This is a genomic window from Bacillus sp. 2D03 (assembly GCF_003946765.1).
In the GTDB taxonomy this organism is placed as follows: domain Bacteria; phylum Bacillota; class Bacilli; order Bacillales; family Bacillaceae_G; genus Bacillus_A; species Bacillus_A cereus.
Genome location: NZ_RPSJ01000003.1, coordinates 1 through 57,120 on the forward strand (window position 1 = coordinate 1; position 57,120 = coordinate 57,120).

The window sequence follows — 57,120 nt, forward strand, 5'->3', positions numbered from 1 at the left end:
TTTTTCCGCCTTCCGTACCTTCTAGATATCGTTTTACTGCTTTTATTTTATCTTTTGAAGAAAATTTAGCCATAAAAAATGCACCTCCAATTGTTAGTTATGTGTCTAACAATTGGGGTGCACTTCAAATGATAGAGGACTTTTTCCAAGTATATTCTATTTTAAAGTTCTTACTTACCTTTTACTTTAAAAGATATTGCTGTAACTTCTTTATTAACAGTTCCATCCCGTTTGGACTTACAATAATCTTCCCATTCGCTAACGAAATATTGCTGTCTGAAATATCTCCTGTAAGTGCACAAGCTCTTGGAGATTGATATTTTCGTAAAATAATCTGATCCTCTTCTATAAACATTTCAAGAGAATCTTTTTCTACAATTCCTAAACTCCGTCTTATTTCCATTGGAATAACAATACGCCCCATACTATCTGCTTTACGAGTAATTCCTCTTGATTTCATAAAATGCCACCCTTTATATTTATCTAATATTACGGTATTCATTTTAGCAATAAACAACAATTAGGAATAGTTCGTATTACAGTACTTTTTTTAGAAATAAATAACAATTAGGAATAGTTTATGTTAAAATTCTTTCTTGTTTATTCTTGATTTTTAATATATTTTTCCTTGATCATTTTTATATATTGTTTTCTTTCAGTTAGTTCAAATATAAATAATGCTTTTTTTATGTCTGTTAAACCAACTTCATTAGAGTGCTGAACTTTCAATAAAATTGCACCTTTTTCAAAAAACAATTCACCTAATAAGTATAAAATATTCATATTTATGGCTAATTTTATGCCTATTTCACTATACTTTATTGCTTCTTCATATTGATTTGCAAGGTGTAAACATTTTGTTAACGTATGAATGAGTCTTAATTTGATTTCTTTTTCTCTAGGAAATTCTATCTTATTAAAATTAATTAAACTTTGTTTTAATATATTTATACTTTTCTCATACTCTTCATTTTCTGCATGTATTATAGCAATTGAATTCATTATGCTTATTTCTTTTTCTGATAAAAAGTTAGTACTACTTAAGGTTTGTTTTAGTGCTCTATTTAAAATGTCAAAAGCATTACTTGTTGCTCCATTTACATAATATATAGCAATCGCTTCATGCCATAATAGAAATTGTTTATCTTCTTTTGATTGGAAATTATCATCATTTTTCTCTTTTTTTACTATTTCGTAAAGCTCATTATATTGTTTTTGTTTTACACAATCTCTCATTACACATTTTACATTTTCAATATATTTTATTTTTTTATTTTTGGTTAGTGCGAATATATAATTTGGATCAATACCAAGTCTTTCAGATAATTGATACAACAATATGCTAGATGGATAAATAATACCTTTTTCTATCTTACTAATTTGACTTTGTGAACATATTCCATGACATAATTCAGATTGTGACATGTTTTTTTTCTTTCTAAGTTCTTTAATAATAATACCAAGATTGTAGAATTCCATCTTTCCTCCCTCAAATGTAACACTTTATGAGTATAAGAATATTTTCCAACTTTTAATGTAATGTAAAATTGATATAGTTACAATTACTAATTATATGGATTTATAGTTTCTTTTACAAACTTGTACCACAATACGAGAAATTATTAAAATATGGTTCACTAATAATCAATGTGCGTTTTATTCACCCCCACTGATTATTAGTCCATCCCAGGCAGGCGTTTACAGGGAGTCCGACTTCTTTGCCACATCTAGATTTTGAGGTGGGAGTCTTACTACCCGCAAATAGCCGGATTAAAATAAATATGATTTTTCACCTTTATTTCTTTTAATAGTTTCTTTTGATATTTATATAAATAATTTCGAAGGAGCGTATTTTATGAAAAGAATGTTGACCGAAAGAGAGTTAGAAGTGGCTATTTATGTAGCAAAAGGATATACGGATGCAGAAATTTCCAAAAAAATATATGTTACCCCTCGAAGAATTTCAACGATAATTAATCATATTAAAGAAAAATGGCATATTAATTCTAGAGTGGAATTAGGTATTTTAGTTTATCATTATGGTTTTATAGATGCACCCTTATTTTCAAATAAAAAAATTCAGCTATGTAAAAAGGTTGTACAATAGATAGCGGAATATAACGAGTTTAAATTGCAAATAAAAATAGAAGAGCAAACAAACTTTTATTATTTGGTTTACTCCATCACTTTTTAAATTTCAGACATTAATATAAAAAGGTTAGAGAATTAACTTCTCTAACCTTTTTATATACACTATTAGGTTTCAAACAGTAAAGATGCCCTAATGCTACCATTGATCCTGTTCCCTATTCAACCTTGTATAAACAAAAAAAAATCAGACATTACCACTATTCAAAACCAGTTACAATTCTCTCTTTCATTTTCTGTATTACTTCACTGCTCAATACTTTTTGACCAGCAGGAAGTTTTAATATGGCAGCGGCACCTTTACTAAGGTATATTTCTTGATCATTATTTTGATTTACTACCAATATTCCTTGCCCTTCAAATTCGAAATAACTAATATCTTTTGTTTCATTTGTATTATTTTTTATTGCTTTATATAATCCATATAAATCTTTACTTCTATTTTCTCCGCCCGTTCGAATCGGTTCAGTATCATTCGCAACAATTAGTCCTTCTGGCTGCTCACCCTTCATAATAAACCACAGCTTTTCATTTGTTGGTAATAGTAAATTCTTAAATTCAGAGCTATTTAAAATTTGCTGTGCTGGAATTGTTTCATAGATTGGTAACGAAAATGGGGATGTTGTTATTTTTTCAAAACTTAAATTTTCAGAAGAACTTCCCTTACTATATTGATAATCTTTTAATGCGATCGATTGTACTGATTCACTTTTATTTTTTGATGCATAACTAATTTTACTAGCGAAAATAATAACGGTCATTAAGCACATGCACAGTATCACAAGCTTAAGTAGTTTTCCCATTTATGAACCCCCGCTTTTAATATTATTAGTTTGCATGGATATTATAAACAGTTTCACTCCACCAAAAATTATTATTGTTATGGAACGTACTGAAATTATGATTATAATGATCACCATACCAAGGGTCCATGTATGTTATATAATCTGTTCCATTTGTCCCTTTATAAAATCCATCAAGTACTAAAAAGTGTCCGATGTTAGCTCCATTTTGCCACATAATGAGTGCAATCATCGGCTGATTACTATTAATTTGACTTTTGAACCAATCATACGATTTTGCTCCAGAACTTATAGCTGAGCTAACCCCATATCCGGATAATCCATATTGTATTTCACGTGAAGTTGCAGGATTATTATATGATCCACCCTTAACATACCTAACGTACTGATCTTGTGAAGGAGTTTTTCCAAAATAATTTAAAACTGAAACCGAAGTGCCTGCCCAACACCAATTTGACCTTTCTTGTAATATGTTAGGTACAGATAATTTACGATCTATTGATGTATTTGGAGGATTTCCATTAATATACGCTGACGTTACATATACTTTTTTTCCATCTTTTAAATAATAAAACCAACGATTATCTAAATTTCCTGTCCAGTAATCTTTAACCGCTTCACCATACTCCCATCCTTTAAAAGATACTGTTGTATTTCCGGGAATCACATCTACAATATTTGCATTTAAACTTTTTGCCTCTCTAACATTTACATTCAATGGAGCTGTTGTCCCTGAAAATTCAACTTCTTCTGCTATTATTTTCTGAACACCAATAAAACTAAATGTGAAAAACAATAAAAACATACAAACAATAAAATGCTTTCTTTCCTTCATTTCTCCACCCCTTCATCAGTACTAAAAAAACATCAACAATTCATCCTTATTAATTGTTCAAGCTTAATATTACATACTAACGAAAAATGACTTCTCATAAAGTGAATCTTTAATCAGTAGTGGTTTTATTCATCCCCCACTGATTATTAGTTAAACCAATCGGGCTGCCCGGCAAATAGCGGGATAAATTCCAATACAAAAAAGGAGCCTATAAATTTTTATAGACTCCTTTTTATTTCGTCGTTATTACTTAGCTAATTCTTTCGTACCCTTCATTACATCAATGAAGAATCCCCAGTTATTCACTACAGAAGAAATACTGATATGTTCATCTGGAGTGTGGACGTTGAAAATGTCTGGTCCGAATGAAATTGCATCTAATTCAGGCATCTTTTGAACGAATGCGCTACACTCAATCCCCGCATGTACAGCGAAGATTTCAATTTCTTTATTGTATTTTTCTTGATGTACTTTTTCAAATAAATTACGAATTTGTGAGTTTGGATTGTATGGCCATTCTGGATACTCTGACTCTATTTCAAATGTAGCACCAACTAATTCAGCAATATATTTGATTTCTTCTGCAACATGTTGTTTTAAACTACTTACAGAACTTCGCACTTCGTTACGTAATTTAATTTCATCTTGCAACGTTTCAATAACGCCTAAATTTGTTGAGCTTTCTACAAGACCTTTAATATCCATGCTCATACTTTGAATGCCATTCGGAATTAAGAATAATGATGAAATAAGCTGCTTTTGTGTCTCTTTAGCAAATACTTTTTCAACTTTTTCATCCAATTTTGTCAGTGTAACATGAACATCTGGATCAACAGCACGCATTTCTTCTTGTAATACACGTGTCCATGATTCTAGTTTTTCTTCTACTTGTCCTACATCTTCTGTACGAATTAAAATTGTAGCTACACTTTCACGCGGAATTGCATTCGTTTTTAATCCGCCGTGAACTTCACTTATGTAAAACTCCGTATGTACTGATAAATCACGTAATACTCGTCCTAATACTTTGTTCGCATTACCGCGTTGCTTATCAATTTCCATACCAGAATGGCCGCCTTTTAGACCACCAACATATAGACGGTATGCATCCATATTCGCTGGCGTTTCATCCCAAATTACGGGAATTGTTTCAACAGCTTTCGCACCACCTGCACTACTTACAAGTAATTTATGATCTTCTTCAGAATCAATATTTATAAATATCTTTCCTTCAAAATGATTTGGATCAATAGCAAAAGCCCCGCCCATTGTCGTTTCTTCTTCAGTAGTGATAACGACTTCAAGTGCTGGATGCGGAATTTCTTTTGAATCTAATAAAGCTAATGCATACGCAACTGCAATACCATTATCAGCACCTAGAGTTGTTTGATTTGCATATAACATGTCCCCAATGATTCGTAATTCAATTGGATCTTTTTCAAAATCATGTACTGTTGCTTGATTTTTTTCGCAAACCATATCCATATGACCTTGAATAATAATAGCTGGTACATTTTCATAACCAGCTGTTGCTTCTTTTTTAATAATAACATTTAATGCTTCATCTTGAATGACTTCCAAGTTACGCTCTTTTGCAAAGCCCACTAAATAATCACTAATTTCCTTTTCATTACCTGATCCTCTAGGAATCTTTGAAATTTCTGCAAAATGATAAAATACAGGGTGCTTTGTTAATTGTTCTAAAGTAGAATACATTTTTCAAGCTCCTCTCAAAATGAAAAAATAGTATGTAAGTCTTTTATCATTATACCATGATTCATTATTTTACCTTTCTTTTAACTTTTATTGTTCATTTTATGTACAACACTCTTACAATATTGTAAGGGCGTTGTAAGCTATATCGATTTTTCTCATTTAATAATAGTCGTATACTTTTTAAAGAAACACATTAAAGGAGATAAAGAAAATGAAAAAGTTTTTAGCAATTATTACACTATGTTTATTATTTTTTAGTTTTACTATTGGCTGTGAGAGAGCGTCACTAAATAGAATTGGTAAGGATGTATATTACATGCAGATAAAAGGCGAAGGAACTATCGAAAAAGTAGATGGTAGAAACTTACGAAACTATACGCTGCCCGCATATGATGAAGATGGTGTCAAAAAACAAATTACATTTAGAAGTACAAAAAAAGAAAACAACCATAAATTAAATGAAGACGCGTTTTTACGCCTTTATGTAGATCAAGATGATAATAGCAAAAATGAAATATCATCAATTGAAGTAAAGTCCTATGAAGAGATTCAGAAAGCAGATTTACCTGAAAAAGTAAAAGATAAGTTTACTATTAAATAAAAAAACAAAAGAAAATGCTCTATGCATTTTCTTTTGTTTTTTTCACCTGTATATATTTTGAACTACTATTATTCATCAGTTTCTCTAACCGATTTATATTCTCCGTTAATGCACCTTTCACAAGAGAGAAATCTGTATTGGATTCTTCTTTTTTTTCTTTAAAAAACGAAGACTTTTGTACATTGACTTCAGCCATCTCTTCTCCCCCTTTTCAAAAAGATACAACCTTTTATTTATATTATATAGCAAATGTAGAAAGAGTGTACACTTATGATTTTCTTTTTAATTCTTCTTCTAATTCTTCTACTTGCTGCAACGTATCCCCTTTTATTAAAGAGAAATCTGTTGTATCTTCGTTATCTTCTTTAAAAAAATCATTGTCATAATCTTTTACCACTACAATCACCTCTACATGCTAGTGTAGGAATGATTGTCCAATTTTATTCAACTTTGTCGGATTTTGTTTTTAATTTATGTATAGAAGAAAAGGACAGAAAAAGATTCTGTCCTTATTTACTAAAATAACTATGATGTATTGTTAAATTATATACATTTTCAAAATCCCGATCTTGCAGGTTATTTTTCTTTCCATCAATAACAATGAAAACGTCACTTACTATTTTTGCTGGTATAATCCCGACATTTTCTACTTGCACCGCTTTCTGCTCATTCAATTGCTCGATATGTTCTAACGGGACGATAATACTAAATTGTGAGCGAATACCACGAAAGTTTGTATTTAATTCCTTCGCAGCTTCAAAAACAACAATTTTCGCGCCAATCTTTTCCCCATATGAATCTAAAAATGCATTTAAGCTCTTTGTATATTCCTCTTCCGTATGCCATTCCATCGTACCGAATACTGCTGGATTAACATTTTGAATAATTGTCGTGTATATTTCTCCTCTTGCTTTAGATGCAATTAATGATCGTTTTATGGATTGAACTGTCTTGCCAATATCGCTAAATTTTGCACCCCATATTTCTGAAATATTAGGCGTTAAAATGAACGCAATATCAACAAAAATAACCATTGCAGTAAACATTAAAAGATTTTTCCAGAGGGTTAAATCGATTCCTTTTATCATGAAATACACGGTGACAGATATGATAAACAAACCATACCAAGTCTTTCTAATACGTTGCTTCTTCTCCTCGTACAACTCTTCATTTTTCCAATAAAAGAAAACAAGGACTACAAAGACAATCGCTAAAACAAATAAGCCAATTCGAATGTTAGAGATCATTAATCACATCACCCTCCATTCAAAAACTACTCACGATATCATTACATGCGCAAGCTGCTCTCTTTATGACAAAAGACGTGGACAAGCTTCTAAAATTAGCTACATCGCATATATATTAGAAGGTACCACGTCTTTTATCCTGCTATTTGTGAGCAGTAAGACCCCACTGATTAAAATTTCACTTTACCATGAGTCTATATTGTATATGTAGACAAGCATTCATTTCAAATTTTCGTATTAAAAAGAAATATGTTTCGGAATTTCCCCTTCAGGTACTTCTCCATCCATACTTAAATAATAATGACGAATCGGACGTAAGTTTTCGTCTAATTCATAAACAAGCGGAATGCTAGTTGGAATATTTAATGAAACTACACCATCACTTGAAAGGTTGTCTAAATATTTTACTAGCGAGCGAATTGTGTTACCGTGTGATGAAATAATTACTTTATTACCACTTTTTAATGTCGGCGCAATTTCTGAATGCCAATAAGCAAGTACTCTCTTCTCCGTATCCTCTAAACATTCAGTTAATGGAAATTCACCTTTTTTGAGTGTTTTATATCTTGGAACGGTCGCTTCATATCGAGGATCGTCTTCAGTAAGAGCCGGTGGTCTTACATCAACACTTCTTCTCCAAATATGAACTTGCTCCTCACCATATTTTTGAGCAGTTTCATCTTTATTCAACCCTTGCAATGCACCATAATGTCTTTCATTTAGCTTCCAAGATTTATGCATTGGGACCCAAGTAAGATCCATCTCATGAAGTACAATCCATAACGTCCGAATTGCGCGTTTTAATACAGATGTATAAGCCACATCAAAAGTATATCCGTTTTTCTTTAATATTGCTCCTGCTTCTCTCGCTTCACTTAATCCATTCTCTGATAGATCAACATCTGTCCATCCAGTAAAGCGATTTTCAAGATTCCATAAACTTTGTCCGTGACGAATAAGTACAAGTTTTATCATTATAATTCCCCTTTCGGAAATGTGAATTTTATTGTTCCATTACGTACACGTATAAAGTATCTAGTAATGTATCTTTTTATCCATTCACTCTATGACCAATCGATAGTTGCCAAATGTATGGATAAAATTTGTTCTTTTTCAAACGATAAAAACAGAAGCTTTTTCATTATTTTTGATCGACTGGTATTTCCCGTTTCGATATCCAAGCATCAAAACCTGATCGGCTATTTGCCATTTCATTCATAACTTGGTGCCAATTGTCCTCACATGATTCACCAAATTTTGAAAAAATAGCACCCATTTGTTGTCTTTGTACATCACTCAGTTTTTTCTCTAAATCTGTACCTTTTTCTGTTAAAGACAACTGTTTCACACGTCGATCATGCATAGCTTCATTACTCTCAATTAAGCCCTTTTCCACAAGTTGACGTAGCGGCCCGTGGAGAGCTTGTTTACTTATTTCTAATAGTGATAATAACTCATTTACACTTATCCCTGGAAAACGTGCGATAAAAAATAAAATTCGATGATGTACTCGTTGAATGCCATATTCTTTTATAATTTCATCTGGCTTTTCAGTAAATGTTTTATATGCAAAATAAAATAATGCTAATGCCTCATTCATCTGTTCTTCTTTATGTTGTGTCATCTACTTTCCCCCTGTATGTAAATTATACCACAATCTAGTAATGAATATTTTAATCAACGCATTAGAACTTCTTTAGTCTATTGAAACATTCATTGCATAATTAGGAGATGATTCATTTGAAAAAACAATATACTGTAAGTACATATTTATTGGATAGACTACACGAATTAGGAATTGAACATATATTTGGGGTTCCTGGTGATTATAATCTTGCCTTTTTAGATGATGTGATAGCACATAAAAGTTTAAAATGGATTGGCAATTGTAATGAATTAAATGCTGCATATGCAGCAGATGGGTACGCTCGCATAAAAGGAATCGCTGCTCTTATTACTACTTTCGGTGTCGGAGAATTAAGCGCCATTAACGGCATTGCTGGCTCATATGCAGAAAACGTACCAGTTATAAAAATCACGGGTACGCCACCAACAAAAGTAATGGAAAATGGAGCAATCGTTCATCATACGTTAGGCGATGGAAAGTTCGACCACTTTTCCAATATGTATCGAGAAATCACTGTGGCACAAACAAATGTAACACCTGAGCATGCTGTTGAGGAAATTGACCGTGTTTTACGTGCATGTTGGAATGAAAAACGCCCTGTTCATATTAATTTGCCGATTGATGTGTATAATAAACCAATTAATAAACCTACAGAACCAATTTTATATAAACCGATTTTAAGTAATAAAGAAGCGTTGGATAAAATGCTTCTACATGCCACTTCAAAAATAAAAAACGCCAAAAAACCTGTTATTTTAGCTGATTTTGAAGTAGATCGATTTCACGCTAAAGAAAATTTACATCAATTCGTAGAAAAAACTGGGTTTCCCATCGCGACGTTAAGTATGGGAAAAGGAATATTCCCAGAAAAACACCCTCAATTTATAGGTGTTTATACTGGTGATGTAAGTTCTCCGTACTTGCGAAAAAGAATTGATGAGTCTGATTGTATTATTAGTATTGGTGTGAAGTTAACTGATACTATTACAGGCGGCTTCACACAAGGTTTTACAAAAGAACAAGTGATAGAAATCCATCCCTACACTGTGAAAATTATAGATAAAAAATACGGTCCAGTTGTAATGCAGGATGTTTTACAACATTTAAGTGATTTAATTGAGCATCGTAATAAAAATACCCTTGACATTAAGCCATTTATTTTAGAATCATCACCTTTTACTGAAGAGTTCAATCCAAAAGCACAAATGATCACACAAAAACGTTTTTGGCAGCATATATACCATTTCTTACAAGAAAACGACGTCTTAATTGTAGAGCAAGGAACACCTTTCTTTGGTAGCGCTGCTATCCCTCTACCTAATAACACTGCATATGTAGGACAACCGTTATGGGGATCTATCGGATATACACTGCCCGCTCTACTTGGTACACAGCTCGCCAATTTATCACGGCGCAACATTTTAATTATTGGTGATGGTTCTTTCCAAGTAACTGCCCAAGAGTTATCAACTATACTACGTCAAAATTTAAAACCGATTATATTTTTAATCAATAACAACGGATACACTGTTGAACGTGCCATTCACGGCCAAAACCAACCTTATAATGACATACAGATGTGGGATTACAATAAACTATCAATGATATTTGGATCAGAAGAAAAAAGTCTAACATTTAAAGTAGAAAATGAAGCAGAATTAGCAGAAACCTTAGCAAATATAATTTTTAATAAGAATCAACTTATCTTTATTGAAGTTATAATGAGCCAAAGCGATCAACCTGAATTGTTAGCTAAACTCGGGAAAAGATTCGGTCAGCAAAATTCTTAATATAAAAGCATAACCTAATTATACAACTAGTAGTGTAAAGCTTGTTTTGAGAATAGTTTCGACACTCAAAATACATAAGGAAAAGGATGGAAAGCACCATCCTTTTCTATTTTAAGAGCCTTCTTCGACTAACGCCCCGTGTGACAAGCAAAAATTCTTAATCCATCTTTAACTTTATAGCTTTTGTCGCAATAAATGTTTTAATATGCTTATCTAATATCCTTGTTCCACCAAAATCATCCTCATAAAAACCTGTTATAGCAAAACCAGCTTCAATTTGACCTTGGATTTGGTCTTCTAAAGTATGCGCATATTCTATTGTTTGATTTGAATCGATGTAATCTTGAACTTCATCCTCTGGTAAATAATCCAATGTTGATGAAGGAATTGAATGTTTAACATCCAGAATACCTTTTTGCTCTTGGTTATCATCAAAAATCCATAGTAACGGATTTGTAAATCCAGCAATAAGAACACCTTTATTCTTTAAAACCCTAGAAACTTCATTCCATACAAGATGAACATCTTTTACAAACAAATAAGCTACGCTTTTTCTTTTTTTATTCAGCAAGAGTTAACTGCCAAGATACACCATACTTATCATTTAACCAGCCAAACTTTTTACTAAACGGATAAGAACCTAAAGGCATAAGAATCGCTCCATCCTGCGCTAATTTATGAAAGACCATTTCAATTTCTTCTTCTGTCTCACAAGTTACATAAAGAGACATAGCTGGAGTGAATGTGAAATTATGATTTACATAACTATCAATACACATAAACTCTTGGCCATTTAGCGTAAAAGTTGCATGAATTACAGTTCCCTCTTTACCAGGTCCATTTTCATCGTAGCGAGAAATACTTACAATTTCTGATTGATCAAATAGCGACGTATAAAAATTCATCGCTTCCTCAGCTTTGCCCTCAAACATTAAAAACGTAGTAATTTTTTGATTTGCGTTACTCATATGGAGACAGCCCCTTGCTATGTATTTATGTAAAACATACGCCACCAAAAAACAAACGTATGTTCCTTTTAATATATTGTCTATAAAAACGATGAGTTTGTCAATTATCTACTTTATTATTTCTTCTTAAATAATGCTGTCCAAAGAAATGATTCTCCAAACATTTCTTTCGGTTGTTTCATTTGTTTCATCCTTCTAATCTCAATTACCTCAAATTCTTTAAATATCTCTCTTAACTTTTCTTCCGAGTATGCAAGACCACCTTGTAGACTCCACCCTCTATATACGTCCCAATCTGTTATTTCCGATCCATTTCGCTCATCTAAATCGCCTGCCGCAAAACATGTTAATCCGAAATAACCACCCGATTTTAATGAATTTTTAATTAAATCCACATAATTTATTCTTCTATGCGGTGGAATGTGATGCAAACAGCCCGAATCATATACAAAATCAAATTCGTTTTGAACCTCTAAATTAAAAATTGAATCACAAATAAAATGAATTTCTACCTCTTTTGCCAATGCCCTTTCTTTAGCCCAATTAATGCCTTCTACAGATAAATCCACTGCTGTTACATCAAATCCTTGAGTCGCTAAATAAATGGCATTTCTACCTGGACCACATCCAAGTTCTAATACCTTCCCTTTTGAAACTCTCTCTTTTTGTATATACGAAACTAGATTCTCATCTGGAACATTTTCAAAAAACGGAACATCCTTTTCTCTATTCTCATAAAACTCATTCCAAAATGGTTCTGCAGGTCTTAATAATGAATCAAGCATTTTTAAAATGTCTTCTTGTGTGTGTAACATTTCATTTTTCATTAACACCCCTCCACGAATTAATAGTTAGAAAATTATTATATATCTTTTTGAACTTTCAAACAAAGAAAAAACTCCTATATTCAATAGGAGTTTTTGTCTTTAAAATCCGAGTACAGCTAACCATTTTAACAACTTCTCTTCTCGCGCTTTTAAATCATCATTCCTAAACTTGCCTAGTTGTATTTCACTAACAACTTCTCCGTCCGCCATAAAAAGAACTCTTTCTGTTTTCGCTGCTACCTTTACAATATGAGTCACTTAAGAAGGTTACTTTGCTGAAAAATAAAGCTGATTTCGTTAATGGATATTTTTGCTAACGCCTCTTCTTTCATGCATGATATTTCATATAATCATACTTTTCTAATAAAATAACGCTTTTGTTCACTTTTTTGATACATTTACGAAACATTCATGTGTTATCTTCATTAAGTTCTTTTCTTTTTATAATGTCGTGTGAGATATACCAACAGAGGAAGCCCTAGATCCCCTAATCCTAGGGCTTTTTTATAAGAATTTTATACATTTTTTTATTTCCACTAACTCTTTAAATTGTATATACATAATATAAAATTTTCATGTTGTTATATTTTTTGATGGCCTCTTATCTTTCCTTAAAAGGCTTTTTTTCAAATAACGCTTTTGTTTAATTTATATTTAAAAAGTTCCTTTTCATAAAGACTTCCCTTATATGCTATACTCATTCTTAAATAATTGTATAAGGAATGTTAAAAATGGATGATAGATCGTCAAGACAATGGAAATTGCGACAAAAGTTAAGAGCACTGAAAACCAAAAACAACAATGACACAAACCCTTTGTTTAGTGAATGCCTTGAATCCCTAGGAAACGAAACTCTCATTTTCTCCCAAGAAAAAAGCCAGCAGATTGCTACTATTTTAATGAATTCATTTCCTATAACTGTATCGGGAAGAATAGATTGGGAACAGATAGATAATCAATTCATAGCTTCGAACAAAGAACAACTAATTTCCCTTATTAGAGCAAACCAACTAGATTTTGACGAACAGATTTTTATAATATGGGATAACTATGAAATCCCTGTAGTAAGTACAAATCTTGATAAAGTATTCCAATCACTAGTTGACGTTGATGCAGTCAGTTTTTATTACTGGCTATTAGACAAAGAATATAGATTCGTAATTGAAATAAATGATGAAGAATTGATTAGGGTTGGGTTTCGCTAATACTCTAAGCATATGAAGCTAGTTCCCTTCATTTCTTAATATTTTCTTCGTCAATATAGCTATTATTGTCATTATGAAACTAATAGCAAATATAGGTAAATAAATTTTCGTACTGAATCCTTCGAACATAAAACCATATACGACTTGCCCAATTGGTGCCATACATTGAGATACCGCTGCTATAATTGCCATCACTTTTCCTAGATTTTCATTTGGTGTTTTCTTTTGGACTACAGTAATCACATAGATGGATACAATTGTCATAATCATTGCGATTAGAAGAGAAGAAAGTATAAAGAGGATAAATGGTGGATAGTATCCTAAATTAAGAATAAACGGTGTAACTGATAGTGCCACTGGCATTACTAATAAAGCTATGATAAGCATCCAATTATATAATGTTTTCATCTGTAACTTTTTAGCAAAGAAACCGATTGACAATGCCCCTAATACGGTTGCGAAATCAATTAATCCCATTCCAATTCCATACATCGTATCGCTACTCTGCATAGTTACTCGTAACATAATAGGTCCCCCAACAACAAATAACGGTGTCAAAATTAAGTTTAGTAAAGCTGCAAGTAACATAGCCTTCAAAATAAAAGGTTGCTTTAAAACATAAAGAAAACCTTCTTTCATATCTTTTACAATTGTAGGTACGATATGGCCTTCCTGTATTCTTTTTATAAATGGTATTGTAATAAACATTTCTAAAATCGCAGATAAAAAGAAAGCAAGACAACTTGTTATTACGAGCATTTTCAAACCAATTATGCCATATAATATTCCTCCTAATACAGGAGCAACTATATTAGATAATGCTTGCACACCATTTATGATACCGTTTGCTTGTTCTAACTTTTTCTCTGGAACTAATTGCGGAATACTTGCCATAACAACTGGTGCGTACATTGCACTAACAACTGCTAGTAAAAACATAATTGTTCCAATCCATAAAATAGATACCGATTCAGTTAATAACAAAACTATAAAACTTAATACAATAGCAGCGTTTATAAAATCCAAAATGACCATTACATTACGGCGGTTGAAACGATCTGCTATCGCTCCGCCAAGAGGAGCTAACAAAAACGGGATACTCGTTACCGCATATAACCCCGCAAATATATCGGCACGTCCTGTTATATCTAACACATATAAAGACAGTGCAAAACGTAATAGTGTTGAACCTAAAATAGTAATAATTTGACCACTTACCATTAAGTGAAAATCTTTCAAGGAAGATTGAATACTTGCTGGCATCCTCATCACATCCTTCATTTAGCATAGACCGACTGCCGGTCTATAATACCCAAACAGAAAAAAGCTATTTCTGTTTCATTAAAACCTCGATCATATAATTAAAGGACCCTTCTTTCGCTCCAACAGATACTTCCATCATTTTAATATAAGCCTTAGCTCTTCTCATCATTTCTTCCGTTTTCCACTGGAATAAACCATCATCAAATATGACTTGTGCTGAAGAGAGTAATAATTCAATTGTTTCTTGTGGGTATGGAGTATAAAATATGCCTTCTTCTATTCCTTGCTCTAAAACTTCCGTTAATACAGGAGATAAATGTATAATGGATTGCACTAAACTTTTCTGATGCATTTCTGCATTATTTGGTTGATGGAATTGTTGGATCATTTTTTCTTTTACATCTCCTGATTTTGGTGATTGTTCCATTAAAATTTTAAATAACTTATCTAAAACGGGGATATCGGGATTGGAGACAATCCTTTTCGCCTTAGTGACATCCTCTTTAATAATCCTCATAATGATTTCATCCATTACTTCCTCCTTCGACTTAAAATAATGATAAAACGTCCCCTTTGCTATACCAATTTCTTTTAAAATATCATTCACGGTTGTTTTCGTATAACCTTTCGTAAGAAACAAACGCTCAGCTGTTTCTAAAATTTCCTTTCTACGCTCCTCATACTCCTTTACAATTCGCATTCAAGTTCTCCTTCCCACCAGACCGACTGTCGGTCTATTAAAATTATATGTTTAGTTTGCAAAAAGTTTCCTATTATCGTACATATACAACACCATACTTTCCATTTCCTTTATAAATTTTTATTTTTTAACGTCCGCTCAATTTGTTTAAAACGTATCTCATGTTTCTTATCGTCACCTTTCATTTTAGGAAAAGAACGATGCCCTCCGCTTGATCCTATTTTTCTCGATTCTTTATCCAGACGCACAACACTTTGTAGTTTTTCAGCTCCTTCACCACAAGTCAGCACATCTCCTTTACATCGATGACTTCAAAAAATGACAATTGATTCATACGATACGGTTCCCCTCCGTTCGATCTATGTACTTATCAATGGAGTATTTTGTTGAGTTCCAATATGTAATATTGCATATTTCGCACTTTTAATTTTTGCACATGCGATAATTTATTTATAAAAATATAAATTATTAATAAGGGTGATTTATATGAGCAAGTTCCGAAAGAAGATGATTAAATATTTGCAAACATTTTGGGGATGCTTAACATTTGGTGTATTAATGTTTGCTATCTTCTTAATTACGGATTTAACAGATGCATCTTTAAATACATTAGGTTGGAGAGACTGGCTAGGTTCTGTAGCAGGCGCAACCATTTTATCTGTTGGGATGTTTACTTTAAATAAATTGAATTTAAAATAAATATTCGGTCAATACTGTATGTAGGCTGTATGCCAACATTCATTTAAAGTAGTCTTCTCTGTATCTCCTTGTATTGAGCAGTTAGCTTTTGCTAGCCGCTCTTTTATTTTGTTCCGGTTCTTGCCTCTTAAAGAACTCTTTATCTACTTTCCCCCAATAAGTACACATATCTATTCTCCATTGCTACAAAATGAAATCTTTATTTTGTTTTACGCGTCGCTTTTTCAATCAGCCAAGATACAATATTAAAATCATTAGCTTCACCCTTTAAAGATGTTCCGTTCCAAAAGTATTCTTTCATCACTTCAAGTAATTCTTCAACAGCTTCAATTCATCTCATATTCATTTTCCCTTTCTCCCAAATAACTATTTTGTTTTATTAATTAACTGATTAATAAAACAAACAACTTTATTAAACATTCCATGTTTCTTCACCCCTTGAATATTTTTCAAATAAAAATGCATACTATTTTCAAGCCGCCGTATCCACGGCTAATACCTCTTATTTTTTGTTACAGCAAAAGCAGGTAGGTTCTTCACTTATCTGCTTTATCTGTATATTTTTTAAGAAATCGAAAATAATACCAACAAGCTGTTTGAACTAGCAGCTTCACTCTTCTCGCAATGGGGATGCAAATTATCACAATTAGCTAACTCATTGAGCTCACTGGCAGACAACCAAAATCGTTGTCTGCTTTTTGTATGAGATTTTTCGTTTTACATATACTACTTTTGAACCTGCAGACCAATACGAGCCATTTTGGTGCTTGGGATTTCCCTTCCGGAGATAAGTATCTTTTACTTATCCCTTTTTTGTATAGACATGTATATTTAGGGTAAAACTAATTACAAGCAGATTTTCTGTTTATGCGTAGTTCTAAACAAGATTACTTTTTCTCCTATTAAAGGACGGCAGGTACGACTGCTAGTCCTTTTTTCTTATTTCGCATATTATCACTACATTACCTTCATCGTCATAAGCAATTTCCCCATAAGGATGGCAGTGGTGCTTCTCGAGTTCCTCATTGATCAAAACTAACAAATTAGTTTTCCAGTTTCCAACGATCGTACACCAATACGAATTTAATCCTTCATAAACTTCTCTTGTTCTATTTCGATAATTGCGGAATGTGTAATGAAAATACTCGCTCGCTTCAATACCTTTTCTTTTAACCAAAGTGTTCTGCTGAATGATAGTAATACCCTTGCTCTAATGGTTTTGGACTATAAAATTTCCTTTATAAATTTCAAATACGGTGAATGAAATTTTTGTTTTTTCTTGCCATCATCCTTGTTGTATACAAACAAAAAAAGAGCCACAATATTTTGCGACTCTTTTACAATTATAACTATTTAACGACCACGTCTTTGCTGACCTTGCTTTGTACTACCTTTTTTATTACTTGGCTTATTAAATGATCGGTTATTTTCATTTCTCGAACTATTTCTTGAATCACTTCTTGAGCTATTTCTGGAATCACGTCTTGAATCACGTCTTGAATCACTTCTTGAACCTTCACGGCTATCTCTTTGACGATTTTGACCTGATTTCTTCGGAGCCGGCTTTGGTACCGGTTTTCCATTTTCATCTACACGTTTTATCTTCGGTTGTTCGATTATTTCTCTTTGTATTGGTGCACCAAGCGTTTTTTCAATTTCTTCTAAATGTTTTTCATCTTTCGCTGCAACGAACGTAATTGCAAGACCTGATCCACCTGCACGTCCTGTTCGGCCAATGCGGTGAATGTAACTTTCTACATCTTCAGGGATATCAAAGTTAAATACGTGCGTTACACCATCTACATCAAGTCCACGAGCTGCTACATCCGTTGCGATTAAGTACTGAATTTTAGCTTCGCGGAAACTCTTCATAACTCTTTCACGTTTCGCTTGAGGTATATCACCATGAAGTTCAGCACAATTATAACCTAATCCTTTTAAATTATCATAAAGCTTACTTGCTCTAACCTTTGTACGACAGAAAATAACAGCTAAAAATGGCTGATCACGATCCATAATAAAACGAAGTGCATCTGGCTTTGCACGGTCTGTCGTCTCAATGACACGCTGCTCAATTGTATCAACCGTTACTTCTTCACTTTGTACTTGAATCATTTGCGGCTCATCCATATAACGCTTCGCCAATTTTTTAATATCTTTTGGCATCGTTGCTGAGAATAACATCGTTTGTTTACTATCAGGTGTCTCATCTAAAATATCTTCAATATCATATAAGAAACCGAAATAAAGCATTTGATCCGCTTCATCTAGTACAATCGTTGAAAGATTACTTAAATCAATTGTTTCACGTCGTATATGATCTAATAATCGTCCTGGTGTTGCAACAACAATATGTGTATTACCTTTTAATTTTCTCAATTGTTGTGCTACATCTTGCCCACCATAAATCGCTAGTACATTAATATCTTCTCTTTGAACAAGCATTTTTTTAATTTCAGTTGTAATTTGCAGAGCTAGTTCCCTTGTTGGTGCAACAATTAAAGCCTGAACATCACTAGACTCTGGATCGATTTTTTCTAAAATCGGTAACACGAATGCTAACGTTTTACCCGTTCCTGTTTTCGCCTGCCCAATAATATCTTTACCTGACATAATAACAGGAATTGCCTTCTCTTGAATTGGTGTTGCTTCTGTAATTCCATTTTCACGTAATGTATGATTAAAAGTTTCACTAATTCCTAATTCTAAAAAGTTTTTCAAATAGACCACTTCTTTTCCTTATTTTTCACATTAGCTTTCATTGTACCATTTGTTTCACTAAATATGAAAAATAAAAAAATTCTTATCTTCTTTTTTTATATTCATCGTGTACTAGATGGACAAATTCTTTTTGGTTTTTCTCGGATTTTATTAATGTTTCCATATTTATAGAAGTCAAAATATGCCTTTTAATTTTTCTATTACTCCAAATTAAACTTGTATACTTCGGATCTTCATGTAGATTTCGAAACCACTCTAATTCACTTAATTTTGCGATATGGTGTTTCAATTTCATGTCATTTCGAGGATAAAATAAAATGATATCTGCTATTATATCAAATAACGAACCCATTTTCTCCCCCCTATACTCTTGCTCAAATTATATATTCTTCTTTACATATATATTTCAATTTTACCGAAATATAATGTTACTAATTTAGTTGAAATCGCAAAATATATGAACTAAAAAACCGATCTTTTCGATTTAGGAAAGACCGGTTTTCATTATTTTATACAGTAAGTTTTCCTCCATGGTAGCAATAATACTCTGCTGCTTTAAGACTTTTAATCTTATTTAATGACTCTTCCGCTTTTTCTATATCTAAGCAAAAATCCGGATTAGCTATTACTAACTCACGATTCTCTTGAACAGCCGCATCTCCCGTAATTACACAATCTAAATTCGGAAAATATAATGAAATATGTCCCGAAGTATGTCCTGGGGTCGCTACTATTTGACATTCATTATTCAAAATCATTTGATCATCATGTACTTTTTCATCGACGGAAATATGTTTTATATTTTTTAACTGTTGTATAAACCATTTACCAAATTCTTTTTCTTCATTCGGCATACGTTCTAACATTTTTTCAGCTTGAGCCAACCTCTCTGATTTTATATCACCACTAATATAGTTAGATTCAATTTCACTAGCAATAATATTAATGTGAGGATATTTCACTTTGAAATCATATAAAGCCCCTAGATGATCATCATCATAATGGGTAATAATTATATTCTTTAAGTTTTTCATCTCATATCCATGTTTTAATATTGCATTTTCAATTAAAGGTAAAAACCTTGGATATCCTGTATCGACTAACGTTAATTCATTATGTACTATAATTAAACTTAGATAAATACATTGTTTTTGCCCGTTAAATTCGAATTCAATTGGTAGTTCTATTATTTTCATTTTTCTTCCCCCATACTGCTTATAAAATGCATAATAATAATTAAATCATCCACATACATCTTACAATATATATACTATGTAACGGAACACTGTGAATCGTTGCATAATCCACATTATATTATTTTGAACAGGTAATCCCTTATTTTTATGGAAATATATAATGAGAAAAACAATAAAATTGATTAATCTCTCACTTCTTTGTCCATCCTTTTAAAAAATCTATGTTTTTGTAAAAGGAGTGTTTATATGGAGAAACAGACACTTTGGAAAAAGTTCAAAAAAAGCTCTGTAAACCTCGGTAAATCTAGCGTATATGAAAGTATTATTTTATTCTACACAATGAAAAAGAAAGAATTACCTACTAAGGCGAAATTCATAATATTAGCCGCTTTATCTTATTACGTATTAACAATCGATTTCATTCCAGATATAGCTGCTATTATTGGGATTGGCTTATTAGATGATGTTTTAGCAATCGCTGTAGCGCATAAATACGTTATGAGACACGCAGATGCCGACAGACTATATAGACAAAAATAAAACTACTATTCTTCAAATCTATATCGGATATCTACCGCCCCATTTTGGCTTATGTCTATTCGTGCAATTAATTTCTTAAAAACCGGATATAGATTTTCAGAATCCTCTAGCAACTTAAATGCATCTTTTACCTTCTGCTGCTCGACTATTAACGCTTTAACGTCATCCAATTTTAAAATTTCTAACTCTTTTTCTTTTATATTTTTCGCAAAGTTAGCATCTCGTTTGGTAAAAGTTGCTTTATCGATAGATCCACCATCTAAATACAAATCTAATAAACGCTCTCTTTTTATCTCTAATTCTTTCTTTTCTTTTCTTAATTTCTTCTGCTTTTCTTGATGTTTATCTTTATCATTCAATTTAAATACTTTTTCCAAATCTCTCTCTTTTTCCTTTAATTTTCGCAACACAAGAGAACGCAATCTTTCATACCTTAGTCCGGAGTGTTTGACGCAACCACGCCCACCAGTCAACTTATACGTGCCGCACGTTAAATAACCATAATTAAGCTCTTCACCTTCTTTGTTTTTGTATTTGTAAGTGTGTAGAACAAACGGTGAACCACAATGAATACAACGTGCTATTCCTCTTAATTCATTCGTTACTGCTACACGCCGCTTTATTTTTTTATTTATTTTGGGGTTATTTATTTTATCCCATAACGAACGTTCAATTATAGCCGGATGATGATTTTCAAATACTACCCACTTTTCTCTAGGCTCTTGAATCCGCTTTTTTCTTCCGTCTACTTTTACCTCTGTAGACCTCCCCATTACATAATCACCTTTATACATAGGATTCGTAATTATTAGCTTCACAGCCGAATAAGTCCACAATTTCCCAGATCTCTTATACTTACCAACATCATTTAGAGCATTAGAAATTCTCAAATAGCCTAATCCATTGTCATATAATTCATACATTTCCCGAACAATTTCAGCTTCTTCCTGATTAATCACATATTTCTTATCTACAATTTTATAACCATACGGAACTGTCCCACCAGTGTACTCTCCCCTTCTTACCTTAGCCGCTAGCGCTGCTGATATAGAAACGGATAATGTCTTAGGTAATTGGGATGCAAACATTGCATACATCTCAAACTTCAAATCATTTTCCCCTTCATAATAACTGTCATAACCTTCTTCAATCGTCACCAATCGGACACCATGCCCTAACAGTATCTCCTTGATTTCTAATGCGTCCCTCAAATCTCTTCCCAGTCGATGAATAGATTTAAAAACAACAGTATCTAATTCTTTTTTACGAGCTTTCCCCAAGATCAACTGCATCGCACGTCTTTCTAGCCATGCTGTTCCAGAAACAGCTTCATCTTTATAAATTGAATTTTCATCCCACTCGAATCCGTTTTTTTCAATCCAGTATCTACAGATTTCAATCTGATTTTGAATCGATGAAACTTGCTCATCTTTATCAGTGGATACACGTACATATACAGCATATTTCAACTAATATCACCCTCCCACATCCATCATGATTATGACACCATTATATAACTCCTGGAGTCATATGGCAATCTATTACCAAAACAAAAAGACGACTTTCTACAGTCGTCAAAATAAAAATATATAAATCTCAAAAATTTAGGAGGGGGTAAACAATACACAACAACATCTAATAAAAACAAAAAAGAAAAAGAACCCCCTCTATAAAAAATATACCTTATATATATAATATAAATATAAAACTAATAATTATATATTATATATTATATATTATATATTATATATAGAGTATATTATTAGTAATAGTATATAAGTATTATTACTGTTAGGGTTCTAAGTTTTTTTTTAGCTGTAGATTCATTTAATTAGGTGTCAGTATTCAATTCTTTTGTCGATTCATTCATGATAAACCACCTCAATTTTAAGAATTAAACACCTGGAACCACATAAACTTTTGCATATATATCATGTTTAGCTGCAAGTTGCTCCAGCTTTTTTTGTCTGTATTCTGTCATGGTAAAGAAATGAATGAGCGGTATTTTTCCGTTGTATTTATTTTTGTAGTATAACGAAAATTCCCTATACCTGCTCATCTTTTCAGCGTTCACATTCATCATTTGCGTACGATCTATTTCTACAGCATGTAGTGTACCTTCTTCATCCCTGAACTTCACATCAGGAATAATTGTCTTCTTTTTATCATCTACTTTATAACGTATAGGTGTTTCTATCTGCCAGTCGTCGGGACAAAACAGATAGAGCCATGCTTCATTTCTCATTAAGCTGTGAGCTAGTCGACTATTTGGTACAATCTTCTCTGTATCGTCGAACAGTTCACGGCCTTTTTTATTTAAATAATACACGTACTCTTTTTGGTACACTGTATTATTTACATAAGGGCTCAGGTCTTTTAAAATACGATTTGCGTTACGAATCCCTCCCATATCGTGCACCGCCATTAGATGCCTACGTGTTGCGAATTTCAGCTTTCTAATCGAGGTCAGAATCGTCATCTGACGGTTTATTTTGATATGTGTCTGGATGTTCATCTTTCTTCACCTCGTATTGTTTTAGATGTTTCCACATCAATTTATCGCTGATAAAGGGTACCTGCAGTTCAATTAGTCGATCTGTTTTATAAATAGCCCTACCAGGTAAGGACGGCAATGTTTCTAGCCCCGATTCATCAAGGACAACCTCAGATGCCTTATATGTCGGTAGCCGAAATCCTAACTTCGCATCGGACATCTGTTTTACTACTGATGGGATTGACGTAACGGTCGGATATTGTGTAGCCAGAATCAAACGAAATCCTAAGCCGCCTGATACAGTCGCTATATAACTAAGCATGTACTGACACTCTTCTCGAATTTTATTAATGGGACGTGGTAATCCTTTGGCCGGAGCAAGTACGGCACCCTCATCAACAATAACGAAATACCGATCTTTTTCTTTTGTTTCAACAATATTTTTGTAACCATTTTCCTTCATGAATTTTCCACGCTCTTCGATTTTTTTCATTATTTGTTTTAGTACATGATGTGCTTTTTCTACAGAATCAGCCACTTCTTCCACCTGTTTTAAGCCGCTGAACTCGCTAAATTCCAATCCCTTTTCCTTTAAATCAATTAAATATACGTGAGCATTTTCAGGATTCGCCTCAATCAAAGTAGTAAGTAGTACTTTCATAAATACTGTTTTCCCCATTCGTGTAAGACCACCTAGTACCATATGAGGAGTTTTATCAAAGTCATGATAAATTAACTTCTCGAGGCTTTGCCCCATCGGTACTTGCCATTCACCTTTTTTTACTAGCCCTTCATTCCAACACCACTTTTGTGGGATACGTTTACTGAATACCCGAATCATTATCTTGTAGTTATCGTATTTGATACGTACAGGCTTATTTAATCCTTCACTTACAACATCCTCAACCTTTTGTATTAATTTAGATGGCATCCCTAACGGAAGTTTATATACATAAGTCGTACTACGATCATCTTCTTTTCTTTCGAGAAAAACCGGATAATGTAATTTTTCATCCTTCCTAATTGCAATCCCACTTACTTCAAAGAATACTTGTATTTTCTTTCTATCATCCTCTTTACCTTTTAAACTATCATTTAGTAAAGCGTACCCGAGCGAAACTGCAGGTATTAATAACAATTCAAGCATAGGGGTTCACTCCTTATATATCCTTAAAGGATATAGTTGCTCTTTACTGGAAGATTTACATACAAGTTGTTTTTCTTATATAACAAAGTGTCCCATGATTCCAGGTTCTATGCCTTCAAAGAAACACCATTAGCACATAACGTAGAAGATACAAAAACGAGCCGGTAAGAGTTGTATACATCGTCATACGTGGAAGCCAATGTGGAACACTCATCCTCATTTTCTCAGCTGCCTTCATCGCCACTACAGACAATCCTGTCGCTGTCCAAATTACTACAGCTTCCCCAGCAAGTGTCATATCGAATCCCTCTTTCTTTTTAGTTGTAATCCTTTTGACGTGAGAATCGGTTGATACTGATTAACCATTTCATCCCATTCAAGAATTTCTTCCTCTTCCCCGTATAGATCTTCCATAATATCGTTAGATAAACTGTAGTAACCGCGGTACTCTTTGTTGTTAGATACCTCGTGTCTTTCCATATGTTTTAGAATAGAGTTTACTTCACCTTTACCCCTGGACTCTTTATACATGCTTCTCAGCTCTTTAGAAGGATACAGATACGGCGTGTCATTCAAGTAATCATATTGCCATCTCATTATTCATCCCTCCACTGTTTACAATCCTCTAAATACGCATCAATCCTTTTCTGAATCCCTATCTCGTTATACGGTCCATAAGGTTCCTCTTCCCCTAATAAATCAACGATATCGATGTAATTTGAATTTTGTAGCATATCGTGTTTTGCAATGTGATCGTACACACAACGCACTTCATTTTCGTCGTCCGCTTCTGTGTACATGTTAAACAAGGTTTGTGACGGATACAGCTGCATACGAGATAAATACTTATATCCAGGTCTCATTATTCCTCACCTTTCCCCTCTTGATGTCCTTAGTTCCACTTGGTATTCCTCGTGGTCTTAATATAGGTATATGACCTAGAGAACTATTTTTGCACGTCCACACCAATTTTTTTCTTTTTAGCCTGTACTATTTATAAAGGAGTTTATTTCTGCATATAGAAAGTAAATTCTTGAGGTGAGTGTATATGAAGTTTAAATGTAGACTTAAAGTAATCTTTGCAGAACTTGATGTTAAACAGAGTGATTTTGCAAAACGTATTGGAGTTGACGACTCTACTCTTAGTGCAATTGTTCGTAATCGTACTAAACCTCGTTTTGATACGGCCTATCTAATCTGCAAAGAACTCGGTAAACCAATTGAGGAGATCTGGACCATCGAGGAATAATTCCTCCCCCTCCAGCCTTAATAAGTTTTTATTTTTATTTTCTTTTTACACTTGACTTGTGCTTTCGACTGACAATCATGGGATGAGGGTACAGGACAACGGCTAGGGCAGAGAATGACTACCTTACAACGCTTCAAAAATAAAAAGCGTTGTAAAGTAGACGTTCTGTCAATCATGGTCTATCGGGTTAAGGAATCCGTATAGTAACACCCTGTTTAAACGCTGTAATCTCTTACACAGCTGACTTTTTACAGATAAAGCTTGTCCTATCTGCAGAAAGAATCAGGAAAGGAAATGCACTACTGGCGTATCCTTCATTACTCGTAACCTATAATTCTTTCATTATCAGCTGCTACCCGTGCCGTAACACGCCAAGCAACCGCCGTACCGTTAATGGCCGTACTCGCCTAGACTCCTAACAACGCAAACAAGGAAACGCTATTCGTTAGGACGCTTAACTTTCTGACGTTGGCTTAGCTAACCTGTTCAAGTTTAACGAGTGTTAGGTCATTCCTCGTGTGGATCCTCCTCTTAGTTACCTAAAAAAGACAATAGGAAACTAGACCTCGTGTATATCTATTTTTTCGAATAAGGATATTCACGAGGCTGGAGGTTGTCCGATATTTAGTTAAAGAAAGAGCTTATAGAACATGAGCTATAAGCATATTAATAATGAATAAAACCGAAGCTACAGTATAAAAACCATAAAACCAAATACAATCAGATTTTGTTTCTAAACCGAAGTAATCGCTTATTTTTTGCATATATACCGTTCCACCCTTCTCGTTTCATAAAAGTATGACTCTAGAAGTAAAACTTTGTTAGTGTTAATATATAACTCTAGGAGTCATACGTCAATAGTCTTTCGAAAAAAGTTTTACTTTGATATGTAAATTGTGTAAAATGTAAAGTAATAAATGATCGGAATGAACGGAGGTATTACCATGAGTTCTATGGTATTCACTTTAGGAGAAACAATGGAGGAAATTGGGATTACCAAAAACAAGTTAGCAGTCGAATCAAAAGTTCGTCCAGCCACTATTAGTAATCTAGTTAATGGTGAGGTTGGTCTTGTACGTTTTGACACATTAAAGTCAATCCTGGATGCTTTAAATCAATTAGCTGAAGAAAACGGTGTTGATAAAACATACCGTATTGAAGACGTTGTACAGTACATAAAATAAATGTACTGTTTTTGTTTATAGAAATATTTCTTAATACTCTGATATAATTTTTTAAAAATGGTAAAGGAGGAGAAATATGGAGACAAAAACAACCGTAGACGGTAATACTTACATTATTGAGATTGAGCAAAAAAAGAGTTCCATAAAAGAAAAATTTGGCCGTAAAGCTTCATTAGTTTCCGGAATTTTTGGCATCCTACTTTCTGTTATCTTAGGTATCACAATAGTTGGGTTATTTTTTGCGGTTCCACTGTTTCTTTTTTCGTTAGGCTTTATATATGCAGCGTTTGAAAAACAAGAAATCCAGTGTCCCAACTGCAGTCATAAACAAAGAATTACAAAAGGAAATGGTTATTTTAATTGTGGAAGTTGCAAGAAACGTACTTTAGTAGAGTGGAAAAAAAGTGGTTTATAATTTTGAATAGCAGCTAATTCATTTCATATAAAGGGGTATTAAATCATGACAAATCAAGAACAACTACAAATAGAATTAAACGAACTAATTAGTAACGGGCATCAAGTTAAAGCTTCGAACTATGTAAATGGTAGTGGTTTTGAATACATTAGCGGACCTGATTATGTTACTTGGATTCACAAATGCAAAAGATTTTTACAAGCAAATGTTCATGAGGAAAAGTTTATTGAAGAATTTGAAAGCATTGCAAATAAAGCGGACGGAAATGGTGTCAAATATTTTGATAAGATGATAGGGATGCTCCAGTCTTGGATTGGCTATGATTTCCCTGATTCTTCTGCCCTTTTAGATCAAAATGCCTCGAGTAAAATCGATAAGATTTTTATTAGTCATGCTTCAAGGGATGTAAAATACGTAAAAGAATTAGTGAACCTACTTAATGATATTGGGATTAAGAAAAATTCAAAAAGTATTTTTTGCAGTTCATTGCCGGGATACGATATTCCACATGGTGAGAGCATCTATGAATTTCTTAAAAAGGAATTAAATAACAATAACATTATGGTGTTATTTGTACTTTCGGATAATTATTATCAAAGTGCTCCTTGTCTAAATGAAATGGGAGCTGCATGGATTACCTCAAAGAAATACACTACAGTTCTTACGCCCAACTTTGATTTCAAAAAAATAGTTGGTGCAATTGACCCTACTCAGATTTCATTCAAAATGAATGATCCAGTTGGATTAGATAAATTTAGAGACAGCATAATTCAAAATTTAGAGTTAGAAAATATAGATTATAAAATTTGGCAAGATGACAAAACTAAATATCTATCTGCAGTTTCTGTACTTGCAGACCAGGAAGCATCAACCCGAAATGTAAGTATTGAACTAGAAAGAGCTAAAAGTCATGGTACAGATGCGATAGAATTATCCTTACGATTTATCAATGTTACAACACAACCTATTGAGTTCCAGTATATCGAAATCGAGTTAACTGATGAAGACGGAGAAAAACTAGATATAGTAATTGAAGAAGACGCACTACTTAATGAAATGCAATTAATGAATAAAGAAAATAAGGTTATTACGAAGATATTCAACTTTGATATGTCCTCCAAGTTCCGGGTTAGACGTGTTGTAAATAAAAATACAAAAATTAAGTTTGCTATTGTATAAAAATAAGCCTTCTAACTAGAAGGCTTATTTTTTATAGATTTTCAGCTTTTGATAATGCTTCTAAAGCACTACTTGGGGGAGTGAAGAACTTGTCTAATTCTTCCTTGGTAATAAAATGTTTTGAAGCTTGAATTATAGAATCTCCGTATGAAGGTTCTATATTAAATTTGTATTTATTAGTTTCAACAGTTTCAATACTATTAATTTTACAATTAAGCAGAGCTACTGCACTAAATATATTAAACTTGGCCCCATACAATGTAAAAGATTCAGTATTCGTATACTGGAATGCCATACCGTTACCGTTTAAAAATTCACTTTTATTTAGCGCTTCACTTGTTGTTGTGGTAAAGTTATTAACTGTTACTGGCATTTTATAAGGTAAATTCTCAATCAAAGATTTATATAGTCGATCAATAAGAAGTAATCCTTCTTCATCAATCTCCTCTTGTGGATTAAATTTCACATGTAATTTTTCACTAATTGCTGATACTTTTTCCCAATAACGTAATGCATCCTCAATAGATCCTTTTGCATCCGTTTCGTTCATTATAGGCGTTTGAATTCCGCCAGCTAATTTTATTTTCCCGTTTAAGAAGCCTATATATAGCTTTATTGCTGCTATAATTTCTTCGATATCGATGGCTTTTGATAACATTAAATTAACATTAATTGCTATAGTATTAACTTCTTCATCCAATGTTAAAATCAGTTCAAGCGGACCATTGTCTACAGTTTTAAATAGACTTTTTTTCATATCAGCTAAAGGTTCCCTCTTTATATGGAAAACTTCAGTTATACCTTTTTCCTCATAAACTACTTCTAATGGCTTTGGTTCAGGAAATGGCTCAGGAATAATATCATATTTCCCTATTATATTTTTTTGAGGCTGAAATGGTTTTTTAACTAATTCTGTTATTGGTTTTGTTTCTCCATTTATTTTTATATTTTCCCCATCTGTTTGCACTGTTTGTTGTGTGCGATATAAAAATTCTTGCAACTCATCTGGTGAATTAAGTTTTAGCCCATTAGGTAATTTTATTTTCAAATTAGAAATTGTTATTTTGATTTCTTCACCTTCTTTTGGAACAGCTTGTATATGATGATTATCTAGAGGAACGTATTTTAATCCTTTAGGTAATTCTTCACTTAATGCATCCAAAACAGCCTGTGGTATGTTAGAAGTAGTACTTTCGTCTTTCTTAAATGCCTGTTTAAAATTAGAAAACATATAGTATCACCAATCCTTATTAATATCATCCCAAACAATTATCTTTGAAACTAGTAACATCTTTTCATAATTATTAATATCTAATTTGTCTGATATAAAATGAATTAACTGCTCCCTATAATTTTCATTTTTAACTATTAAATGTTTAATATCTTCATATTTATAATCCAACCAAAATTCATACTTATGTTCTAAGGCACTTGAATAACTTAAGTATGCTTGTGGCGACATATGATCCTTAGGTAGTAACAATGGTAAATCTCCTTGGCCATTTATGTTAGGAATATACCGCCATTCACGTTCATCATGAAAATTACGTGTAGCATAATCATCTCCCGTACTAGATACCCTCATCATTCCTTCTAAAGGCTTAATATAAAGTAACTTGGTTAAAAGAAAATTTTGATGTTCTATCAATAAATCATTATCTTCTTCCTCGCTTCTCAATGTTTTTGTGAATAATTCCGCAAACTCTCTATGTAACGGCGAATGAACATTTATATATTGAATAGGCTGTACACCAGCATTAATCCCCCATTCTTTTTTTAATCCTATACCAAAATTCCCGTATTTTTTCATATGAGATGTAAGACGTTTTAAATGTATATCACAAAAGCAAGTCATAGGGAAGCAGATTTTTTTTCATCCCCTAAGCCAAATACCTCAATGCTCTCCTCATTATATCTCGGCGAAAAAGCTTTCCTTTTTAAGGTTTTTGTTAACCACTCAAACTTCCCGGTAAAATTAAACAATGTATTCGCGCTTTGCTGAGAAGATAAATCATTTTCCGATGTTTCCTCGTCTACTTTTTTAGGAGGATCAATTTCCATCATTTTATTTACAGCGCCTATTTCCGTTATTTGATCACCCATTAGTACAATCCGCTCCCCTGCCACAAAAATTTATATAGACAAAATCATAACATACATTGTAAGCAACATTAATCTAGTTCATCCTCATTCACAAGATACTCTTTCCAATCTGTAAAACTCTTAAAAACGATACGATTACCGTGTTTATTTCTTTGATATCGAGCTTGTTTTTTTGTAGGCTTATCTATAAAATCCCAATGACGATTTCCCTCTTTTGTTATTGCGTAATATATACCATCACGCTCATCAATGAATTCTAAAGCTTCTTCAAAAGTAAAAGAGCGTGCGTATTCACTACCCATTTGAACTAAAAAGTAAGCATGATAATCGGAATATGGATTATGATGACTTCTTTGTGAAATTTGTAGAGCAAAGTCAATTTTTCTAACTCCGTGTTCATCAAACAAATTTCTAAACTCTTGAATTCTTTTACCTGTAAGGTACTTACAATCTTCATCAGTTATGTAGTTTATTATTTTTTTCTCTTCATCTGTAAATTCATCTAAAGCTTCCAAAGGTGTTAATGCTGCGAATCCGTACTTTGCAACAAGAGAAGATAACATTGTATCTTTATCACTTACGTTTGCTACAGTTTCTTGTATTACATTCCCGTCTTCATCTAAATTTTGAATAATAATGCGTTTATTTTTTAACTCGTCAGGAATGTTATTAGGATTAATTTCTATATAGCCTCTATTTGACGCATATGATATTAGAGCCATTTATTCTACACCTCTCCTTTAATATTTTAATTTCATGATACCAAAATAAAAAGCGGAATCCCATTATATAGGATTCCGCTTCTAATTTATTTTCACATAAACTCACTGTCGTATAAGTTATTCTTTCGTGTAGAAATATTTAAGTCCTTTCGCATCTAACCACGCTGTTGCTTTGTCTAGCTCGTTTCCTTGACGATAATCCGTCTCAAAATATACAAGTCCCTGACGATCTCCACGAGAAACAATTTTAGAAGTGTATCCAAGCGTATCCATCATTTGAACCATATCAGGAATTAAATTTACACCAAACTCATAAGTAATGACTTTATTATGTTTGTTCACGATAACCTCCACTCCTTCTTCTTGTTTTTCAGTTTTTTCAACAGTTTGATTTGTAAACCAGGATAAAGGCTTGCTTCCGATTAATTCATTTAAATCACACTTACCGATACCTGGAACGTTTCCGGTTTCAGTATATTGCCACAGATCGCAAGGATAGTTAGGTTTTAAACCACCATAACGTGGGATCCACACAAAGTCAGCTTTCACATTTGCCATACCAAATAGAGCATACATATGATGACCAACATATAAACCAACTTTTCGAGCACCTAATCGGCTTAGTTCATCGATAAAAGCTTGCGTACCAGCTCTCATATCATTCATTGTTTTTACTTCTACGTCAGCTACCCAAACTGTAGCGCTTTTGTCACCACGATTCCAGAAATCACGTGCTTCTATACGTGCATCATTTTCAGAAACAAAACGACAGAATGCATAGTTACCAAAAGGGATGCCATGTTGTTTCATAGCTTGTACATAATCTTTGTATAATGGATCTACATAATTCGAACCATCTTGTACACGAGCGATAACAAAATCTAAGTGTTGCTTTGCTACAGGCCAGTTAATATTACCGTTCCATTTTGAAATATCTACAGTATAACCCACTATAAAAACCTCCTTATTTTAAATCGTGTTTTTCAAGAACATCTTTTTGCTGCAACCCTTTGTTACTTAAATAATTGTTTTTCCAAGCCATATACAGCGTATAACCACCGGTAATTACAGCTACGATATTGTTTGTCAGTTCATTACTGATAGTCTGGTAACCGACTAAGTTTAATACGCTATTAATTACAGCAATAATAAGGATGACAAAACGCGTAATTGATGCATTATCTAAACTTTTCACGTGACCACCTCCTCTCATTTCAAGAAATTTAAAATGTTAAATAATAAAAGGACTGCCAATGACAGTCCTGAAATCCACATAGATATATGAGCTTTTTTGTTACTTTCCAACTTTTCTTGCGCTAGTTTTAAGTCTCGTATTTCTCGATCACGAAACTTGAACATTTCATCAACTTCAGTCCTTTGCATATAATTTTTTTGGTTGTAGTCTAGCTTTTCCTCGATTCGTTTAACTGCGGCGTTCATTGTTTGAAGATGCACTTCTAATTTCGCAATACGTTCGTACTCTTTTTGCTCCACCGCCATCACCCCTTTTAGACAATAAAAAAAGACCAGCTTATGGCTGCTCCGGTTTTTCATTTATTAATTTTTGAACCAAATCTGTTAAAGTGGCCACATTACTTGTAAGTGTCTCAACTTGATCTGTTAATGTAGTAACCTTCTCTTTTAATTGTTTATTTTCTTCTTTAACTACATTTAACTCTTCGGTATTCTGCTTAACCTGCTCCTTTAACAATATGAATTCATAATACAGCTGTTGGAAAGCTGCAATAAAAAGAGAAACGGTATTATATAAATTAATAGCGCGCTTCTCTTTATCTGTAAATACATCGTCCGTATCGTCTGCAATCATACCGAAATAAGTTTCGATATCTTTCGTTGTATATGGTTCTGTTTGTTCTTCCGGCTTGTTCACACGCATTTGATACAGATCATACATATCGTCCTTGAAATTGTACTGTTTGATAGCTAAGTTCATGATTTTATCAAGAGCTGAGAAAGGAATATCTTTTATATTTTCTTTCATATTTCTAGCCGATGTAGTTTTAAAGGCTTTTGCCCACATATTTTGAGTAGCTATCGCATCCTCTTGCGCATATAGCGTTCTTAATTCTATATCTTTCCATCCCTGACCCATCATATCTTTAATCTGCAAGCCATTGTTATAACCTTGTACAAAACTTGACCTTATCATTGCATTACCCATGATTAAATCATGATCGGTGGCGCCGTTTAAGAAATGTATTTTATAGTCACTGCCTTTTCTTTTGAAAGTAAACTGTCCCCAGTTATTTGTAAAAGCATGAGGCTCCGTTGTGGTCACGCTGAAGGAACCAGCTCCAGATGTCCATCCTTCAGATTCTATCTCAATATTATTCAAACATTTTAAACGTAACTTCCCATCTGCATATATATCCATATGGCCGCCATCATTTTGCATTTGAATATATGATGACCATATATTGTTCCCTTCAGCGTTTTCTCCTTTAGAGAGTCCAAATTTAGCCCAAGCTTTCGAAGGTTGTTCGAATCCATTGATTCGAGGAGTCGCTTGATAAATATAGAACGATCCTGCACCCCTGTATTTAATATTGTCAGACCCAAGGACGAGTGAAGGCTGAATACTTCCATCTGTCGTCTCCATAAACCCTAAATAACCGCGAGCTTTATTTGCATCAAAAATTTTAAAGTCTTGTTTGTTTATTTCAACAAATCTACTTCCAGTAGTTCTAAGTGTTACACCTTCCAAAACCTTGCCCTTGATATGCTCAGCTGTTACATATCCTATAAGATTAATTCTGCTTCCCTGGATTAGAATTTCCTCAGCTGATTGATTAATCTGGGATATAACATCGCCTTTTTTAACCCTAGAATTAATATTTTGATTTGTTAAACTAAAAGCCGCTTCCATTTCTAAAACATAAGCAAATTTTTTGTCCGCATCCGTCTTTGAGTACACTTCAGTCGCTTTAGCACGAAAACCTATTTCCTCGGTATTCTGCCGGATTTCTGTCTGCATATTTGTAGTTACTGTATCAAAGTCACTTTTAGCAACCTTATCCGCAACTAAGTCAACCAATTCTTTATAGTTGGTAATGTCTTTTGGGTTTGGCATGTATACAGATGGTTCTTTTCCTTGCTGTAGCTGCGGTTGAGATACCCACATTGTGCCATTACGGCGTACCCATATATCTCCTTGCAAACGAGTTACAGGAACGTCAGGAGCTTTAATGGTTACACTAACTAGTATCCAGGAGCCATTAACTAATAACTCTTTTATTTCAGTTTGCTCATAACCTAATGCGGTTGAACCATTAAAGAATTGAAGCTTAACGCACGCTCCTTGGTCTAATAAGTTTTTATCTACTACATAGACCCATGCAGACAATACGTAGTCACCGCTATTTTGTGAGGCTCCAATACTTTGAGCAATACCAGTCCAGCTATTTGCTGTAACCCCCGCATTTGCAATTCTAACCGAGTTATAACCGTCATGACGTCTGTCTGTTACTGGTGTTACTGTAGCACCTGATACAACTCCTGCTACTGTCCATTTATCGGTACTAGCAACCTCATTTGTTATATTGCCATTAGCATCAACTGTTTTTTTCTTAAACTCTGTATTGAAAAATTGATTTATACTACCAAGTGCCCCTACGTAAGCTTTCATTTGCTTTTCCGAAATCTTTGAACTTAATGAGTCTTTTGTTTGCGTAATTTCATTCTTGTTTTCTTGAATGAGCTTTCCTTGATTTGTTTGTGTTTCTGTTAGCGTTTTAATATTAAGAGAATTCGAATTTGTGGTCTGCTTCACTTCATTTAGAGTTGTTTGCATTGTACCTTGATCTTGTTGTACTTTCGAGATTGTTTTTGAGTTCGTATTTACTGTTTGTTGAATTTCATTAGTTGTTTGGGTAAAATCTGCTTTAGAGGTAACTTCATCGTTAGAAAGTTGCCATGTAGTTCGTATGTTACCTTCTTCAAATTTTGCATGGTGTGAGTTTAAATTCCCATCAATATTGCGCCCAGAGTAATAGAATTTAACTTGAGTTATATCTTTATCTTTTGTTCTAAATGTAACTGATAGTGGTTCGTCTTTATAATCCACATTAATCTTTAATTGCGAGTCAGCACGTACAGATTGCCATTCTTGCTCTCCATCTGCATACGTTATCGCTGTTTCTACGCCAAACCAAGCATTTGTATTGATTTTTGTTATTTTACCAGTAAACAAAAATGAGATAGTAAAAATTTTATTTCTATAGTTGACCTTATCCGATAAAGTCATTTGTTTACTGTCTGACCAGGTTCCAGTCATGTTCTGTTTATTTAACCCTGTTTCTGAACCGCTAGCTAAATTGATTGAACCTACAGAAATATTATTTACAGTAGTTTTTAATTCTGTAATGGTGTTAGTGTTAGATTCGGCTGTCTGTTTAGCAGTATTAGCAGTTTGACTTACTAGTTTAAGATTATCGTTTAGAGTTGTTATCTCCGTTTTCTCTGCTTTATTTTTAATTTCTTCAGCTGTGCGTTCAGCAGTCGTTTTTGTTTCATTTAATACTTTTATATCACCTTTACGGTTTGTTTCGTACACTTGCTTTCCAATAAGGTTTTCGTTTACCCAATCTTTTGTATAAACACCCTCTTTGTTGGCCTTTCCTTCAAGTTGCTGATTTAACCAAGTCTTATCAGGTATATCTTCAATTGTCTCTTTTAAAGTATCAATTTCTGTTTGTGCATTCTTTATATCTTTTTGTAATGGTCCTGTATCCGGAACAACCGATTCCCAAGCTGTACCTGTCCATATTTTTAAAATACCAGGCTTTCCATTACTAATATCACGCCATAGCGTTTTGTTTGGCTTAAGATCAGTAGTTGGTGGTTCTTTACTTTCTATAATGTTAACCATATTATTTTCAATATTTTTTTTTAGTTGCTCTGATATATCTTTAGCCTCTTGTGATTCCTTTACAGCTTTTCCCGATTCTTTCTTTGCTTCTTCGGCCAACTTTTCTAGTTGTTCTAACAGTTCCTTGTTAGCCTTCCCCTCTAACCAAGCACGCATTTTGTTATATAATTTTCGTAATTCCTCGTTCGAATCTATAATCTCTCGATAGTCTCCAAATACATATTTATCTTGCGAAGGATCCGTATATGATTCATCACCAGCGATTGCCCTTGCTTCAAGGTATAACTTAGGTGTGAAGCCTGTATCTTTGATTCGGATTGTATCGCCTTCATTGATTAGTTCATGTGCTAGTCCGAAAATGCGACCGATTGATTGTGCCTCTACTTCATACGAAACTGAAGTATTGACACGCTTCTTTAATTCCGTCTTCATCAAAGTCATTAATCGTTTTGGTGTCATATTTTGGTCTTCTGTTTCTGGAGTGTAAAAACCAAATTTATGTTTACCATGTGCATTCCAACGTTGAAAGGCATCACTATCTGTAATATAAACAAGTCCGTTATTGATGCTCTCAACCGTGATAATTTCATCACCTTCACCTCGTACAAATCCGACTAAGGCGGTACAAATATCCCTGGAATGCTCAATGCGTCTAACGCCTACTAAGTCTTTTCCCAGGGTTACTTCCTTCCCTGTTTCTCTCCCTCGTTTATTTATCATATCGACGTACCATCCAGTAATTTGAGAACCAGTTACTTCAACTCGATATTGGATTTCCAATTCAAACAAAGCTGCAATTTTCTTTAAAAAAGTAAGGGGATCGATGAATTCATCGATCGTCATCGTGTGGAACGAAGAATAATCCGTTATTCCACGTTGCCATTTTGAATCGGCAAGAGCGATATCAATAAACGTATTAACTGTTTCGCTCTCTATACGTTGAGGTTTAATAATCCCATCTTTGGCGATTTGAACCCAGGCACCGGAAGAGTGTACAGTTAATGATCTATCCTTTGAATCTTTTTCTACTTCATTATTAATAACATACGGAACAATTCGACCATCACGTACTTCCTTTAAAACCAAGTTCTGCTGTTGTAATGTAATTGCATGTGGAGTACCGTCAAAAATTTTGAACTCTAGCATATCAATGTTATTCTTGATTTCCCAATGACGCTTATCTTCCCAGTAGTCCTTTGGTTGAATAGCGGATAGAATTTGATCTGTTTTGAAATCAACAACATGAAGTAATCCGCTTGGTGTTCTCATCGAAATCGCTCCCTATATTTAACTTTTGCTGTTCCGATATTTGCTGGCATAATTTCAAGTTTATTCTGGCCCTTAGTAATTTTAGGATAATCACTGAATAATTCCTTCAGATTAATTGCACTTGAACCATTAATACTAACTAGACTTTTAGCTGTATCGATTTGCACTTTATCTCCTTTTCCAACAATATATGGAGGATTATTACTTGTATTTTGGTTAACTTTCCAAATCTTAATATCATCAACTGTCATAAGTACAGCCGGATTATTATTCCACCATTGACAGATAGAAATTTGTACCTGTGCAATTTTATTCATCAAAATCCCATCTTTGTCTACCCAACGAGCTTTTGCTCCAGCATCATCAATCTCAGTACCGTACGCAAATTTCGCAATATAAAACTCCCATTCATTCCCAATACGGTAAACACATAACTTTCCGTAAAAATTATTCCACGTCCAAGGATACATACCGCGCGTATGGATCATCATTTGTTCAGCTGGATGCCCTGGATAGGCAATCTTAGCAACACCAAAAGTTTCTTCAGCCTCCCAATATACATCGTTTAGCGACAATCGAACTACAGGTTTACTAGTCTCATCCAGTAGGGCCACTTCTACTTGTCCCATTTGTACATAACTACTGCAGTTGAACCTTACATAAGCATCCATTATAAAATCTTGTAATGGTCCGCTAGGAATGCTTTTTTTAGCAATCGCTCCATGATTCCCTTTGTAATTCTGATCACCATAATCTTCTACATAAAATTGATGTCCATTAGATTTGAATGTACCTCCACCTTTAGTGTTTTCAAACTGTGGTACACTTGTCCATCCAACTGTAGTAGACATTTCATCCCACATTACACGTTGTTTCCACTCTACTGGAAGTTGGTTTACTTGTAACGGGTAACCAATCCGAAAATAATCTTCTTTGTTTGGAAGATATACGCTCTTATTCCGAACATCTAAAAATGTAGAAGGGTTTTCAACTTCAATTTCGATGATAGGTTCTGACTCCGCACTGCCTTTATTTTGAATGTTGGCTATTAACCCTCGACCGTCATTTTCAAAGTCAACCGTTTTCTCATTCCCTAACTTATACGGCATTGGACATATTATTGTAATAGTTGCTTGATGAATATTAGATTTTTCTAAAGTCTCCTCTACAGATTCCTTAATCCCGTAATACACAATATCCGGTTCGTCTGTGAAGGTAATTTTTACAGGTTCTTCTGTATCTAATAAACCATTCAATTCATCTATCCGTTTCCTTAATTCAAAAAGAGAGACTCCCTTAAGAGAGAAATCTACTTCTAATACTCTCTTGGGAGTCCTTTTACTTAAAAAATATGAACCTGGGCGGTGAGGTACCGTTAACTCATTAATTTCGTCACTTAAAATTCCGCGACCTCTTATATCGTTAACCATAAAAAATCCTTTTTCGTATTTTTTCTCGAAATATTCTTCTAAATTAATCCCATTAAAAACTAACAATCTACCGCCCTCCTTTAAAATACATCTTTCCGTTTTTTCACAGCTTCTTGCTCTCCAGTAATATCATCAACGAACCTATTAAACTCTTGTCTACCAAGTTGTATATTAATATACGCGGGTTGTCTTTCACTAGCTGTAGAATTTGAAGCAGTTCCGGAATCCGCATTTCCTGAGCTTGCTTGTGGCTTAGCTGTCTGGTACGCACCAAGTCCTCTTGGCATTCCATATACAGTCTCTACTTGTAGAGCTTCCGGTTTCATCCATTCAGTCATTTGTTCGGTTGTTCTTTGTACAGCGCCTTTCATTGCATCAATACCATTAATCCACCCTTTCATCATATTGACACCAATGAAATCCCTGAACCAACGACTCGGTGAGTGAATCGATAAAAGTCCTGAAATTTTATCTTTAATTCCATTTCCGATGTCCGTAATTTTGTCCCAAATAGCCCCAGCCATAGAGCTTATTCCGTTTAAAAGCCCCTGCATCATATTTTTTCCTATGCTTCCTAAATCGATTCCGCTTAGGAATGACTTTACATTGCCAAAAATTTGAGTCACTGTGTTATAGATAGAATTTAGGATGTTAGATGTCGCTGACTTAGCTGCATTCATAACAGATGAAATAACCGAGCCTATCCCCGAGAAAATTGAGCTTACTAGAGAACCTATCGCTGATAGAACACTAGAAAAAATAGATTTCACTAAATTTAGCCCACCAGTCACGACCGCAGAAATTAAATTTATTGCCCCTTGGATGATATTTCCGATTAATGACATCACACTCGACGTAATGCCTTTCACCGCGTTCCACGCTCCACTCCACTCCCCTTTTAAAACTGAAGTGAAAAGCTTTATTATATTGGTGATTATCCCAATAGCAGAGGTTATTACGCCCATAATAGCGGGAAAAACTGTCTGGACAATCGACAAAATAAATTGAATCGCCGGGATCACTACGCCTTTTATTATTGTTGCTAGGCCTTCAAGTATCGCAGTAGCTACGGGAATCGCCGCTTGAATTATCGAAACTATTACCGGGAAAACCGCCTGGACTATTTGCAAAATTAAAGGAATAACTGTAGTCGCTATGATAGAGATTACCTGACCTAATAATTGAATAATCGGAATCGCAACGGAAATCGCAGCAGCAATAATCCCAGCTATTACTGGGAAGACCGCTTGTACCGCCTGGAGAATAATCGGAATTACTGATGTCGCTATGATAGATAGGACCTCTCCAAATCCTTGAATCAGCATTCCTGCTATACTAAACATCGTCTGGATTACTTGTAAAATAATAGGGAATGCCGTTTGAAAAGCTTGAGCGAATATCGGTAAAACTGTAGATGCTAGCTCAGTAAAAATTTGAGCTACTTGTTGTATAGCCTCTGTTATCAATGGCATAATTTCTATTGTCGTATCAGCAAACATCTGAATTAATTCAGTAATCATAGGCATTACTTCTTGTATTACTTGCCCAAAAAGTTTAAATAAATCAGACGCTAAAGGTACTACAGCTTGTATTGTTTCTCCAAACAAACGGAATAAGTCGAGTGCTATCGGTACTACAGCTTGTACTACTTCACTAAACAAACTAGCTATTGTAGAACCTAGCTCACCAAAGGCCGTACCTAGCTCAGAAAGAGCAGGTCCAAGTGTCGCGAAACTTTCTGCTATAACTTGTCCGGTTTTCGCAAATTCAGGAGCAAGTGGTGCAAATGCTTGTGTAATCCCTTGAGCTATCGACTGAACAACCGGCAAAATCGCAGACTTCACAGAACTAAAAATTGATTGTATAGACTGCCAAGCCGACATAAAAGCAGACTTCACTTGATCATTTGTATTTATCAATTTAAATATCGTAGCACCTAAAGAAGCTACAATAGCTATTACCCATCCTACGGGGCCTGAAACACCTAAAAACGATAAACCTAAACGTACAATTAATGGTGTTAAAGTGGCTATCGTATTTCCTATTGAGGAGAAAGACATTTTGATAAAATTAATTACTGGAGAAAGAGCTGATCCAATTCCAGCAAATGCTGAACTAAGTCCTGATATTGCTGAACTAAACGCACCACTTATCCCCTGACCAAATGCACTAAATTTCGATTTTATTACAGCTAGCGAAATCTCTACAGCTGTTGCAAAACCAGAAAACACTTGACCCGCTTTAATTAACCCTGCCTCTAATGCTGCGCCGATTGCTGTACCCATTGCTGAAAATTTTTCCGGTATTGTCCCAAGATAAGAACCTAAAGAATCAATAGCAGATTTCATAGCTTCAACCGCCGCTACTGTCCCACTTTTTATAGATTCCCACGCACTGTTAACGGCATTTCGAAAAGTCTCGTTATGTTTGTAAAGTTGAACTAGCGCTACCCCCACTAAGCTTAGAATTGCAATAACCGCACCAACCGGTCCTAACAACAAAGCAAATCCGGCTCTTAATGCTGATAAAGCAGCCCGAAGCATTACTGCTGCTTTTGATGTTCCTGACATCCAAAGCATTAGTTTGCCGATAGTAATTATTGCTCCTCCAATTGCGTTAATAACAATACCCGCTACCGTTGCTATAACTAAAAAAGCCGTAGTAAATGCTACTACGGAAGCAATCACCGTCTGCACGGGAGCTGGTAATTTCATAAACGCGTTTGCCAAGGTTTCTACTACTCCAGCTACGGCCATTAATGCAGGAGCTAATGCATCAGTAAATGCACGTGCTGCAGCATCAAGAGAGGATTCCATTTTCGTCAGTGCTCCGGCCCATCCTTCAAGCATGGAGTCCGCAGCTTTTTTAGAAGCACCGTCCGAGTTCACTAAGGATTGTGTTAAAGCATCAATCTTTTCAGGCCCCGCTGCTACAAGTGCCATCATACCTGATACAGCTTCTGTCCCAAATATTGTTGCTAACGCCGCGCCTTTTTGTGCACTTGTCATACCTTCCATTCCCGTTTTTAATTCTCCAATAATTTGAGACAATGGTTTCATATTACCTTGTTGATCCGTAATAGATACGCCAAGCCGTTTTAACTCATTTGCTGCTGCTTTTGGTGGTTTAACTAAACGTAGTAAAGATGCACGTAATGCTGTACCAGCGGTCTCACCTTTAATACCGCTATTTGACATAATACCAACAGAAGCCGCTAGTTCTTCCATCGATATGCCTAATTGAGCTGCTGGACCCGCCGCATATTTAAAAGCGTATTGCATATCCCCTACACCTGCAGCCGTTGCGTTTGCGGCTGTTGCTAGAACATCAGCAACATGTGTACTTTGACTTGCCTCCATACCAAATGAGTTTAAAGCTGACGTAATCGTATCAGCAACCATCCCCAGGTCTTCGCCTGACGCAGCCGCTGCACTCAACACACCAGGTAATGCGGACGTTGCCTGGGCCGAATCAAAACCTTTCGCACCCATTTCAGCAAAAGCCGCTGCTACCTGCCCTGTTGAATACACAGAATCCTTTGCCATATCAAGAATTGCTTTCTTTACTTGACCGTAGTCACCTGCAGTTAAAACCGCCGCTTTACGAGTTTGTGATTCAAATTCTCGTGACTTTTGAATCATACTCCCTAAAGCAAAAGCCGACGCTGCAGCTGCAGGACCAAATGCATTTTGCATTGTTTGCCCTGTTTGCTGTACACGTCGGCCCATTTCAATTGCTTGATTACCTACTTCTTGAAATCTAGCACGCCACCCTGAATAATCAGGAGGCGGCGGTGCTGGTGGCGCTGGTGGTAATGGTGGAGGTGACGGCGGTTGTGGAGCCGGTGGGATAGGAGGTGGTCTACTAATCTGTTGAAAAAATGTATTCCATGCTTGTGTAGCTTGTCCAAGGTTACTTATTAAATTAGATATGTCCGCGATCACCTGAGTTTCTACCTTGTTCTGGCTCATTCACCTCACCTACCCTTCCTCTTCTTTTATTTGACTTCTAATCATCGATTCTATTTGATCAAAGAACGATTCGTTCCTTTGAATTTTTTCAACTACTTCTTTCCGTTCATTTGCTTGTTTTTCAATATCACGAACACTTTCTGGACGTGTATATATATCCGCTAATGACTTGATTTTTTCACTTTGAGCATTCCGATTAAACAAAGCTTGTACACTTGCGAACTCGTACTTATCAAGTAGTTGTTCCTTATATCCGTTCAACATAAGGTGATATTCCTTGAGACTAATACGCCAAGATTGCAAGGTAGTCATATTAAAAAAACGAAAACACTCACCTTGCAATTCATCAATATTTATGCGTACAGGTTCTCGAACGATTTCTGTTGTTCCGCTGTCATTGTCCCTAGAAGTTTCTTCACCGTCTTCTGGAAGAAAAAACTATTTAATACAACTGCTTTGTTGTACTTTAGAATTTCATCAAGGTCTAGTTTTTCTGCATTAAACATATTTTCAATCTCTTTCTGTACTGCTTCATACGTGATTCCCTCATTTGTATGAATCAGTGCGTAATAAACCACATCCGTGAAATTAGTAATTCCGCCCTGCATGGTTTGAGAAACAAATTGCATCGGCCCACCGTTTTCATCTAATAACCTCAGTGCTTGTAAACAGAATTTCAGTTCTTGTTCTTTACCATTAATTACGAAACGCGTATATGATTTTTCAGCCATAATAATTACCTCCAATTATTTTTTGTTCAAAATAAAAAAGCATCTATATGAACGCTTATTCAGATCTCAATTATTTATTTTCCACAAATTCATCCATTGTTTTATTAAGCAAACTAATCATTGCTTCTCTTCGCTCACGCGGGGTTGTATTATCGTATAGCTCATTGTGAATATCACTTACTTTGGCCAACTTCTTAGGATCAACATAATTAGTTACCTCTTCATGCCCACCAAGCATCATAATTGTATTGCCTATAATAACCGCTTGCTCTTGTTGATCTAGCTTCATTGTTCACCCTCCTCTGACAAGCTATCAATAATCTTATTTAAAACACTAACTGTCGCTTCACCACATTGTCTCGCTGTTGAATTTCGAGTCGATTCCTCACATAATTCTGATAAACGATTTAAATCAACGTGAGGAGCCAATGCATCCTCTCCGAATGTTGAAAGAATTGAAGATGCGATTGCAATTTTTTCGATTTTAGATATATCCAAAGATCTCCCCCCATAAACATTCTTAATTAATAGTAAATAGACTTACTATTACGCTTCAGGAGTAGCTACGTCACCAGTTGGCGCGCCGTTAGGTACTTTATTAAGCGTCCCTTTAGAAATCTTTCCATTTAATTTTAAGCCGATAGAATACTTTGAGTACTCCTCATTTTCATGAGAAAGTTCCAAACTATTCAACATGTATGTTCCTGATTTAACTTTAAACTCAGAAGCGGTTGCACTACGTAGGTTAACTTCATGAATTCTTACTAAAACTTTATTAAGAATTGCTTCTTCTACATAATCAAGTCCCTCGTCACCTTCAGTACAAATCCCTTCAATACTAGCGGATTGTGTTACGTCACCGTAATCAGATCCACTCTTATCTTTCGTTTTCAACTCGATTTCTCCAGCCTCAATTGACCGTGAACCTGACGTTTGGTTAAAAAATCGGACTGTTTTTGTAGTTTTCCCATCAGGTTGCGGAATGTCAATCAAGTAAAGTGTTTCAGCACCTTTAAACTCAGGTGCATTACTTTTTTTCACTTCTGCCATTTTTAGTCCCCCTCTAATTTCTGATTGTTATAGTAATAAAACTCAAATGTTTCGCTGTTAAAATCTCAACGTCTTTTTGAGACAGTGGTTCAAAATCCTTTACTTTAGCATTAAAAAAACCAATTCTTTCTGGATTCTTTTTACTTGTATCGTACAAGTCAATTGAACCCTTTTCGAATCGGTTAATTAATTTATCTTGCAAATCATTCCTGTCAAAAACTTTATCCGCATAAACACCTACTTGGATAAGATGATCTCGCGAGAAATTTTCTTTTGAAAATCTATCAATTTTACCTGACAAATCCTCGATAGTAATAAAAGGCTTGTCTTTTCCTGATACAGAAACACCATCGTATATCCATGTAGTAGGTGCAAAAACGTCCAGCGACTTTTTTAATGAATACATTACATCATTCAACATAATTAATGCCCCTTTGCTACACGTTGAACAGTTTTGTTTATATCCTCAACAAATGGTTGCTCACCTTCAAATGCTGTTTTACGCATAAAGCCTTTTTTGGTTTTGTGCGTAAATTCTTGTACCGCTGCGTAAATAAGAGGAGATCCATACGTACCAATAATTCTCGCACCGACTACCATCTTTACACTTGCAGGAATACTTTCAGATAAAGGACCGTATAATATCGGTGCTCGATTAGAGGCTTGATTAGCTTGTAAGCGTGTATGTTTTTCTACCGTTTGCTCAATTGGTGTTTTGTATCTATTAGGGTTATGTGCTTTTAACACATTTGATTTTCCTTTAACAACAACTCTGATTCTCATCAAATCACCCTCTTTACAATGACCTCACGACGGTTTACGCCACCAAGCCCTCGTTCATCGATAAGTTCGATAACGTAAAAAACACCTTTATGTTCAATTTTTTCAATGTTCTCTAAGTCCACATTAAGAGGAAATGTAACAAGCGCCTCTCCTTTTTTAACATCGAGATCAGCGAACTTCGTCTTTTCCACTGACGTGAATTTCTTCCAAACTAATTGAACAGTTTCTTTTCGGGCGGCACCCTGAATTTCTTCTCCTGTAATTGGATCTTTTTCAGAAACCCCTTTAATGTATAAAATCACCGGTTCTCTACGTCCCTGCTCAATCATTTCACGATTTTCGCGAATCTCTTTAATATCATCTTCAGTAAGCAATTGCTACACCTCCTCACTTATTAAGTAGTTCAGCCGTGAAGAACATTGTGGATGTGGACATATTAATTGATTCATTAGACTTTCCGGAATATTTTTCGGATACTTTCCAGCTCCTAAACCGTATGCATCACGTCTCGCTAACTTGTAACACATATGCTTTGAGTGGTATCTGTGGCGATGGCCATTATCAATAATTTGATAACCTGTCACAATTTCACTTTCTAATCCATTCTGTATAATAGCTGCTCGGTACGTGTTAGTACTCTCAGAAATTGCTACACGCTCAACCTTCCATTTCTCATTGTCGTGTACTTCCTTTATCTTTTGAGAAATCATTGTAATGCTCTCGCCCTTTAATACAGATGGACGAATGACACTACTTAATCGATCTCTCATATCTCCAGATAAATTCCATACACGATCAGACAGAACTAAGCCATCTTCACCAGGTCTTTTTATAACCCCTTGAATAATTTGCTTATTTACCGCAGTTATAGATTTCACGTCCAAACCTGCCTCTGATAATTTTGATGTGGTCCACTTCGATGTGTTTTCAATCAATGTATGGAATGACCGCTCTGCTTGTTTACGAAATTCTTTTTCGTATAAAGTAAGGTCTCGTAATAACGAATTTAACCTACTACGCTTCACGATTCCATCCTTTTGATAGTCATTTAATAAATCAACTAAAAACAAACGTATTAGGATAATGGCCTTTACAGTATCAGAAACTTGTTTTTCGTGCTCCTCTTTAAATTCTTCGGAAATGGTATCGAGCGCTGCATCCATCTCTTGTTGAGAATCGCTCATGTAATCATCTCCCATCTGCACGCTTAGCAAATGTTTGATGAGTACCTTTTCCACGTCGATACTTCCTGTATTTTTTAAGCGCGTCCGCTGATAACCTCTTATAATTCGCAAAGATCATCGATTTATCAACCGATTCTTCACCATCTGTATAAGAAAAATAGCGCGCTGCGTCTGCTGCAATTGATTCATAAGCAAATGACAACGCAAGATAAAAAACAGCATTCGCATTTACTTTTTCAGTTAACTCTGACTCAGTTTCGGCTTCAGACAACCAATTTCCGATGTCCTCCGGAGTTACTTTTGGAACTTTTGCTAACCGACTCTCCAGTCTTTCCGACACCTTCATTCGGTGTCACCTCCGTCACTGTGATTTTGTTAAGGCGTCATAACTCCTGCAGCTTTTAACTTTGCAATAAGGGCGTTTAAGTCTTTTACTACACCCGCTACGTCAGTCGCTGTACTATCCGCCTGTTTATCGACTTTTTTAGGAATCTGACTTGTTTTGTCTTGTAAATCTTTAATAATAGTGCCAAGCGACGTTTCTTTTGCAATCGGCATCGATTTATTTAACCGCTGAGCTTGATTTTCAGAAATAGACATGCATAAAACTCCTTTCAAAATACAAAAAAGGTAGCATACACGCTACCTTTTAAGCCATTGTTTTAGAGATATTTTCAAGAACAGCGATAGACTCTTTCGCATTCTTAACTTCAAATCCAAATTCCCCACGAATGACACGAGAGAAGTAGTCAGCACCATTTGGTGTAGCATCTTGATCATAAATTGGAGTTAAGTAACGTGCCTTTACTTTTTCTGTATCAAGAAGTAACGCACGATCTTTAGGCATATTTAAATCAACTACAACACTAGAAATCGCTCCACCTGGTAAATCCGATACAAACGATAAGATTTGGTAACCTGCCGTAGTATCTTGACGCGTAGTACGAATTGTATCGCCACCAAGTTTTGTGATTTGTCGTGCGATATTCGGTCCACATAGAATCGTATTTGCTGAACCACCTCGAGTAAATACTTGTTCTACAGCGTCATTTAAAGGTTTTGCCGCAATTTCGTTCCCTTTAAAGTCTTGCTTATGAGAACCTTCAATACCCGCAAATGCAAATAAACCACCTGTAGTACGCGGTTGTGTTGGAGAGCCAACATTTCTACGACCATAGATTAGAGAAGTGTTAGCTTCACGAATCATCTCTTGTAAACGCAGGTTTACTTGATAATCTAATTCGTTTGATACGCCGTATGTGTTCACTTGTTGTTGTGTACGTGAAACAGATGCGTATCTTGAAAAGATTTGTGAGAAGTTATGTGACACTAAACGGTCATTGATCTCATTCTTACGGAAAGCATCTTCACCTTCTGGTCTCGGTCTTGCTATGACTTTTAATTCACCACCAGCTGTAATTGCCTCCGCTTTCGTACTATCGTAACCACGTTGCACAGTGATTTTATCCGCGTTTTCATCGACACTTACTACACGTAGCACTTCTAAGCCGTTTTGTACCAGAGCATTTTCAGTGAATTTACGAGCCTCGCCTTTTTCTAAAACTAGGTCCGTATCCCCAACAGATGCGGCTGTTTTCACAATACCTGTATCAGAGTTTAAATAGTCGTTCTGCCATTCAAATTTAGTTTGTGTTAAAGCGTCTCCTACACCAATTAACCCGAAAAGAACAGGTGCTTTCGTGAGAATTAAATCCACATTCGCTTGCATTTGTCTTACTTGTTGTTGAAATTCGTACGTAGTTGGTACTGGCATATTTGTAGCCCCCTCAAATTATTTAAATAAAAATACCGCTGACTTTTAATCAACGATACGTTATTTCTTCGATTTTGCTTCTAACAACTTGTTATAAATACGTGTTACCTCGCCTGCATACTTTGAATCTTTTAACGCTTTTGTTTTCGCTTCTTCCAACTCTTTTTCTAAAGCAAGAATTTCATTCGCTCTCGGATTTGTTCCTGGATTCGCGCCACCAGCTGCATCTGCCCCCACAACTTTCTTGAACATCCAAGGTTTACTTTCTTTTAACGCAGTAACAGCCTCTTCAACTCCTTGATAATTACCACTCTCATCAAGTTGAATAGTCGACTTATCTAAAAGCGCCAATACGTCACCTGGATCATTCGCATCTAAAGCACGTGCAATACTCTTAATTTCCGTATTTAGAATACGTGTATTTGCTTTTTCTTGTGCTTTTTGCGCTGCTTCAGAAGCTTCTAGTGCCTTTTTGTCAGCTTCGTCTTTTTCAGCCTGCAAACGTTCAATTTCTGTCATTTCTTGCTTTTTACGCTCTTCTTCAGCCTTTTCAAATTCTGCTAATTTCGCTTTTACATTATCGTAGTCACCGTATTTCTCAGCGGATTTACTACGTTCACGTTCTAAGCGCTTCTTAACAATTTCGTCTAGTTCTTCTTGCGTAAAAGTTTTTGACGGGTCGTCAGTATCTCCAGGTTTTTTGTCTGGATCATCTCCAGAACCGCCACCATCAGAGAAAAACTGAAGATTTAATCGAAGTGGGAACTTAGGTGTTTTTTGTACTTGTTCTACAAAAAAATTTAATGCTGTAGCTTGTTTTGCGTATTCCATTTGCAAATCCTCCATTTTGAGCCTGTCGGCTATAATTTCCGAAAGTTTATAGCGCCATTTCGTAAGGCAAGTATTACTTTTCGTTATACGGATCCTGAGACTGTCGTTTCAACATCCGCTCTTGCATAATCTCCATGAACTTTTGTTCCGCATTTTCTTTACCACTTCTCGTAATAGCACCTTTAATTGATTCGATTTCGTTAGAAATTTCATCTCCTAACTGTTCGATAAGTGCTTTTTGATCTTGTGGTAACGGTAAACCGAAAATAATCTTGCTAGCATAATAGTTATCTACTTTTGCTAACATCGCTTTATCATATTTGAATTTTGGATCATCTTGTCTTGCTTTCATATAACGCAAAATATACTCATTTAAGGTTTGGAGGCGTGATTGCCATATAACCCATGAGCGTTGTGTTTTCGAAATGATATTACTGAATAAAAGCTGCACGGCCATGTCATTTATACCACCTGTATTCATCTCAGCCGTATTCACCATTGGTACTTCTGCTTTTTCATGTAGGCGTTTTTGCAATCGGTCCAGATACGCTTCAATGGTTTCTTTAAATCGGAATCCACTTTCCAACTTTTTAGCGCTTGGTTCACCTGCATCTTCAGCGCCGTCACCTAAATCCCATTTCGCACCTGGTGCTACTTGAAGTGGATTCTTCGGATCCTCATCTACGTTCGTCAGCAAGGTAATAGCAAACATTTCAAAACGTAATGCATCCGAGTAATCAGACATTTTTTTATCAATTTCCTCAGACAACTTTATTGTTTTTTCAAGTTCACTATAACCCGTAGTACGTTTACTTAGTTTTTCAGTCGGTACTGGTACTACAGGAATAAAATCAATACCCATTGATGAGCGCTCAACCCTATCCTCTTGTTTTTCTAAGTCACCGTTGTATATCGCCTCTTCAATTTCACAGTCGTACTCACCAGTTTCTTTACGCCAAACTAAGTAATACGATAACTTCCACATTTTCGTTTGTTCCTCGTCAAGCCATGCGATAAAATGAATTTCTTCCAGCTGATCTATATCCCAGTCGCTATACTTCGCAATAACTTCCGTCGATGGATGCCAAATAACCTTAAATTCACCACGACGTTTATCGTAGTGAAGACGGGCATACACACCAGTTTTTGAAATAGCACGGTCTTTCGCTGCTGCTAATAACTTCTCATGCATTCGGTTGTCATCCCAAACCCATGTTAATAACCGTTCCTTTGCCTTCGCTCTACTGTTTTCGCGTTGTTGCTCTTCACTAGGCTCATATCCTGATTGAATCATAAGAGCTGGATCGTCTATCACATCCGGAGGAACTGTGACTTTCGGTTCTTTTTCAAATTGCCACGCTGCAATCATGTTTACAATTTTTTGAGGATAATCAAGTTGTATTTTCGTAGGTTCGTAGTCGAGATTGTCTGGTTTTTTATAATCAGACCATACGTTTAAGTCTCCTTCATAACGCTCATACAAACGAACCTCGGCCATCATTCGTGCCCACTCAGAATCACCAAGCGCGGTACGAACTGGCATTACAATTTCCACTGGATTCATAAAATTACGATCACCCTGTACTCTCATTCAAGCCCCTCCTTTCTCAATATCTTGAATTTCCTGTAGTTCCCGCTTTACGTCTTGCACGTTTATATGCAATAGAAAAAGCCATTTGAACTGCATCCGGACCGTCATCATGCGGATGCATCGGATACATTTCAAATTGCTCCAATAAAGCACGTAAATGTTTCATAAAACGTAATTTACCGCTCTGTATATCTGGTAATAACGACTCAATACGTAGTGCTTTTCGTGTACGCTGCTTAATTTGTTTTAAACGAGTCGATGACGGATATCCTTTCTTCTGCAACGCTTCCCCAACTTTCTCAGCAAACCACTCCTGTGCTTGTTGTGCCTCTACTGCGATTGATTCATATTGATATGCCAGCGTGTATTCTACAGCCTTTTCTAACAACGTATTTGGATGCACACGCTCCATAAAAATATCGATAATGTAGCACGTGCCTGTTTCCACGTTTTTGGCAAGTGTAACTACTACGCTGTAGTCACCTTTTTCTTTTCCCATTGCGAAATCAACCGCACCGTAATACAAAAGTTTTTTATCTTTTAAATCATCTTCAGTACAGTACGTGAAATATTTAGGTTTAAATATCTGTCTTTCCTCATCAGTCGGGTTACATAGATACTCCTGGTTAAACGCTTTTGTTCCGTCATCTTCCCTGATTTCCATCAAATCAATGTAAGGGAAATGTGATGGCCATAACGTTTTTGTTCCCCGAAGCATTTCTTCTTTGTTTTGTTCGTAAAATTCATGAGCTTTATCAGAAGCGCCCTCTTCATCCACCTGACGAATCTCACGCCATTTTTGCCATAAATCTTCTCGCTCTGACCATTTTAGGATTGCCGGAAATGATCTTGATACGAAATCACGACGGTTTTTAATTACATGATGCAATAAACTGTCGTAACAAACGATGGTACCCATATAAATACAGGCACCTTCTTGACGACTTAAACCTGGAAGCAATTCTTCTTTGAACCAGCGTTTGTTTTTGGCAATCAAGTCAACCGTCGCGGTATTTTCTTTACTCTCCAAATCATCCAAAATGTAGAGCTGAACTCTTTTTGAACCGTGACGTAAACCACGTACCTGTGTCCCTATACCTTTTGCTTCGACTTTCGTGTTTGTTAAAGTCACAAATTCTTTGTCGTTATCTACTTCATTTCGGCTTTTTTGCTCATGAAGTAAGATTCCGAAATCCTCGCGTAATTTTTCGTTATATTTTAACTGATCACGCGCCCAGGATATAAAGTCACCGGCTACATCGGAAGTCTCGGATATCAAAACAATGTATTGCTTTAATCGATACACGACTTGATGACACAAATAACCGTTACTCAGATAAGCGGTTTTTGCATGACCACGTCCTACACTCCATGCTACTTTTTTCTTTTTCTCCCTACCTGTTGTGATGTCATCTAATAGCTCACATAACGTTTGGTGAAACTCTGCAGCATCATCCATCGTTACTCCGGCAGGGATTAAGTTATCTGGATTCCCTGGATTTCCTTCTTCAGAGAAATACTCATACATGAAGTACAGCATGTCATGTTCTCCACGGTGCACCCTTTTTAACTTTTCTAACTCATCGATGTCAGCAAGTAGTGTATCCATGTAATATTCTGTAGCCTCACCAGTTTCGTACAACTCTTGTAATTTCTTCGCCCTTTCTGCTACAAGATTGATACGTTCCTGACGTTCTTGACGGGCTAACCATTTACCGTCTATATATGCCATGTAGCCCGCCCTCCTTTTACTCGCCTGTCAATTTTTTTAATTTCTGAAGCTGCTCTTCAATTTCCGCATTTGTACGGGTCGCATTTCCTAGATCACCCTCGATTACTTTCTTATCAGTCAGTAAACCGAATCGCTGCATATACAATTGCATGGCTTTCACACTCGGTTGTGGCCCTAAAATTAACTGCATTAACTTGCTGTACACCTGCTCGCGCTTCTCTGCTAGAAAACTATCCGCCACTTCACTCTTGAATGCGATGAAGTCCTGGTTCTTAGTTCGCCACTCCCAAAGCGTTGTCCGATTTATGCCTAACTCGTTGGCCATTTCGTCCTGAGTCCTTTTTTCCTCGTTGTTCGATTCCATCAACTCGTTTTCTACAAGCAGGTACGCCGCTTGAATTTGTTTAGCTGTAAGTTTCTGTTTTAACTCGTCTAACTTCGCCATCATTTCGCTCCCCTTTCTTCGTGAAATAGAAAAAGGCAACCGATTTAGTATCGATTGCCTTGAAATTCTTATATTTTGTGTAGCCCCCCCGAGTTTAAAAATTCTGGCGGAACGTTACGAGCGCCTGCCAGCCCCTCACCAGATTTGCCCTCCCCCGGGGTACTGAATATTTTCTCGAACAAAAAGAAAAAGCCGAAATTATTTTTCCGACTCTTTTTTCTTTTTTGCTCGTATTAGTGTACTTTTACTGATTCCGGTCATTCCTTCGACTTGCGTATATGAATGCTTATCTAATAAGCCTAATGCGTGTTCAATTTGCTTTTTGCTATATTTATTCGGCCTGCCTTCTCTGAAGTCTGCACGTTGTTTAGCGATAGCTTTACCTTCTTGCGTTCGTTCAACAATCATGTCACGTTCAAATTCAGCGAACGCACTCATGACATTGAATACTAAACGTCCTGTCGGTGTATCCTCTATCAGCCCCATGTTTAGCACGTGAACCTTTACACCTTTTTCAAATAGTTCTCGTACAGTATGTATTGCATCGACAGTTGAACGTGCGAAGCGATCCAGCTTAGTAACTACCAACGTATCGCCTGACTCCAGCTTCAATAGCAATTCCTTAAACTTAGGCCGATCAGCTTTAGTACCGGTGAACTTCTCTGAATAAATTGTATCGCAACTTTCCTTCTCTAGCGTTTGAATCTGTGCTTCTAAGTCCTGATGAACTGTACTTACCCTTGCGTATCCGTATTTCATTCGTATCAGCTCCATTTCGGCGCTAACTAATGAATCTAAGTTATGACACCGTTTGATACATTGATACTATCACATCGTCAAAACGTTGTCAAAACCTTTTAAGTTATGATACTGAAAGGGAACTCCTTTATTACTTCATAAATCTGGTGGGTACACTCTTAAATTCTACAACATCATAAACTTTTCCATATTCAGTAGCCAACTACCTATTTATGGTTGGACAATTATCATAAAGTATACAACTTAATAAAATATCTAGAATAAGAAAAAAGGAGTGATTATATTTGTATTATCCGTTTTATTACCGTGCCCCAACTTATGAAGAATGTATGGAACTTTGCATGGAAAAAGGATGGCCTCACGATGCTTGTTATGAGGCATGTCATTCGTTTCCAAAACAACATCCTGTGCATACATCATATCCACATACATCACCTACAGTGCCTAACAGTATAATCCAAGCGGCACCTTATAGTAGCACAAATCAACAACTACAATGTTTTTTAGCATGCATCCAAAATGGTGGGATGCCTAATTATTGTTATAACTATTGTTCCTGGGGTAATCCCTATCACATGCAAACAGTACACTCATCAGCTGAACGGTGCTATCAACAATGTAGGAATTCAGGAGGCACTCATGAACACTGTGTGCGTTCCTGCGAAGATGTAGATAAATTACTATTATATCGTTAAATAACAAGTTTACTCTAACTCTACCCCCTGAGTTTCATAGGCTCTTCTCTCTCAGCGAGCTCGGCTAATAAAAACTTCCATCAGTTTCACCTTCCGTGTTGCCAACAGTTAGATAACCACTACAGTAGTCACCTTAGTTTCTACCTACTATATATCCCACAATCAGTCCAATCCAACGGACATAAAAATAGCCATGATACCCTAATGACGGGCCTCATGGCTATGCGTATTATTTATTGTTGGAGTAGGACACAAATTCACCATCCTAGCATAAATTGTACCTACTATGACCCCACCTTGTCAAGACTCGTACAAATTTTTTATTAAACTTCTCATACCCGCCATATCACCGTTAATACTTATGTGCAATAAATCTATGGCTTGTCTACAGCGTGCGTAATACAATTTCGCAGTGATATTCATAGTCCGTAATGTATTCCTTCTAGGAATCTTGTACACATACCGAGCAAGCACTATATATTTCATGTTCTTCGGTAATTGTTTAATTGCCTGATCCAGCACAATCTTATTCAGCCGTCCATCGCTTTTCCCGTCCTGTGCACTAGGTCCAGTAAAGCTAGGCGGCGCATCAGGGAACCGATCACCTACAGCCAGTGATTCGTAATTCTCCAGCCATAGTCGTATTGTCTTCTTTGAAATATAGCCATCAATTCTGGTCATCTCCGAACCTCCTGACTCAGAAAATCAACCCCCTAAACAAAAACGTTAAATCATTAATAGTATTACATACTATATAACTATTAATAAATAACACTATATATATAATATATAATTATTAGTTTTATATTTATATTATATATATAAGGTATATTTTTTTAAGGGGGGGGCCTTTTTTATTTTGTTTTTTTTTTAAGTACTGTAGTGTATTAGACCCCCTCCTAAAAACTTTTCTTTTATATATTTTTATTCTTTGTATGAGCTGTGGTACTTATTGCTTTATCTTTGTTCTTTCGCTATCAAGGTAAAAGTAACTTGTTTAGTATTCTGTGATGTGTTGTGTAACGTAATAACCCATTCATCTAATTGTCTATCATAACTCTCAATTGCATACACTTTATCATTTGGCGAACTTATTTTCCAACCACAGTTGATAACATTCATCTCAGGTGCCTTCAAATAAGCAATCAAAAATTGATCAGGTCCAACTGGTTCAGGGTTCCAAGAAAATGACCAGAACTTATGTCCCAGGTCGTGCCTTTTAGGAGCGCTAGGAGCATATAAATGAGCTTCCAACTGTCTTTCGTTCCGATAGCCATGCATATGACCTTGATTTACATTTTGGGAGAATTGATAGTCGAAGTCTGTATTTTGGTTATCAGTTGAATACGTCATTCTGTAGTCTGAATCTACACTTGAATCATAATTTGGATACATCGCGTTCTGATAGGGATGCCAGTAATTATTATACATAAACAATCACTTCCTAATTTTTATTTACAATCACATAGTATTAATCAATACTCCCCAAGTGCTTAACCAATATCAAATGAGGCTTGTAAATTATAACAAGAGCCATACTAAATAATGTTCTTGAATATTCACTGTACCAAATCTCGAAACACGTGCCACGCTGCTGTTGTCTCATAACCACGTAGCACTGACTTTCCAGCTAGGAGAAACTGTTCTTCAGTCACTTTCGTAATCAATCCTTCTCCAGCATACACATTGCCCTGCTCCGTCTCGATATTCACATCATGTAACTGGTTCGTGGCCACAAATTCACTTACCCCATAATCCACAACATGGAGACTCCAGGTGAGCTTACCCGTAACAACTCCTTCTTGTACCGTCACATACCCATCGTAAAACGGAACATCTACTCCATCGATTTGTAAGTTACGGATTTCTTCAGACGTCATGTTCCTTACTCCCGCAGCCACACGTTCCACGAATTTCAGTTGTTGTTCAATATACGAATCATCTTCTTTCCCGCCACTTACGATCCAATCCTTAATCCGGTTCATCACATCTTCTAAAACGGCCTCCTGTACTTGTGGGGCTAATTCCGTGATACGATCTATATAATTCACTTGTTTCTCTCCTTTACCTCACTACTAAGAACATATATTCCCTAAAAACAGGACTTACATAGTTACCATCTGTTATAATTATCAATGTTGTATTAAATACTAAATTCGAATGGAGATGAAGTAATGACACTAATTGCAGGTATCGTTTTACCTAACGGTATTCTTATTGCCAGTGATACACGTCATAGTATCGAAAAAACCGACGAAATAGATAACGATTATATACGTAAAATTACGATTGTAACCCCTAACTGTATATTAGGAACTTCGGGTTCTGAAAGTTCTTTTTACACCGCTAAAATCCTACGTAACTGCTTATATAATAATGCGCATGCTTTAGATAATATATCTTTACGTAGTTATATACTTAATTTTTATAATGATGTGAATGATTTCCACTCGAAAACTCATATAAATAATCATCCAATAGGTAGCGCTCTTCTAGCTAATTATGATGATGAGAGCAACAGTTTCACATTGTTTTCTGTAAAAAACTACATAGGTCTGACAGAACCCTTTACACATAGCAAAGTTGGAGCAATTGAGCTAATAGGTGC

66 protein-coding genes and 3 pseudogenes (1 of these 69 only partly in view) are annotated in these 57,120 nt (G+C 35.3%); 11 read left to right on the forward strand and 58 right to left on the reverse strand.

The features are described from left to right. Positions 1-181: 181 nt before the first annotated feature. Entirely contained in the window at positions 182-460 is a 279-nt protein-coding gene (locus EBQ15_RS08180; RefSeq protein WP_000842216.1) for an AbrB/MazE/SpoVT family DNA-binding domain-containing protein, read from the reverse strand. 140 nt (positions 461-600) lie between these two features. Continuing rightward, complete coding sequence (locus tag EBQ15_RS08185) at positions 601-1,479, reverse strand: helix-turn-helix domain-containing protein (protein WP_000397982.1); 879 nt, start codon at positions 1,477-1,479, stop codon at positions 601-603. Positions 1,480-1,855: 376 nt separating this feature from the next. Here EBQ15_RS08185 and EBQ15_RS08190 point away from each other — a divergent pair, with 376 nt between their 5' ends. Continuing rightward, positions 1,856-2,107: a response regulator transcription factor gene (locus EBQ15_RS08190; RefSeq protein WP_000827560.1), complete on the forward strand. Its 252-nt coding sequence runs from the start codon at positions 1,856-1,858 to the stop codon at positions 2,105-2,107. 241 nt (positions 2,108-2,348) lie between these two features. On the opposite strand, the gene EBQ15_RS08195 is transcribed toward EBQ15_RS08190, so the two are convergent. From EBQ15_RS08195 to pepD, 3 genes are all read right to left on the reverse strand, one after another. Then, the gene (locus EBQ15_RS08195; RefSeq protein ID WP_000517260.1) at positions 2,349-2,951 is read right to left on the reverse strand and encodes a hypothetical protein; all 603 of its coding nucleotides are present in this window, start codon (positions 2,949-2,951) and stop codon (positions 2,349-2,351) included. 25 nt (positions 2,952-2,976) lie between these two features. Next, positions 2,977-3,786: a papain-like cysteine protease family protein gene (locus EBQ15_RS08200; RefSeq protein ID WP_000664547.1), complete on the reverse strand. Its 810-nt coding sequence runs from the start codon at positions 3,784-3,786 to the stop codon at positions 2,977-2,979. A 246-nt stretch (positions 3,787-4,032) separates the two neighbouring features. Continuing rightward, positions 4,033-5,502 (reverse strand): beta-Ala-His dipeptidase, encoded by a 1,470-nt coding sequence (pepD, locus tag EBQ15_RS08205; protein WP_000287545.1) that lies wholly within the window; start codon positions 5,500-5,502, stop codon positions 4,033-4,035. A 211-nt stretch (positions 5,503-5,713) separates the two neighbouring features. Here pepD and EBQ15_RS08210 point away from each other — a divergent pair, with 211 nt between their 5' ends. Beyond that, positions 5,714-6,103 (forward strand): YxeA family protein, encoded by a 390-nt coding sequence (locus EBQ15_RS08210; protein ID WP_000713864.1) that lies wholly within the window; start codon positions 5,714-5,716, stop codon positions 6,101-6,103. A gap of 19 nt (positions 6,104-6,122) precedes the next feature. Here EBQ15_RS08210 and spoIISB read toward each other — a convergent pair whose 3' ends face one another. From spoIISB to EBQ15_RS08235, 5 genes are all read right to left on the reverse strand, one after another. Continuing rightward, entirely contained in the window at positions 6,123-6,299 is a 177-nt protein-coding gene (gene spoIISB / locus EBQ15_RS08215) for a stage II sporulation protein SB (protein WP_000852627.1), read from the reverse strand. Positions 6,300-6,371: 72 nt separating this feature from the next. Continuing rightward, positions 6,372-6,500, reverse strand: a complete 129-nt coding sequence (locus EBQ15_RS08220) for a hypothetical protein (protein ID WP_000237818.1) — start codon at positions 6,498-6,500, stop codon at positions 6,372-6,374. 112 nt (positions 6,501-6,612) lie between these two features. After that, complete coding sequence (locus EBQ15_RS08225; RefSeq protein ID WP_000624977.1) at positions 6,613-7,350, reverse strand: type II toxin-antitoxin system SpoIISA family toxin; 738 nt, start codon at positions 7,348-7,350, stop codon at positions 6,613-6,615. A gap of 237 nt (positions 7,351-7,587) precedes the next feature. Next, entirely contained in the window at positions 7,588-8,325 is a 738-nt protein-coding gene (gene gpmA, locus EBQ15_RS08230; protein ID WP_000594154.1) for a 2,3-diphosphoglycerate-dependent phosphoglycerate mutase, read from the reverse strand. A 166-nt stretch (positions 8,326-8,491) separates the two neighbouring features. Continuing rightward, on the reverse strand, positions 8,492-8,974 hold the full coding sequence (locus tag EBQ15_RS08235) for a MarR family winged helix-turn-helix transcriptional regulator (RefSeq protein WP_000191888.1): 483 nt from the start codon (positions 8,972-8,974) through the stop codon (positions 8,492-8,494). A gap of 107 nt (positions 8,975-9,081) precedes the next feature. Between EBQ15_RS08235 and EBQ15_RS08240 the strand changes: the two genes are divergently transcribed. Further along, complete coding sequence (locus EBQ15_RS08240) at positions 9,082-10,767, forward strand: alpha-keto acid decarboxylase family protein (protein WP_001999835.1); 1,686 nt, start codon at positions 9,082-9,084, stop codon at positions 10,765-10,767. Positions 10,768-10,924: 157 nt separating this feature from the next. Here EBQ15_RS08240 and EBQ15_RS08245 read toward each other — a convergent pair. From EBQ15_RS08245 to EBQ15_RS31985, 4 genes and pseudogenes are all read right to left on the reverse strand, one after another. Further along, positions 10,925-11,314 (reverse strand): annotated as a pseudogene (locus tag EBQ15_RS08245) (SAM-dependent methyltransferase); the annotation flags it as partial. Positions 11,315-11,327: 13 nt separating this feature from the next. Next, entirely contained in the window at positions 11,328-11,735 is a 408-nt protein-coding gene (locus EBQ15_RS08250; protein ID WP_000063588.1) for a VOC family protein, read from the reverse strand. Between the two features lie 116 nt (positions 11,736-11,851). Further along, on the reverse strand, positions 11,852-12,562 hold the full coding sequence (locus tag EBQ15_RS08255) for a class I SAM-dependent methyltransferase (protein ID WP_000787298.1): 711 nt from the start codon (positions 12,560-12,562) through the stop codon (positions 11,852-11,854). Positions 12,563-12,661: 99 nt separating this feature from the next. Then, a pseudogene (locus EBQ15_RS31985) lies at positions 12,662-12,820 on the reverse strand (ABC transporter ATP-binding protein); the annotation flags it as partial. A gap of 473 nt (positions 12,821-13,293) precedes the next feature. Between EBQ15_RS31985 and EBQ15_RS08265 the strand changes: the two are divergent. Next, positions 13,294-13,767, forward strand: a complete 474-nt coding sequence (locus EBQ15_RS08265) for a CDI toxin immunity protein (RefSeq protein WP_000342729.1) — start codon at positions 13,294-13,296, stop codon at positions 13,765-13,767. Positions 13,768-13,785: 18 nt separating this feature from the next. On the opposite strand, the gene EBQ15_RS08270 is transcribed toward EBQ15_RS08265, so the two are convergent. The 3 genes from EBQ15_RS08270 to EBQ15_RS31080 form a co-directional block, all read right to left on the reverse strand. Next, on the reverse strand, positions 13,786-15,030 hold the full coding sequence (locus EBQ15_RS08270) for an MFS transporter (RefSeq protein ID WP_001111729.1): 1,245 nt from the start codon (positions 15,028-15,030) through the stop codon (positions 13,786-13,788). A gap of 64 nt (positions 15,031-15,094) precedes the next feature. Then, the gene (locus EBQ15_RS08275) at positions 15,095-15,730 is read right to left on the reverse strand and encodes a TetR/AcrR family transcriptional regulator (RefSeq protein WP_001223583.1); all 636 of its coding nucleotides are present in this window, start codon (positions 15,728-15,730) and stop codon (positions 15,095-15,097) included. A 110-nt stretch (positions 15,731-15,840) separates the two neighbouring features. Next, positions 15,841-16,020: a hypothetical protein gene (locus tag EBQ15_RS31080; RefSeq protein ID WP_001999829.1), complete on the reverse strand. Its 180-nt coding sequence runs from the start codon at positions 16,018-16,020 to the stop codon at positions 15,841-15,843. Positions 16,021-16,216: 196 nt separating this feature from the next. On the opposite strand from EBQ15_RS31080, the gene EBQ15_RS08280 reads away from it, so the two are divergent. Then, positions 16,217-16,429 carry a hypothetical protein gene (locus EBQ15_RS08280; protein ID WP_000033163.1) on the forward strand — a complete coding sequence of 71 codons (213 nt, stop codon included), beginning with the start codon at positions 16,217-16,219 and terminating at the stop codon, positions 16,427-16,429. 1,353 nt (positions 16,430-17,782) lie between these two features. On the opposite strand, the gene EBQ15_RS08285 is transcribed toward EBQ15_RS08280, so the two are convergent. From EBQ15_RS08285 to EBQ15_RS08295, 3 genes are all read right to left on the reverse strand, one after another. Next, a complete protein-coding gene (locus EBQ15_RS08285; RefSeq protein WP_001999827.1) occupies positions 17,783-19,159 on the reverse strand; it encodes a DEAD/DEAH box helicase in 1,377 nt (458 codons plus the stop codon). Positions 19,160-19,232: 73 nt separating this feature from the next. After that, positions 19,233-19,502: a hypothetical protein gene (locus EBQ15_RS08290; RefSeq protein ID WP_000535032.1), complete on the reverse strand. Its 270-nt coding sequence runs from the start codon at positions 19,500-19,502 to the stop codon at positions 19,233-19,235. 157 nt (positions 19,503-19,659) lie between these two features. After that, on the reverse strand, positions 19,660-20,346 hold the full coding sequence (locus EBQ15_RS08295; protein WP_000691151.1) for an MBL fold metallo-hydrolase: 687 nt from the start codon (positions 20,344-20,346) through the stop codon (positions 19,660-19,662). Positions 20,347-20,592: 246 nt separating this feature from the next. Between EBQ15_RS08295 and EBQ15_RS08300 the strand changes: the two genes are divergently transcribed. Continuing rightward, positions 20,593-20,886, forward strand: a complete 294-nt coding sequence (locus EBQ15_RS08300) for a YkvA family protein (protein ID WP_000415086.1) — start codon at positions 20,593-20,595, stop codon at positions 20,884-20,886. 5 nt (positions 20,887-20,891) lie between these two features. Here EBQ15_RS08300 and EBQ15_RS08305 read toward each other — a convergent pair whose 3' ends face one another. The 6 genes from EBQ15_RS08305 to EBQ15_RS08330 all read right to left on the reverse strand — a co-directional run bounded on the left by EBQ15_RS08305 (position 20,892) and on the right by EBQ15_RS08330 (position 25,390). After that, positions 20,892-22,355 carry a recombinase family protein gene (locus tag EBQ15_RS08305; protein WP_000872533.1) on the reverse strand — a complete coding sequence of 488 codons (1,464 nt, stop codon included), beginning with the start codon at positions 22,353-22,355 and terminating at the stop codon, positions 20,892-20,894. A 425-nt stretch (positions 22,356-22,780) separates the two neighbouring features. Next, complete coding sequence (locus tag EBQ15_RS08310; RefSeq protein ID WP_033682834.1) at positions 22,781-23,401, reverse strand: replication-relaxation family protein; 621 nt, start codon at positions 23,399-23,401, stop codon at positions 22,781-22,783. Continuing rightward, positions 23,343-24,527 carry an FtsK/SpoIIIE domain-containing protein gene (locus EBQ15_RS08315; RefSeq protein ID WP_000891522.1) on the reverse strand — a complete coding sequence of 395 codons (1,185 nt, stop codon included), beginning with the start codon at positions 24,525-24,527 and terminating at the stop codon, positions 23,343-23,345. Before EBQ15_RS08315 ends, EBQ15_RS08310 begins: the two co-directional genes overlap by 59 nt. A gap of 115 nt (positions 24,528-24,642) precedes the next feature. Further along, positions 24,643-24,825 (reverse strand): hypothetical protein, encoded by a 183-nt coding sequence (locus EBQ15_RS08320; protein ID WP_000170785.1) that lies wholly within the window; start codon positions 24,823-24,825, stop codon positions 24,643-24,645. After that, positions 24,822-25,124 (reverse strand): hypothetical protein, encoded by a 303-nt coding sequence (locus tag EBQ15_RS08325; RefSeq protein ID WP_001267618.1) that lies wholly within the window; start codon positions 25,122-25,124, stop codon positions 24,822-24,824. Before EBQ15_RS08325 ends, EBQ15_RS08320 begins: the two co-directional genes overlap by 4 nt. Further along, positions 25,124-25,390 carry a hypothetical protein gene (locus EBQ15_RS08330; protein WP_001247352.1) on the reverse strand — a complete coding sequence of 89 codons (267 nt, stop codon included), beginning with the start codon at positions 25,388-25,390 and terminating at the stop codon, positions 25,124-25,126. The genes EBQ15_RS08325 and EBQ15_RS08330 overlap by 1 nt, the downstream gene beginning before the upstream one ends. A gap of 185 nt (positions 25,391-25,575) precedes the next feature. Between EBQ15_RS08330 and EBQ15_RS08335 the strand changes: the two genes are divergently transcribed. After that, positions 25,576-25,776 (forward strand): helix-turn-helix transcriptional regulator, encoded by a 201-nt coding sequence (locus EBQ15_RS08335; RefSeq protein WP_000669092.1) that lies wholly within the window; start codon positions 25,576-25,578, stop codon positions 25,774-25,776. 641 nt (positions 25,777-26,417) lie between these two features. Here EBQ15_RS08335 and EBQ15_RS08340 read toward each other — a convergent pair. Beyond that, a complete protein-coding gene (locus EBQ15_RS08340) occupies positions 26,418-26,540 on the reverse strand; it encodes a DUF3961 domain-containing protein (protein ID WP_001169624.1) in 123 nt (40 codons plus the stop codon). A gap of 180 nt (positions 26,541-26,720) precedes the next feature. Between EBQ15_RS08340 and EBQ15_RS08345 the strand changes: the two genes are divergently transcribed. The 3 genes from EBQ15_RS08345 (at position 26,721) to EBQ15_RS08355 (ending at position 28,554) form a co-directional block, all read left to right on the forward strand. Then, entirely contained in the window at positions 26,721-26,960 is a 240-nt protein-coding gene (locus EBQ15_RS08345) for a helix-turn-helix domain-containing protein (RefSeq protein WP_000097410.1), read from the forward strand. A gap of 76 nt (positions 26,961-27,036) precedes the next feature. Beyond that, on the forward strand, positions 27,037-27,375 hold the full coding sequence (locus EBQ15_RS08350; RefSeq protein WP_000448739.1) for a hypothetical protein: 339 nt from the start codon (positions 27,037-27,039) through the stop codon (positions 27,373-27,375). A gap of 45 nt (positions 27,376-27,420) precedes the next feature. Further along, positions 27,421-28,554, forward strand: a complete 1,134-nt coding sequence (locus EBQ15_RS08355; RefSeq protein WP_000184392.1) for a toll/interleukin-1 receptor domain-containing protein — start codon at positions 27,421-27,423, stop codon at positions 28,552-28,554. Positions 28,555-28,585: 31 nt separating this feature from the next. Here EBQ15_RS08355 and EBQ15_RS08360 read toward each other — a convergent pair whose 3' ends face one another. The 31 genes and pseudogenes from EBQ15_RS08360 to EBQ15_RS31860 form a co-directional block, all read right to left on the reverse strand. Beyond that, positions 28,586-29,785, reverse strand: a complete 1,200-nt coding sequence (locus EBQ15_RS08360) for an abortive infection system toxin AbiGii family protein (RefSeq protein WP_000492406.1) — start codon at positions 29,783-29,785, stop codon at positions 28,586-28,588. A gap of 6 nt (positions 29,786-29,791) precedes the next feature. Further along, complete coding sequence (locus tag EBQ15_RS08365; RefSeq protein ID WP_001999823.1) at positions 29,792-30,364, reverse strand: abortive infection system antitoxin AbiGi family protein; 573 nt, start codon at positions 30,362-30,364, stop codon at positions 29,792-29,794. A 41-nt stretch (positions 30,365-30,405) separates the two neighbouring features. Beyond that, positions 30,406-30,657: a hypothetical protein gene (locus EBQ15_RS08370; protein WP_000502766.1), complete on the reverse strand. Its 252-nt coding sequence runs from the start codon at positions 30,655-30,657 to the stop codon at positions 30,406-30,408. A gap of 68 nt (positions 30,658-30,725) precedes the next feature. After that, positions 30,726-31,379, reverse strand: a complete 654-nt coding sequence (locus EBQ15_RS08375) for a hypothetical protein (protein ID WP_001174018.1) — start codon at positions 31,377-31,379, stop codon at positions 30,726-30,728. Between the two features lie 117 nt (positions 31,380-31,496). Next, positions 31,497-32,330, reverse strand: coding sequence for a GH25 family lysozyme (locus EBQ15_RS08380; RefSeq protein ID WP_000542509.1), 834 nt, complete (start codon positions 32,328-32,330; stop codon positions 31,497-31,499). A gap of 13 nt (positions 32,331-32,343) precedes the next feature. Then, complete coding sequence (locus EBQ15_RS08385; RefSeq protein WP_000838151.1) at positions 32,344-32,574, reverse strand: phage holin; 231 nt, start codon at positions 32,572-32,574, stop codon at positions 32,344-32,346. 14 nt (positions 32,575-32,588) lie between these two features. Next, the gene (locus EBQ15_RS08390) at positions 32,589-32,879 is read right to left on the reverse strand and encodes a hypothetical protein (RefSeq protein WP_001999821.1); all 291 of its coding nucleotides are present in this window, start codon (positions 32,877-32,879) and stop codon (positions 32,589-32,591) included. 31 nt (positions 32,880-32,910) lie between these two features. Next, positions 32,911-37,536: a phage tail spike protein gene (locus tag EBQ15_RS08395; RefSeq protein WP_001260207.1), complete on the reverse strand. Its 4,626-nt coding sequence runs from the start codon at positions 37,534-37,536 to the stop codon at positions 32,911-32,913. Next, positions 37,533-39,032 (reverse strand): distal tail protein Dit, encoded by a 1,500-nt coding sequence (locus tag EBQ15_RS08400; protein WP_000959918.1) that lies wholly within the window; start codon positions 39,030-39,032, stop codon positions 37,533-37,535. Before EBQ15_RS08400 ends, EBQ15_RS08395 begins: the two co-directional genes overlap by 4 nt. Before the next feature lie 14 nt (positions 39,033-39,046). Then, a complete protein-coding gene (locus tag EBQ15_RS08405; protein WP_001999819.1) occupies positions 39,047-42,910 on the reverse strand; it encodes a phage tail tape measure protein in 3,864 nt (1,287 codons plus the stop codon). Positions 42,911-42,946: 36 nt separating this feature from the next. Continuing rightward, entirely contained in the window at positions 42,947-43,201 is a 255-nt protein-coding gene (locus EBQ15_RS08410) for a hypothetical protein (protein ID WP_000931850.1), read from the reverse strand. Between the two features lie 89 nt (positions 43,202-43,290). After that, on the reverse strand, positions 43,291-43,668 hold the full coding sequence (locus EBQ15_RS08415; RefSeq protein ID WP_000818630.1) for a tail assembly chaperone: 378 nt from the start codon (positions 43,666-43,668) through the stop codon (positions 43,291-43,293). Between the two features lie 70 nt (positions 43,669-43,738). Then, positions 43,739-43,957: a hypothetical protein gene (locus EBQ15_RS08420; RefSeq protein WP_000762728.1), complete on the reverse strand. Its 219-nt coding sequence runs from the start codon at positions 43,955-43,957 to the stop codon at positions 43,739-43,741. Beyond that, on the reverse strand, positions 43,954-44,166 hold the full coding sequence (locus EBQ15_RS08425) for a hypothetical protein (protein WP_000355285.1): 213 nt from the start codon (positions 44,164-44,166) through the stop codon (positions 43,954-43,956). Before EBQ15_RS08425 ends, EBQ15_RS08420 begins: the two co-directional genes overlap by 4 nt. 48 nt (positions 44,167-44,214) lie before the next feature. After that, the gene (locus EBQ15_RS08430) at positions 44,215-44,718 is read right to left on the reverse strand and encodes a phage major tail protein, TP901-1 family (RefSeq protein ID WP_000852563.1); all 504 of its coding nucleotides are present in this window, start codon (positions 44,716-44,718) and stop codon (positions 44,215-44,217) included. A 13-nt stretch (positions 44,719-44,731) separates the two neighbouring features. Continuing rightward, positions 44,732-45,139 (reverse strand): hypothetical protein, encoded by a 408-nt coding sequence (locus EBQ15_RS08435; RefSeq protein ID WP_000930922.1) that lies wholly within the window; start codon positions 45,137-45,139, stop codon positions 44,732-44,734. A gap of 2 nt (positions 45,140-45,141) precedes the next feature. After that, positions 45,142-45,501 (reverse strand): hypothetical protein, encoded by a 360-nt coding sequence (locus tag EBQ15_RS08440; RefSeq protein WP_001222698.1) that lies wholly within the window; start codon positions 45,499-45,501, stop codon positions 45,142-45,144. Next, complete coding sequence (locus EBQ15_RS08445; protein ID WP_000954642.1) at positions 45,501-45,875, reverse strand: hypothetical protein; 375 nt, start codon at positions 45,873-45,875, stop codon at positions 45,501-45,503. The genes EBQ15_RS08440 and EBQ15_RS08445 overlap by 1 nt, the downstream gene beginning before the upstream one ends. Positions 45,876-45,878: 3 nt before the next feature. Continuing rightward, positions 45,879-46,685 carry a hypothetical protein gene (locus tag EBQ15_RS08450; RefSeq protein WP_001285265.1) on the reverse strand — a complete coding sequence of 269 codons (807 nt, stop codon included), beginning with the start codon at positions 46,683-46,685 and terminating at the stop codon, positions 45,879-45,881. Positions 46,686-46,689: 4 nt separating this feature from the next. After that, positions 46,690-47,031, reverse strand: coding sequence for a hypothetical protein (locus EBQ15_RS08455; protein ID WP_000868478.1), 342 nt, complete (start codon positions 47,029-47,031; stop codon positions 46,690-46,692). 29 nt (positions 47,032-47,060) lie between these two features. Next, positions 47,061-47,285, reverse strand: a complete 225-nt coding sequence (locus tag EBQ15_RS08460; protein ID WP_000027967.1) for a head fiber protein — start codon at positions 47,283-47,285, stop codon at positions 47,061-47,063. Positions 47,286-47,334: 49 nt separating this feature from the next. Next, positions 47,335-48,459 carry an SU10 major capsid protein gene (locus tag EBQ15_RS08465; RefSeq protein ID WP_001145080.1) on the reverse strand — a complete coding sequence of 375 codons (1,125 nt, stop codon included), beginning with the start codon at positions 48,457-48,459 and terminating at the stop codon, positions 47,335-47,337. 60 nt (positions 48,460-48,519) lie between these two features. Next, a complete protein-coding gene (locus tag EBQ15_RS08470) occupies positions 48,520-49,290 on the reverse strand; it encodes a phage scaffolding protein (protein WP_000455459.1) in 771 nt (256 codons plus the stop codon). A gap of 73 nt (positions 49,291-49,363) precedes the next feature. Beyond that, positions 49,364-50,881, reverse strand: coding sequence for a phage portal protein (locus tag EBQ15_RS08475; protein ID WP_001265880.1), 1,518 nt, complete (start codon positions 50,879-50,881; stop codon positions 49,364-49,366). A gap of 16 nt (positions 50,882-50,897) precedes the next feature. Further along, positions 50,898-52,613 (reverse strand): phage terminase large subunit, encoded by a 1,716-nt coding sequence (terL, locus tag EBQ15_RS08480; protein WP_000323344.1) that lies wholly within the window; start codon positions 52,611-52,613, stop codon positions 50,898-50,900. 16 nt (positions 52,614-52,629) lie between these two features. Beyond that, positions 52,630-53,058 carry a phBC6A51 family helix-turn-helix protein gene (locus EBQ15_RS08485; protein WP_001086032.1) on the reverse strand — a complete coding sequence of 143 codons (429 nt, stop codon included), beginning with the start codon at positions 53,056-53,058 and terminating at the stop codon, positions 52,630-52,632. 198 nt (positions 53,059-53,256) lie between these two features. Further along, entirely contained in the window at positions 53,257-53,817 is a 561-nt protein-coding gene (locus tag EBQ15_RS08490; protein WP_000873660.1) for a recombinase family protein, read from the reverse strand. 995 nt (positions 53,818-54,812) lie between these two features. After that, positions 54,813-55,193 carry a hypothetical protein gene (locus EBQ15_RS08495; protein ID WP_000196738.1) on the reverse strand — a complete coding sequence of 127 codons (381 nt, stop codon included), beginning with the start codon at positions 55,191-55,193 and terminating at the stop codon, positions 54,813-54,815. Positions 55,194-55,469: 276 nt separating this feature from the next. Next, positions 55,470-55,865 (reverse strand): hypothetical protein, encoded by a 396-nt coding sequence (locus tag EBQ15_RS08500; RefSeq protein WP_001999815.1) that lies wholly within the window; start codon positions 55,863-55,865, stop codon positions 55,470-55,472. Positions 55,866-56,071: 206 nt separating this feature from the next. Further along, positions 56,072-56,392, reverse strand: a complete 321-nt coding sequence (locus tag EBQ15_RS08505; RefSeq protein WP_033682833.1) for a hypothetical protein — start codon at positions 56,390-56,392, stop codon at positions 56,072-56,074. Between the two features lie 75 nt (positions 56,393-56,467). Continuing rightward, positions 56,468-56,563: pseudogene (locus tag EBQ15_RS31860) on the reverse strand (DUF6877 family protein); the annotation flags it as partial. A gap of 123 nt (positions 56,564-56,686) precedes the next feature. Here EBQ15_RS31860 and EBQ15_RS08515 point away from each other — a divergent pair. Continuing rightward, positions 56,687-57,120: the 5' portion of an Ntn hydrolase family protein gene (locus EBQ15_RS08515; RefSeq protein WP_000172503.1), read on the forward strand. It continues 292 nt past the right edge of the window; the window shows 434 of its 726 coding nt (coding positions 1-434); its start codon is at positions 56,687-56,689; its stop codon lies off the right edge, out of view.

Bases quoted from the DNA above. Each gene is read 5' to 3' on its own strand.
- EBQ15_RS08180 (WP_000842216.1), bottom strand. From the start codon at position 460: ATGAAATCAAGAGGAATTACTCGTAAAGCAGATAGTATGGGGCGTATT.
- EBQ15_RS08185 (WP_000397982.1), bottom strand. From the start codon at position 1,479: ATGGAATTCTACAATCTTGGTATTATTATTAAAGAACTTAGAAAGAAA.
- EBQ15_RS08190 (WP_000827560.1), top strand. From the start codon at position 1,856: ATGAAAAGAATGTTGACCGAAAGAGAGTTAGAAGTGGCTATTTATGTA.
- EBQ15_RS08195 (WP_000517260.1), bottom strand. From the start codon at position 2,951: ATGGGAAAACTACTTAAGCTTGTGATACTGTGCATGTGCTTAATGACC.
- EBQ15_RS08200 (WP_000664547.1), bottom strand. From the start codon at position 3,786: ATGAAGGAAAGAAAGCATTTTATTGTTTGTATGTTTTTATTGTTTTTC.
- pepD (WP_000287545.1), bottom strand. From the start codon at position 5,502: ATGTATTCTACTTTAGAACAATTAACAAAGCACCCTGTATTTTATCAT.
- EBQ15_RS08210 (WP_000713864.1), top strand. From the start codon at position 5,714: ATGAAAAAGTTTTTAGCAATTATTACACTATGTTTATTATTTTTTAGT.
- spoIISB (WP_000852627.1), bottom strand. From the start codon at position 6,299: ATGGCTGAAGTCAATGTACAAAAGTCTTCGTTTTTTAAAGAAAAAAAA.
- EBQ15_RS08225 (WP_000624977.1), bottom strand. From the start codon at position 7,350: ATGATCTCTAACATTCGAATTGGCTTATTTGTTTTAGCGATTGTCTTT.
- gpmA (WP_000594154.1), bottom strand. From the start codon at position 8,325: ATGATAAAACTTGTACTTATTCGTCACGGACAAAGTTTATGGAATCTT.
- EBQ15_RS08235 (WP_000191888.1), bottom strand. From the start codon at position 8,974: ATGACACAACATAAAGAAGAACAGATGAATGAGGCATTAGCATTATTT.
- EBQ15_RS08240 (WP_001999835.1), top strand. From the start codon at position 9,082: ATGATTCATTTGAAAAAACAATATACTGTAAGTACATATTTATTGGAT.
- EBQ15_RS08250 (WP_000063588.1), bottom strand. From the start codon at position 11,735: ATGAGTAACGCAAATCAAAAAATTACTACGTTTTTAATGTTTGAGGGC.
- EBQ15_RS08255 (WP_000787298.1), bottom strand. From the start codon at position 12,562: ATGAAAAATGAAATGTTACACACACAAGAAGACATTTTAAAAATGCTT.
- EBQ15_RS08265 (WP_000342729.1), top strand. From the start codon at position 13,294: ATGGATGATAGATCGTCAAGACAATGGAAATTGCGACAAAAGTTAAGA.
- EBQ15_RS08270 (WP_001111729.1), bottom strand. From the start codon at position 15,030: ATGCCAGCAAGTATTCAATCTTCCTTGAAAGATTTTCACTTAATGGTA.
- EBQ15_RS08275 (WP_001223583.1), bottom strand. From the start codon at position 15,730: ATGCGAATTGTAAAGGAGTATGAGGAGCGTAGAAAGGAAATTTTAGAA.
- EBQ15_RS08280 (WP_000033163.1), top strand. From the start codon at position 16,217: ATGAGCAAGTTCCGAAAGAAGATGATTAAATATTTGCAAACATTTTGG.
- EBQ15_RS08290 (WP_000535032.1), bottom strand. From the start codon at position 19,502: ATGGGTTCGTTATTTGATATAATAGCAGATATCATTTTATTTTATCCT.
- EBQ15_RS08295 (WP_000691151.1), bottom strand. From the start codon at position 20,346: ATGAAAATAATAGAACTACCAATTGAATTCGAATTTAACGGGCAAAAA.
- EBQ15_RS08300 (WP_000415086.1), top strand. From the start codon at position 20,593: ATGGAGAAACAGACACTTTGGAAAAAGTTCAAAAAAAGCTCTGTAAAC.
- EBQ15_RS08310 (WP_033682834.1), bottom strand. From the start codon at position 23,401: ATGAACATCCAGACACATATCAAAATAAACCGTCAGATGACGATTCTG.
- EBQ15_RS08315 (WP_000891522.1), bottom strand. From the start codon at position 24,527: ATGCTTGAATTGTTATTAATACCTGCAGTTTCGCTCGGGTACGCTTTA.
- EBQ15_RS08320 (WP_000170785.1), bottom strand. From the start codon at position 24,825: ATGACACTTGCTGGGGAAGCTGTAGTAATTTGGACAGCGACAGGATTG.
- EBQ15_RS08325 (WP_001267618.1), bottom strand. From the start codon at position 25,124: ATGAGATGGCAATATGATTACTTGAATGACACGCCGTATCTGTATCCT.
- EBQ15_RS08330 (WP_001247352.1), bottom strand. From the start codon at position 25,390: ATGAGACCTGGATATAAGTATTTATCTCGTATGCAGCTGTATCCGTCA.
- EBQ15_RS08335 (WP_000669092.1), top strand. From the start codon at position 25,576: ATGAAGTTTAAATGTAGACTTAAAGTAATCTTTGCAGAACTTGATGTT.
- EBQ15_RS08340 (WP_001169624.1), bottom strand. From the start codon at position 26,540: ATGCAAAAAATAAGCGATTACTTCGGTTTAGAAACAAAATCTGATTGT.
- EBQ15_RS08345 (WP_000097410.1), top strand. From the start codon at position 26,721: ATGAGTTCTATGGTATTCACTTTAGGAGAAACAATGGAGGAAATTGGG.
- EBQ15_RS08350 (WP_000448739.1), top strand. From the start codon at position 27,037: ATGGAGACAAAAACAACCGTAGACGGTAATACTTACATTATTGAGATT.
- EBQ15_RS08355 (WP_000184392.1), top strand. From the start codon at position 27,421: ATGACAAATCAAGAACAACTACAAATAGAATTAAACGAACTAATTAGT.
- EBQ15_RS08360 (WP_000492406.1), bottom strand. From the start codon at position 29,785: ATGTTTTCTAATTTTAAACAGGCATTTAAGAAAGACGAAAGTACTACT.
- EBQ15_RS08365 (WP_001999823.1), bottom strand. From the start codon at position 30,364: ATGAAAAAATACGGGAATTTTGGTATAGGATTAAAAAAAGAATGGGGG.
- EBQ15_RS08370 (WP_000502766.1), bottom strand. From the start codon at position 30,657: ATGGGTGATCAAATAACGGAAATAGGCGCTGTAAATAAAATGATGGAA.
- EBQ15_RS08375 (WP_001174018.1), bottom strand. From the start codon at position 31,379: ATGGCTCTAATATCATATGCGTCAAATAGAGGCTATATAGAAATTAAT.
- EBQ15_RS08390 (WP_001999821.1), bottom strand. From the start codon at position 32,879: ATGGCGGTGGAGCAAAAAGAGTACGAACGTATTGCGAAATTAGAAGTG.
- EBQ15_RS08395 (WP_001260207.1), bottom strand. From the start codon at position 37,536: ATGAGAACACCAAGCGGATTACTTCATGTTGTTGATTTCAAAACAGAT.
- EBQ15_RS08410 (WP_000931850.1), bottom strand. From the start codon at position 43,201: ATGTTGAACGGATATAAGGAACAACTACTTGATAAGTACGAGTTCGCA.
- EBQ15_RS08415 (WP_000818630.1), bottom strand. From the start codon at position 43,668: ATGGCTGAAAAATCATATACGCGTTTCGTAATTAATGGTAAAGAACAA.
- EBQ15_RS08420 (WP_000762728.1), bottom strand. From the start codon at position 43,957: ATGAAGCTAGATCAACAAGAGCAAGCGGTTATTATAGGCAATACAATT.
- EBQ15_RS08430 (WP_000852563.1), bottom strand. From the start codon at position 44,718: ATGGCAGAAGTGAAAAAAAGTAATGCACCTGAGTTTAAAGGTGCTGAA.
- EBQ15_RS08435 (WP_000930922.1), bottom strand. From the start codon at position 45,139: ATGTTGAATGATGTAATGTATTCATTAAAAAAGTCGCTGGACGTTTTT.
- EBQ15_RS08440 (WP_001222698.1), bottom strand. From the start codon at position 45,501: ATGAGAATCAGAGTTGTTGTTAAAGGAAAATCAAATGTGTTAAAAGCA.
- EBQ15_RS08450 (WP_001285265.1), bottom strand. From the start codon at position 46,685: ATGAGCGATTCTCAACAAGAGATGGATGCAGCGCTCGATACCATTTCC.
- EBQ15_RS08455 (WP_000868478.1), bottom strand. From the start codon at position 47,031: ATGAAGGTGTCGGAAAGACTGGAGAGTCGGTTAGCAAAAGTTCCAAAA.
- EBQ15_RS08460 (WP_000027967.1), bottom strand. From the start codon at position 47,285: ATGTCTATTTCTGAAAATCAAGCTCAGCGGTTAAATAAATCGATGCCG.
- EBQ15_RS08465 (WP_001145080.1), bottom strand. From the start codon at position 48,459: ATGCCAGTACCAACTACGTACGAATTTCAACAACAAGTAAGACAAATG.
- EBQ15_RS08470 (WP_000455459.1), bottom strand. From the start codon at position 49,290: ATGGAATACGCAAAACAAGCTACAGCATTAAATTTTTTTGTAGAACAA.
- EBQ15_RS08475 (WP_001265880.1), bottom strand. From the start codon at position 50,881: ATGAGAGTACAGGGTGATCGTAATTTTATGAATCCAGTGGAAATTGTA.
- terL (WP_000323344.1), bottom strand. From the start codon at position 52,613: ATGGCATATATAGACGGTAAATGGTTAGCCCGTCAAGAACGTCAGGAA.
- EBQ15_RS08485 (WP_001086032.1), bottom strand. From the start codon at position 53,058: ATGGCGAAGTTAGACGAGTTAAAACAGAAACTTACAGCTAAACAAATT.
- EBQ15_RS08490 (WP_000873660.1), bottom strand. From the start codon at position 53,817: ATGAAATACGGATACGCAAGGGTAAGTACAGTTCATCAGGACTTAGAA.
- EBQ15_RS08495 (WP_000196738.1), bottom strand. From the start codon at position 55,193: ATGACCAGAATTGATGGCTATATTTCAAAGAAGACAATACGACTATGG.
- EBQ15_RS08500 (WP_001999815.1), bottom strand. From the start codon at position 55,865: ATGACGTATTCAACTGATAACCAAAATACAGACTTCGACTATCAATTC.
- EBQ15_RS08505 (WP_033682833.1), bottom strand. From the start codon at position 56,392: ATGACGTCTGAAGAAATCCGTAACTTACAAATCGATGGAGTAGATGTT.